This is a genomic window from Enterobacter cloacae complex sp. FDA-CDC-AR_0132, assembly GCF_003010695.1.
Classification (GTDB): Bacteria; Pseudomonadota; Gammaproteobacteria; order Enterobacterales; family Enterobacteriaceae; genus Enterobacter; species Enterobacter ludwigii.
In genome coordinates this window covers 3,164,746-3,219,114 of the sequence record NZ_CP027618.1, presented here as the reverse complement: position 1 = coordinate 3,219,114, position 54,369 = coordinate 3,164,746, and the positions used below count along the sequence as shown (strand labels likewise).

65 protein-coding genes (1 of these 65 only partly in view) are annotated in these 54,369 nt (G+C 53.2%); 18 read left to right on the top strand and 47 right to left on the bottom strand.

All coding sequences use genetic code 11. The annotated features are described in order from the left end of the window. The 3 genes from artQ to artJ all read left to right on the top strand — a co-directional run. Positions 1-384, top strand: the 3' portion of a protein-coding gene (artQ, locus tag AM379_RS15530; protein WP_014169322.1) for an arginine ABC transporter permease ArtQ. It extends 333 nt beyond the left edge of the window; only the last 384 of its 717 coding nucleotides appear in the window; its start codon lies off the left edge, out of view; the stop codon is at positions 382-384. After that, on the top strand, positions 384-1,052 hold the full coding sequence (artM, locus tag AM379_RS15525) for an arginine ABC transporter permease ArtM (RefSeq protein WP_014169321.1): 669 nt from the start codon (positions 384-386) through the stop codon (positions 1,050-1,052). The genes artQ and artM overlap by 1 nt, the downstream gene beginning before the upstream one ends. A 177-nt stretch (positions 1,053-1,229) precedes the next feature. Then, positions 1,230-1,961, top strand: a complete 732-nt coding sequence (artJ, locus tag AM379_RS15520) for an arginine ABC transporter substrate-binding protein ArtJ (RefSeq protein ID WP_040017023.1) — start codon at positions 1,230-1,232, stop codon at positions 1,959-1,961. A gap of 63 nt (positions 1,962-2,024) precedes the next feature. Here the strand turns inward: artJ and AM379_RS15515 are convergent, their stop codons facing one another. From AM379_RS15515 to nfsA, 11 genes are all read right to left on the bottom strand, one after another. After that, on the bottom strand, positions 2,025-3,491 hold the full coding sequence (locus AM379_RS15515; RefSeq protein ID WP_020884866.1) for a sensor histidine kinase: 1,467 nt from the start codon (positions 3,489-3,491) through the stop codon (positions 2,025-2,027). Next, complete coding sequence (locus AM379_RS15510; RefSeq protein ID WP_014169317.1) at positions 3,478-4,182, bottom strand: response regulator transcription factor; 705 nt, start codon at positions 4,180-4,182, stop codon at positions 3,478-3,480. Before AM379_RS15510 ends, AM379_RS15515 begins: the two co-directional genes overlap by 14 nt. A 71-nt stretch (positions 4,183-4,253) precedes the next feature. Then, on the bottom strand, positions 4,254-5,381 hold the full coding sequence (rlmC, locus tag AM379_RS15505; RefSeq protein ID WP_044858516.1) for a 23S rRNA (uracil(747)-C(5))-methyltransferase RlmC: 1,128 nt from the start codon (positions 5,379-5,381) through the stop codon (positions 4,254-4,256). Positions 5,382-5,421: 40 nt separating this feature from the next. Beyond that, positions 5,422-5,895 (bottom strand): YbjO family protein, encoded by a 474-nt coding sequence (locus AM379_RS15500; RefSeq protein ID WP_014169315.1) that lies wholly within the window; start codon positions 5,893-5,895, stop codon positions 5,422-5,424. A 65-nt stretch (positions 5,896-5,960) separates the two neighbouring features. Continuing rightward, a complete protein-coding gene (potI, locus tag AM379_RS15495) occupies positions 5,961-6,806 on the bottom strand; it encodes a putrescine ABC transporter permease PotI (protein ID WP_020884869.1) in 846 nt (281 codons plus the stop codon). Beyond that, positions 6,803-7,756 carry a putrescine ABC transporter permease PotH gene (gene potH / locus AM379_RS15490; RefSeq protein WP_044867654.1) on the bottom strand — a complete coding sequence of 318 codons (954 nt, stop codon included), beginning with the start codon at positions 7,754-7,756 and terminating at the stop codon, positions 6,803-6,805. The genes potI and potH overlap by 4 nt, the downstream gene beginning before the upstream one ends. A 10-nt stretch (positions 7,757-7,766) precedes the next feature. Beyond that, positions 7,767-8,900, bottom strand: coding sequence for a putrescine ABC transporter ATP-binding subunit PotG (potG, locus tag AM379_RS15485; protein WP_020884870.1), 1,134 nt, complete (start codon positions 8,898-8,900; stop codon positions 7,767-7,769). A gap of 143 nt (positions 8,901-9,043) precedes the next feature. Next, entirely contained in the window at positions 9,044-10,156 is a 1,113-nt protein-coding gene (gene potF / locus AM379_RS15480) for a spermidine/putrescine ABC transporter substrate-binding protein PotF (protein ID WP_047742420.1), read from the bottom strand. A 351-nt stretch (positions 10,157-10,507) separates the two neighbouring features. Then, positions 10,508-10,984: a YbjN domain-containing protein gene (locus AM379_RS15470; protein WP_020884871.1), complete on the bottom strand. Its 477-nt coding sequence runs from the start codon at positions 10,982-10,984 to the stop codon at positions 10,508-10,510. A 63-nt stretch (positions 10,985-11,047) separates the two neighbouring features. Continuing rightward, positions 11,048-11,950 carry a 30S ribosomal protein S6--L-glutamate ligase gene (gene rimK / locus AM379_RS15465; RefSeq protein WP_020884872.1) on the bottom strand — a complete coding sequence of 301 codons (903 nt, stop codon included), beginning with the start codon at positions 11,948-11,950 and terminating at the stop codon, positions 11,048-11,050. A gap of 69 nt (positions 11,951-12,019) precedes the next feature. Next, positions 12,020-12,742: a nitroreductase NfsA gene (gene nfsA / locus AM379_RS15460; protein ID WP_025204598.1), complete on the bottom strand. Its 723-nt coding sequence runs from the start codon at positions 12,740-12,742 to the stop codon at positions 12,020-12,022. A gap of 182 nt (positions 12,743-12,924) precedes the next feature. On the opposite strand from nfsA, the gene AM379_RS15455 reads away from it, so the two are divergent. Continuing rightward, complete coding sequence (locus tag AM379_RS15455; protein WP_014169305.1) at positions 12,925-13,194, top strand: GrxA family glutaredoxin; 270 nt, start codon at positions 12,925-12,927, stop codon at positions 13,192-13,194. 30 nt (positions 13,195-13,224) lie between these two features. Here AM379_RS15455 and AM379_RS15450 read toward each other — a convergent pair whose 3' ends face one another. Continuing rightward, the gene (locus tag AM379_RS15450; protein ID WP_020884874.1) at positions 13,225-13,599 is read right to left on the bottom strand and encodes an inner membrane protein YbjM; all 375 of its coding nucleotides are present in this window, start codon (positions 13,597-13,599) and stop codon (positions 13,225-13,227) included. Positions 13,600-13,872: 273 nt separating this feature from the next. On the opposite strand from AM379_RS15450, the gene AM379_RS15445 reads away from it, so the two are divergent. The 3 genes from AM379_RS15445 (at position 13,873) to AM379_RS15435 (ending at position 18,301) form a co-directional block, all read left to right on the top strand. Further along, the gene (locus AM379_RS15445) at positions 13,873-15,558 is read left to right on the top strand and encodes an aspartate:alanine antiporter (RefSeq protein ID WP_014169303.1); all 1,686 of its coding nucleotides are present in this window, start codon (positions 13,873-13,875) and stop codon (positions 15,556-15,558) included. 453 nt (positions 15,559-16,011) lie between these two features. After that, complete coding sequence (locus AM379_RS15440) at positions 16,012-17,199, top strand: hypothetical protein (protein WP_106503885.1); 1,188 nt, start codon at positions 16,012-16,014, stop codon at positions 17,197-17,199. Between the two features lies 1 nt (position 17,200). Beyond that, entirely contained in the window at positions 17,201-18,301 is a 1,101-nt protein-coding gene (locus tag AM379_RS15435) for a hypothetical protein (protein WP_106503884.1), read from the top strand. A 147-nt stretch (positions 18,302-18,448) separates the two neighbouring features. On the opposite strand, the gene AM379_RS15430 is transcribed toward AM379_RS15435, so the two are convergent. From AM379_RS15430 to AM379_RS15320, 24 genes are all read right to left on the bottom strand, one after another. Next, positions 18,449-18,787 (bottom strand): hypothetical protein, encoded by a 339-nt coding sequence (locus tag AM379_RS15430; protein WP_106503883.1) that lies wholly within the window; start codon positions 18,785-18,787, stop codon positions 18,449-18,451. A gap of 202 nt (positions 18,788-18,989) precedes the next feature. Beyond that, positions 18,990-19,367, bottom strand: a complete 378-nt coding sequence (locus AM379_RS24095) for a hypothetical protein (RefSeq protein WP_158701857.1) — start codon at positions 19,365-19,367, stop codon at positions 18,990-18,992. Between the two features lie 38 nt (positions 19,368-19,405). Beyond that, positions 19,406-21,082 carry a hypothetical protein gene (locus AM379_RS15425; RefSeq protein WP_106503882.1) on the bottom strand — a complete coding sequence of 559 codons (1,677 nt, stop codon included), beginning with the start codon at positions 21,080-21,082 and terminating at the stop codon, positions 19,406-19,408. Positions 21,083-21,084: 2 nt separating this feature from the next. Further along, a complete protein-coding gene (locus AM379_RS15420; protein ID WP_064672189.1) occupies positions 21,085-21,633 on the bottom strand; it encodes a baseplate complex protein in 549 nt (182 codons plus the stop codon). After that, positions 21,605-22,330 carry a hypothetical protein gene (locus AM379_RS15415; RefSeq protein ID WP_106503881.1) on the bottom strand — a complete coding sequence of 242 codons (726 nt, stop codon included), beginning with the start codon at positions 22,328-22,330 and terminating at the stop codon, positions 21,605-21,607. Before AM379_RS15415 ends, AM379_RS15420 begins: the two co-directional genes overlap by 29 nt. After that, entirely contained in the window at positions 22,320-22,928 is a 609-nt protein-coding gene (locus tag AM379_RS15410) for a tail fiber assembly protein (RefSeq protein WP_106504362.1), read from the bottom strand. Before AM379_RS15410 ends, AM379_RS15415 begins: the two co-directional genes overlap by 11 nt. Next, positions 22,928-25,114, bottom strand: a complete 2,187-nt coding sequence (locus tag AM379_RS24365) for a phage tail-collar fiber domain-containing protein (RefSeq protein WP_236900299.1) — start codon at positions 25,112-25,114, stop codon at positions 22,928-22,930. Before AM379_RS24365 ends, AM379_RS15410 begins: the two co-directional genes overlap by 1 nt. A gap of 9 nt (positions 25,115-25,123) precedes the next feature. Further along, complete coding sequence (locus AM379_RS15400; protein ID WP_106503880.1) at positions 25,124-25,711, bottom strand: hypothetical protein; 588 nt, start codon at positions 25,709-25,711, stop codon at positions 25,124-25,126. Next, on the bottom strand, positions 25,704-26,888 hold the full coding sequence (locus AM379_RS15395) for a baseplate J/gp47 family protein (RefSeq protein ID WP_106503879.1): 1,185 nt from the start codon (positions 26,886-26,888) through the stop codon (positions 25,704-25,706). Before AM379_RS15395 ends, AM379_RS15400 begins: the two co-directional genes overlap by 8 nt. After that, on the bottom strand, positions 26,885-27,214 hold the full coding sequence (locus AM379_RS15390) for a DUF2590 family protein (protein WP_042863239.1): 330 nt from the start codon (positions 27,212-27,214) through the stop codon (positions 26,885-26,887). The genes AM379_RS15395 and AM379_RS15390 overlap by 4 nt, the downstream gene beginning before the upstream one ends. Continuing rightward, positions 27,211-29,214, bottom strand: coding sequence for a phage tail tape measure protein (locus AM379_RS15385; RefSeq protein ID WP_106503878.1), 2,004 nt, complete (start codon positions 29,212-29,214; stop codon positions 27,211-27,213). The genes AM379_RS15390 and AM379_RS15385 overlap by 4 nt, the downstream gene beginning before the upstream one ends. Further along, the gene (locus AM379_RS24635; protein ID WP_410172121.1) at positions 29,211-29,354 is read right to left on the bottom strand and encodes a DUF6890 family protein; all 144 of its coding nucleotides are present in this window, start codon (positions 29,352-29,354) and stop codon (positions 29,211-29,213) included. The genes AM379_RS15385 and AM379_RS24635 overlap by 4 nt, the downstream gene beginning before the upstream one ends. A 47-nt stretch (positions 29,355-29,401) precedes the next feature. Next, a complete protein-coding gene (locus AM379_RS15380) occupies positions 29,402-29,662 on the bottom strand; it encodes a putative phage tail assembly chaperone (protein ID WP_047653178.1) in 261 nt (86 codons plus the stop codon). Between the two features lie 119 nt (positions 29,663-29,781). After that, positions 29,782-30,150: a hypothetical protein gene (locus tag AM379_RS15370; protein ID WP_106503876.1), complete on the bottom strand. Its 369-nt coding sequence runs from the start codon at positions 30,148-30,150 to the stop codon at positions 29,782-29,784. After that, positions 30,150-30,491 (bottom strand): M15 family metallopeptidase, encoded by a 342-nt coding sequence (locus AM379_RS15365; RefSeq protein WP_106503875.1) that lies wholly within the window; start codon positions 30,489-30,491, stop codon positions 30,150-30,152. Before AM379_RS15365 ends, AM379_RS15370 begins: the two co-directional genes overlap by 1 nt. Beyond that, positions 30,488-30,781, bottom strand: a complete 294-nt coding sequence (locus AM379_RS15360) for a phage holin family protein (RefSeq protein WP_039268767.1) — start codon at positions 30,779-30,781, stop codon at positions 30,488-30,490. The genes AM379_RS15365 and AM379_RS15360 overlap by 4 nt, the downstream gene beginning before the upstream one ends. Positions 30,782-30,790: 9 nt before the next feature. Beyond that, the gene (locus tag AM379_RS15355) at positions 30,791-31,246 is read right to left on the bottom strand and encodes a phage protein (RefSeq protein ID WP_064672180.1); all 456 of its coding nucleotides are present in this window, start codon (positions 31,244-31,246) and stop codon (positions 30,791-30,793) included. Beyond that, entirely contained in the window at positions 31,243-32,370 is a 1,128-nt protein-coding gene (locus AM379_RS15350; RefSeq protein ID WP_106503874.1) for a DUF2586 domain-containing protein, read from the bottom strand. The genes AM379_RS15355 and AM379_RS15350 overlap by 4 nt, the downstream gene beginning before the upstream one ends. After that, positions 32,367-33,074, bottom strand: a complete 708-nt coding sequence (locus AM379_RS15345) for a hypothetical protein (protein WP_106503873.1) — start codon at positions 33,072-33,074, stop codon at positions 32,367-32,369. Before AM379_RS15345 ends, AM379_RS15350 begins: the two co-directional genes overlap by 4 nt. Beyond that, positions 33,071-33,577: a phage tail protein gene (locus AM379_RS15340; RefSeq protein WP_106503872.1), complete on the bottom strand. Its 507-nt coding sequence runs from the start codon at positions 33,575-33,577 to the stop codon at positions 33,071-33,073. The genes AM379_RS15345 and AM379_RS15340 overlap by 4 nt, the downstream gene beginning before the upstream one ends. Beyond that, a complete protein-coding gene (locus AM379_RS15335) occupies positions 33,574-34,026 on the bottom strand; it encodes a head completion/stabilization protein (protein WP_074168442.1) in 453 nt (150 codons plus the stop codon). The genes AM379_RS15340 and AM379_RS15335 overlap by 4 nt, the downstream gene beginning before the upstream one ends. 98 nt (positions 34,027-34,124) lie before the next feature. After that, a complete protein-coding gene (gene gpM / locus AM379_RS15330) occupies positions 34,125-34,826 on the bottom strand; it encodes a phage terminase small subunit (RefSeq protein WP_106503871.1) in 702 nt (233 codons plus the stop codon). Positions 34,827-34,829: 3 nt separating this feature from the next. Next, entirely contained in the window at positions 34,830-35,852 is a 1,023-nt protein-coding gene (locus tag AM379_RS15325; protein ID WP_047362322.1) for a phage major capsid protein, P2 family, read from the bottom strand. Between the two features lie 59 nt (positions 35,853-35,911). Then, positions 35,912-36,706, bottom strand: a complete 795-nt coding sequence (locus AM379_RS15320) for a GPO family capsid scaffolding protein (RefSeq protein ID WP_106503870.1) — start codon at positions 36,704-36,706, stop codon at positions 35,912-35,914. 172 nt (positions 36,707-36,878) lie between these two features. Between AM379_RS15320 and AM379_RS15315 the strand changes: the two genes are divergently transcribed. Genes AM379_RS15315 through AM379_RS15305 form a run of 3 tightly spaced genes read left to right on the top strand, consistent with a single transcriptional unit; the run spans position 36,879 to position 40,023 of the window. Beyond that, on the top strand, positions 36,879-38,654 hold the full coding sequence (locus tag AM379_RS15315) for a terminase large subunit domain-containing protein (RefSeq protein WP_106503869.1): 1,776 nt from the start codon (positions 36,879-36,881) through the stop codon (positions 38,652-38,654). After that, complete coding sequence (locus AM379_RS15310; protein WP_063413664.1) at positions 38,651-39,703, top strand: phage portal protein; 1,053 nt, start codon at positions 38,651-38,653, stop codon at positions 39,701-39,703. Before AM379_RS15315 ends, AM379_RS15310 begins: the two co-directional genes overlap by 4 nt. Then, a complete protein-coding gene (locus tag AM379_RS15305) occupies positions 39,700-40,023 on the top strand; it encodes an ogr/Delta-like zinc finger family protein (RefSeq protein WP_047653193.1) in 324 nt (107 codons plus the stop codon). Before AM379_RS15310 ends, AM379_RS15305 begins: the two co-directional genes overlap by 4 nt. On the opposite strand, the gene AM379_RS15300 is transcribed toward AM379_RS15305, so the two are convergent. The 9 genes from AM379_RS15300 to AM379_RS15260 form a co-directional block, all read right to left on the bottom strand. Then, positions 39,997-40,209 carry a hypothetical protein gene (locus AM379_RS15300; RefSeq protein ID WP_047653194.1) on the bottom strand — a complete coding sequence of 71 codons (213 nt, stop codon included), beginning with the start codon at positions 40,207-40,209 and terminating at the stop codon, positions 39,997-39,999. The genes AM379_RS15305 and AM379_RS15300 overlap by 27 nt on opposite strands. 118 nt (positions 40,210-40,327) lie before the next feature. After that, the gene (locus AM379_RS15295; RefSeq protein WP_106503868.1) at positions 40,328-42,349 is read right to left on the bottom strand and encodes a replication endonuclease; all 2,022 of its coding nucleotides are present in this window, start codon (positions 42,347-42,349) and stop codon (positions 40,328-40,330) included. Then, the gene (locus AM379_RS15290; protein WP_047653195.1) at positions 42,346-43,203 is read right to left on the bottom strand and encodes a DNA adenine methylase; all 858 of its coding nucleotides are present in this window, start codon (positions 43,201-43,203) and stop codon (positions 42,346-42,348) included. Before AM379_RS15290 ends, AM379_RS15295 begins: the two co-directional genes overlap by 4 nt. Further along, a complete protein-coding gene (locus tag AM379_RS15285) occupies positions 43,194-43,427 on the bottom strand; it encodes a DUF2732 family protein (protein WP_052119568.1) in 234 nt (77 codons plus the stop codon). The genes AM379_RS15290 and AM379_RS15285 overlap by 10 nt, the downstream gene beginning before the upstream one ends. A 66-nt stretch (positions 43,428-43,493) precedes the next feature. Beyond that, positions 43,494-43,895, bottom strand: coding sequence for a hypothetical protein (locus tag AM379_RS15280; protein ID WP_047653198.1), 402 nt, complete (start codon positions 43,893-43,895; stop codon positions 43,494-43,496). After that, complete coding sequence (locus AM379_RS15275; RefSeq protein ID WP_106503867.1) at positions 43,895-44,332, bottom strand: hypothetical protein; 438 nt, start codon at positions 44,330-44,332, stop codon at positions 43,895-43,897. Before AM379_RS15275 ends, AM379_RS15280 begins: the two co-directional genes overlap by 1 nt. Next, positions 44,322-44,516 carry a phage filamentation protein Fil family protein gene (locus AM379_RS15270; protein ID WP_044857843.1) on the bottom strand — a complete coding sequence of 65 codons (195 nt, stop codon included), beginning with the start codon at positions 44,514-44,516 and terminating at the stop codon, positions 44,322-44,324. Before AM379_RS15270 ends, AM379_RS15275 begins: the two co-directional genes overlap by 11 nt. A 9-nt stretch (positions 44,517-44,525) precedes the next feature. Beyond that, the gene (locus AM379_RS15265) at positions 44,526-45,029 is read right to left on the bottom strand and encodes a phage regulatory CII family protein (RefSeq protein ID WP_013097411.1); all 504 of its coding nucleotides are present in this window, start codon (positions 45,027-45,029) and stop codon (positions 44,526-44,528) included. Between the two features lie 32 nt (positions 45,030-45,061). Next, positions 45,062-45,283 (bottom strand): hypothetical protein, encoded by a 222-nt coding sequence (locus tag AM379_RS15260; protein ID WP_047653201.1) that lies wholly within the window; start codon positions 45,281-45,283, stop codon positions 45,062-45,064. A gap of 136 nt (positions 45,284-45,419) precedes the next feature. Between AM379_RS15260 and AM379_RS15255 the strand changes: the two genes are divergently transcribed. The 6 genes from AM379_RS15255 (at position 45,420) to AM379_RS15230 (ending at position 50,336) form a co-directional block, all read left to right on the top strand. Beyond that, complete coding sequence (locus AM379_RS15255; RefSeq protein ID WP_047653203.1) at positions 45,420-46,040, top strand: phage repressor protein CI; 621 nt, start codon at positions 45,420-45,422, stop codon at positions 46,038-46,040. Between the two features lie 78 nt (positions 46,041-46,118). Further along, on the top strand, positions 46,119-47,168 hold the full coding sequence (locus AM379_RS15250; protein WP_106503866.1) for a phage integrase: 1,050 nt from the start codon (positions 46,119-46,121) through the stop codon (positions 47,166-47,168). 183 nt (positions 47,169-47,351) lie between these two features. After that, a complete protein-coding gene (locus AM379_RS15245; protein WP_032677759.1) occupies positions 47,352-47,672 on the top strand; it encodes a metalloregulator ArsR/SmtB family transcription factor in 321 nt (106 codons plus the stop codon). Positions 47,673-47,708: 36 nt separating this feature from the next. After that, on the top strand, positions 47,709-48,998 hold the full coding sequence (locus AM379_RS15240; protein ID WP_032677758.1) for an arsenic transporter: 1,290 nt from the start codon (positions 47,709-47,711) through the stop codon (positions 48,996-48,998). 12 nt (positions 48,999-49,010) lie between these two features. Continuing rightward, a complete protein-coding gene (gene arsC / locus AM379_RS15235; protein WP_032677757.1) occupies positions 49,011-49,442 on the top strand; it encodes a glutaredoxin-dependent arsenate reductase in 432 nt (143 codons plus the stop codon). Between the two features lie 117 nt (positions 49,443-49,559). After that, positions 49,560-50,336: an SDR family NAD(P)-dependent oxidoreductase gene (locus tag AM379_RS15230; RefSeq protein WP_106503865.1), complete on the top strand. Its 777-nt coding sequence runs from the start codon at positions 49,560-49,562 to the stop codon at positions 50,334-50,336. Here the strand turns inward: AM379_RS15230 and AM379_RS15225 are convergent. Further along, positions 50,333-50,884, bottom strand: coding sequence for a TetR/AcrR family transcriptional regulator (locus AM379_RS15225; RefSeq protein WP_020884879.1), 552 nt, complete (start codon positions 50,882-50,884; stop codon positions 50,333-50,335). The two genes, AM379_RS15230 and AM379_RS15225, sit on opposite strands and share 4 nt — an antisense overlap. Positions 50,885-50,966: 82 nt before the next feature. Between AM379_RS15225 and AM379_RS15220 the strand changes: the two genes are divergently transcribed. Together AM379_RS15220 and AM379_RS15215 are read left to right on the top strand one after the other, a co-directional pair. Next, positions 50,967-52,181 carry an MFS transporter gene (locus tag AM379_RS15220; protein ID WP_032677755.1) on the top strand — a complete coding sequence of 405 codons (1,215 nt, stop codon included), beginning with the start codon at positions 50,967-50,969 and terminating at the stop codon, positions 52,179-52,181. Continuing rightward, on the top strand, positions 52,171-52,983 hold the full coding sequence (locus AM379_RS15215) for a Cof-type HAD-IIB family hydrolase (protein WP_020884881.1): 813 nt from the start codon (positions 52,171-52,173) through the stop codon (positions 52,981-52,983). Before AM379_RS15220 ends, AM379_RS15215 begins: the two co-directional genes overlap by 11 nt. A gap of 40 nt (positions 52,984-53,023) precedes the next feature. Here AM379_RS15215 and AM379_RS15210 read toward each other — a convergent pair whose 3' ends face one another. Further along, complete coding sequence (locus AM379_RS15210; protein WP_014169295.1) at positions 53,024-54,256, bottom strand: MFS transporter; 1,233 nt, start codon at positions 54,254-54,256, stop codon at positions 53,024-53,026. Positions 54,257-54,369: the final 113 nt, after the last annotated feature.

Genomic DNA, 54,369 nt, shown 5'->3' with positions numbered 1-54,369 from the left:
TCTCTGCTCTATTCCGCGTATGCTTCGCAAACCCTGCGCGGTGCGCTGAAAGCGGTTCCGCAGGGACAGTGGGAGTCTGGCCAGGCGTTAGGCTTGTCGAAATCGGCGATCTTCTTTCGTCTGGTGATGCCGCAGATGTGGCGTCATGCGCTGCCCGGGCTGGGTAACCAGTGGCTGGTGCTGCTGAAAGATACCGCGCTGGTAAGCCTGATCAGCGTGAACGATTTAATGCTGCAAACCAAAAGTATCGCGACCCGTACCCAGGAGCCGTTTACCTGGTACATCGTGGCGGCGGCTATCTACCTGGTGATCACGCTGGTGAGTCAGTACATCCTCAAGCGCATTGATCTGCGTGCGACGCGCTTTGAACGGAGACCAGGCTGATGCTTGAATATTTTCCGGAGCTGATGAAAGGGCTGCACACCAGCCTGACGCTGACCGTCGCATCGATCATCGTGGCGCTGATCCTGGCGTTGATCTTTACCATCGTCCTGACGCTAAAAACGCCGGTGCTGGTATGGATTGTGCGAGCCTACATTACTTTGTTCACCGGTACACCGCTGCTGGTGCAGATCTTCCTGATTTACTACGGCCCGGGTCAGTTCCCGTCGCTGCAGGAGTATCCGGTTATCTGGCACCTGCTTTCTGAGCCATGGCTGTGCGCCCTGATTGCCCTTTCGCTGAACAGCGCGGCCTATACCACGCAGCTGTTCTACGGGGCTATCCGTGCCATCCCGGAAGGGCAATGGCAGTCCTGTGGTGCGCTGGGCATGAGCAAGAAAGACACGCTGGCTATCTTGCTGCCGTACGCGTTTAAACGTGCGCTCTCCTCCTACTCCAACGAAGTGGTCCTGGTTTTCAAGAGTACGTCTCTGGCCTACACCATCACGCTGATGGAAGTCATGGGCCACGGGCAGCTGCTCTATGGACGCACCTATGACGTAATGGTGTTCGGTGCCGCGGGCGTGGTCTATCTGGTGGTGAACGGTTTGCTGACGCTGATGATGCGCCTTATCGAGCGTAAAGCGCTGGCGTTTGAGCGCCGTAATTAATCACCGATTTGCATAAATTTTATTGACGAAGACGGGCAAGTCTAACGACTGCCCGTCTTTTTTTATGGGTTAAATAATATTTAATCATTTTTATTGAATATAAATTCATTAAATGGCATTGTATTTCCATGCCGCAGACACGGCGCATAAGACAGACTGACAGACGGGAGCATTACAATGAAAAAGTTAGTTCTGGCCGCTTTACTGGCCACTTTCGCCGCTGGCGCATCAGCTGCAGATAAAATCAACTTCGGCGTTTCGGCCACCTATCCGCCGTTTGAGTCGCTGGATGCCAGCAACCAGATTGTCGGTTTTGATATCGACCTCGCCAAAGCCCTGTGCAAACAGATGCAGGCCGACTGCACGTTCACTAACCATGCGTTTGACAGCCTGATCCCGTCGCTGAAATTCAAAAAATACGACGCGGTGATCTCCGGGATGGACATCACCCCAGAGCGTAGCAAGCAGGTTACCTTCACCGACCCGTACTACGCCAACTCGGCGGTGGTCATTGCGAAGAAAGGGGCTTACACATCCTTTGACCAGCTGAAAGGCAAACGCATTGGGATGGAAAACGGCACCACGCACCAGAAATACCTGCAGGACAAACATCCTGAAGTGAAAACCGTGGCCTATGACAGCTACCAGAACGCCATTATCGACCTGAAAAATGGCCGTATTGATGGTGTCTTCGGTGACACTGCGGTGGTGAACGAGTGGCTGAAAACCAACCCACAGCTGGGCACCGCGACCGAAAAAGTGACCGATCCACAGTACTTCGGTACGGGCCTGGGCATTGCGGTGCGTCCGGATAACAAAGCCCTGCTGGAAAAACTGAATGGCGCGCTGAAAGCAATTAAAGCTGACGGCACGTACAAGAAAATCAGCGATCGGTGGTTCCCGCAATAACAGCTTTTTGTCGGGTAGCCTGGCCTACGGGGGTGGTCTGTAGGCCGGGCAAACCCGGCAATTTCACAGTGGAACAAAGAAGCGAAAACGAGCCCCGTTCGTGGACTCCATCAGCCTGATCCCCCCGCCGTGCAGTTCCAGCATGCGTTTCACAATCAACAGCCCCAACCCGCCACGGTTTTCCCGTGATGCCTGCGGATTTAACGCCGAAGGACGCTCAAACAGATCGTTGCGAAGAGAAGCATCAACGCCGGTTCCATTATCAGCCACCTCAACCTGTAGCTGCGCGTTCTCCTGCCAGACCGCCAGACGGACCTCTCCACCGGTCGGCGTATGCCGCATCGCGTTATCCAGCAGGTTAGTCACCACCCGCTCAATCATCGAGACATCGGCATTCACCAGCGGCAACGGGCCCGGTACATCAATGCGCAGGTTCACCTCCCGCGTGCGGGCCGTGAGTTCAAATTTCTGCGCCACGTCTGAAATCAGCTCACCCATGGCAAAACGCTCGCGCTGCGGTTTGATGCCGCCGTGCTCAAGGCGCGCCAGTTCAAACAGCTGCTGCGAAAGATGACGCACTTTCTGACCCTGGCGCAGCGCCGTGGCGAGATACTGCTGGTGCTCCTGCGGGGTCAGCGTCGCTGATTTCAGCGACAGCGTTTCGAGATAGCCCAGCAAGGAGGTGAGCGGCGTGCGTAAATCGTGCGAGATATTGGCGATAAACTCCCGGCGCTGGCGATCGCTGTCGGCCAGCTGATCCCACTGCAGGGTGATTTTACGGGCCAGCTCGATAAACGTATTGCGCAGCGTGGCCACTTCATCCTTTACCGTGGTTTCAGTAGGCTGCGCCGCCAGCTGTTTAATGGCGCTAATGCTGTCCTGCTCCAGCCCGGCCACTTCCTGCGTGAGACGTTTGACCGGACGCGTTACCCAGTACCAGACCAGTAACCCCGCCAGCAAACCAAACAGCGCGACCCACATCAATGACCACAGGACGGTGCTCCAGAGCGCCTGATGCCAGGCCATCTCCGCCAGCGCGTTTGACTCTTCGCCCTGCAGAATAATGTACAGATAGCCTTTCAGTTCTCCGTCCTGACGCAACGGCGTTGCGCTGAAAACCTTTTTGTTCTGGCTTCGCGGGTCATCGCCCAGTACCGGCCGCGCGGCATCACTGAGGAAAGTCTGCACCGGCCCGAGGTCGATTTTTTGCCGCTGGATATGCCCCGGCGGCGCGGCGTCAGCCAGCAGTTCGCCATCAGGCGAGACAACGTACAGTTCGACGCTTGGATTGAAGGTCATCAGCCGGTCAAAGAGCGGCTTCAGCGCGTGGCGGTCAACCCTGCCCTGCGCATCCAGAATCGGTTCCCGCTGGACAATCTGCTGCGCCAGGCCACCAGACAGCCGCTGCACCATCGCATTACCGTACTGCGTGGTGCTGTAAAGTTGCACCGCGCAGGCGATGGTCGCACAGAGCGTCAGCAGCAGAATAAACAACAGCGTCAGGCGCTGGCTCAGGCTAAAGCGGCGCATCGTTTGGCTCCGCAAATTTGTAGCCTTTGCCCCAGACGGTGCGAATGATCTCCGGCTCGGCGGCGTCCTTCTCAATCTTGATGCGCAGGCGGTTAATGTGGGTATTGACGGTGTGTTCGTAACCTTCGTGCTGATAGCCCCAGACCTGTTCCAGCAGCGCCAGACGCGAGAAAACTTCACCGGGATGACGGGCAAAGAAGTACAGCAGTTCAAACTCGCGCGGGGTGAGATCCACCACCTGGCCGTGTAAAAGCACGCTGCGCGCCAGCGGGTCGAGCGTCAGACCGTGAGCCTGAATATTCCCGGCACTTTGCGCCTGCCCCATCGCCTGCTGGCGCCGGAACAGCGCCTTGATACGCGCGATCAGCTCCTGTACCGAAAACGGCTTGGCCAGATAATCGTCCGCCCCGGTTTCCAGCCCGGTAATGCGGTCGGTTTCGCTGCTGCGGGCGCTGATGATGATCACCGGCAGGTAGCGGGTCATCTGGCGGATGCGACGGCAAATCTCCAGACCGTCGACATTGGGGAGCATTAAATCGAGGATCACCGCGTCCCACGGCTGCTTTTCGAGGCGCTGTAAGGCATTGCCCCCGTCGGGCTCGTGGGTGATGGCGTAGCCTTCATCTTCTAAGTTGAGGCGCAGAAGCGCCGCGATATCGTGGTCATCTTCCACCAGCAGGATCTGCTTCATGGGTAAGCCTTCTTCAATTCTGATGAGATAAGCTTACCTGATTTCGCAGGCGGACAGAGTTCACATTTTGTTTAAGATTTAACGAGTAGCGTCAGGACTTCATAATGCGCGGTATGCGGGAACATATCGAACAGCTGGACGCGTTCAATGCGGTAGCCCGGCAGCGTCGCGATATCTTTTGCCATCGTCTGCGCGTTGCAGCTGGAGTAGACGATATAGTCCGGTGCCATCTGGCTCAGATAGTCGCACAGCGCTTTCCCGATGCCCCGGCGCGGCGGGTTCACCAGCACCAGTTCAGGCACATTGTCCTGCCCTGTCGCGAACTGCGTGGAGTCCAGCGCCTGGAAGTGCAGCCGGGTCAACCCAAGCTCTGCAGCAGACTGTCTGGCACAGGCAATCGCTTCGGCGGAAATCTCAATCCCGGTAAGCTGCATGTCTGGCGTGGCACAGTGCAAACCGAAGCCGCCCACCCCGCAGAACAGATCCCACATATGATGGATATTTAACGCCCGCACCCAGTCACGGGCGGTGGCATAAAGCGCACTCGCGACGGTCGGGTTGGTCTGGAAGAAGCTTTGCGGACGGATCCACAGCGGTACATCGTTGAACGTTTCTGCCAGCGCATGCTGTTCGGTGAAGAAGATCTCCCGCTCCCCTTCCATGATAGCCATATGCACCGGCTGAATATTCGCGGTGATAACGGTTAACTGCGGAAGCTGTTGCTGAAGCCATGGCAACGCCGCGCGAAGCTGCTCCACCTTGGCTTCTGAGCGCAGAACAAAGCGCAGCATCATGCTGCCGTCTACCTGGCTTTCGGTAAGAAGAAGGTATTTGAGCTCGCCGCGCTTGCGGGCAACGTTATAGGGCGTTAACCCGGCACGGGCAATAAACGGTTTGAGCGCAGCAAAGACCGGCGCAAACGAGGCGGGATAAAGCGGACAGTCGGTTAAATCTTCAGGCGTACCCTCGCGATGCAACATGCCCAGCAGCGGTTTTTCAACGCTGCCGCTCACCACCATTTTGGCTTTATTACGAAAGCCCTGCTCCGGCCCGCTGACAGGTGCGCACCATTCGCCCACGGCATGGTCTGCCAGCAGGTGTTGCAGGTCGGCCATTTTGGCGGTGAGTTGCTGAGAAACCGGCTGTTCTATCCACTGACAGGAGCGGCAGCGACCGGCGTCATAAAGTGCGCACTGCATATCAAAACCTTAAGAATCACGAGGGCTGCGATTATACACATTATTGCAGCTGGAAGAACCGCCGACTGGAAGCAGGCACGAACAGGAAGAACAGCACCAGCATATCCGGGAGTTTTTGCAAAAACAGCGCGTGCAAAATCTCGCGTTTTGATCCACCCGCAATGCTGAACAGTTCCGGATAGCCATACCCCAGCGAGGCGGCCCACAGATAGCTCGCCGCCGTAATTTGCGTCAGCAAATAGACCCAGCGCGCCCAGTTGCGTCCTCTGACCAGCGAAAATGCGCAGTAAATCTCGATAAACACCAGTACCAGGCTGCTCAAAAAGACCAGCGTCAGGTTCCACGTCTGTACGCTGCGGTGAATGAATTCAGCCATACCGCGCACACCCAGGGTGTTAAGGATCATCAGCACATCAAGACAGCGGATCATAATAATAGCGAGCGCCGCCACCTGCACCAGTGCAGGAACGTTTGGACGAGCGTGCGTAAGACGTGATTTTTTTAATAATCCCAATGTTTTACTTCCCTGAAAAACAGTGCCGCGTCATGCGCGGCACATCACTGGAAATTTTAAATCCTTCAGCCGCGTCTTGCACGCTGGATATCACGCACACGTTGTTTTTCCGCGCGCGCCATCAAATACCAGGCGATAAATCCGACAATTCCGACCACCCCGAGGATAATCGAGGCCAGGGCGTTAATCTCCGGATTGACCCCCATGCGTACGCTGGAGAAGACCAGCATAGGCAGCGTCGTCGCGCCCGGTCCTGAGACAAAGCTGGCGATAACCAGATCGTCGAGCGACAGCGTAAACGCCAGCAGCCAGCCGGAGATCACCGCCGGCATAATCATCGGCAGCGTAATGATGAAGAAGACCTTCAGCGGCGTCGCACCGAGATCCATCGCCGCCTCTTCAATGGAGCGGTCCAGCTCGCGCAAACGCGAAGAGATAACCACCGCCACGTACGCGGTACAGAAGGTGACGTGCGCCAGCCAGATGGTGAGCATGCCGCGATCTGCCGGCCAGCCAATGGCATGCGCCAGGGCCACGAACAGCAGCAGCAGCGCCAGACCGGTGATAACGTCTGGCATAACCAGCGGCGCGGTGATCATAAAGGCAAAGCCGTTCGACCCCCGAAAACGCCCGAAGCGCACCATGACCAGCGCGGCAATGGTCCCCAGCACGGAGGCCATCGTGGCCGCCAGCGCGGCGATGGTCAGGCTCAGCCCCACCGCGCTCATCATCGCGTCATCATGGAACAATTCGCCGTACCAGCGCGTCGACCAGCCGGCCCATACCGTTACCAGTTTGGAGCTGTTGAACGAGTAGATCACCAGCATCAACATGGGTGCATACAGGAAGGTAAAGCCAATCACCAGGATGGCAATTCGCCACGGGGAGCGCACTACCGGTAAGTTGTTCATCCGTGGTCTCCCATCTGTTTCTGCTGATGTTTGTGGAACCACATGATCGGTACGATCAGCAGGAGCAACATCACGATCGCCACCGCAGACGCCACAGGCCAGTCGCGGTTATTAAAGAACTCCTGCCACAGCACACGCCCAATCATGATGCTGTCCGGGCCACCGAGCAGTTCCGGGATCACAAACTCCCCTACCGCCGGGATAAAGACCAGCATCGACCCGGCAATAATGCCGCCCCGGGTCAACGGAACGATAACGCTGAAGAAGGTTTTAAGCGGACGGGCACCAAGGTCAAGCGATGCTTCCACCAGCGAATAATCGATACGCGTCAGCGCCGTATAAATTGGCAGCACCATAAACGGCAGATAGGCGTAAACAATCCCGATATAGACCGCGAGATTGGTATGCAGGATCGTCAGGGGCTGATCGATAACCCCAAGCCACATCAGGAAGTTATTCAGCACACCGTTGTTTTTCAGGATCCCCATCCACGCGTAGACGCGGATCAGGAACGAGGTCCATGACGGCAGGATCACCAGCAACAGCAGAATGTTGCGCGTCGAGGATTTACTGTGCGCCACGGCCCATGCCAGCGGGTAACCCAGAAGCAGACAGCAGATCGTCGAGATCGCCGCCACCTGCAACGACTGCAGATAAGCTTCGAAATAGAGCGGATCTTCCGCCAACTGCAGGAAATTGCCGAGGTTAAGGGTCAGCGTCAGCTGTCCGTCAGCCCAGTCCAGCAGGTTGGTATAGGGCGGGATCGCCCGCGCCATTTCCGCCAGGCTTATCTTAAAAACAATCAGGAACGGCAGCAGGAACAGCAGGATCAGCCACACGTAAGGCATGGCAATCACCAGCTTGCGTCCGTGGTTCATCTGCATGCGCGCCAGCCAGTGCGCAAAGCCACCCGGTTTTTCAACGCGGGCTGGAGGTTCTAAGGTACTCATTGTCCGCTCCTTATACCGTCAGCACTACACAACTGTCCGCATCCCAGCACAGGCGCACTTCATCGCCCCAGGTCGGCTGTCCCTTGCGATAACGATGTTCGTTCTGCAGCTGGGCGCTGAGCATCTGCCCGCTTTTCAGACGCACATGGTAGATGGAGAGGTCGCCCAGGTAAGCAATGTGCACCACTTCCCCGACGGCGAAGTTAAAGCCATCGGCCGGCGGATCTTCGCACAGCATGATCTTCTCCGGGCGGAGCGCGACATACACCGGCACGTTATCCACCACCGAGCTATCCGGATCGACCTTAAGCGGATGCTGCAGCCCCGGCGACTCGATCACCAGACCGTCATCCTCGCGCGATTTCAGCAGCCCTTCGAAGACGTTGACCGACCCGATGAACTCCGCGCTGTAGCGGGTGGTCGGGTGCTCATAAATCTCTTCCGGCTCGCCAATCTGTACGAACTTACCGCGGTTCATGATCGCAATACGCCCGGCCATGGTCATCGCCTCTTCCTGGTCGTGGGTAACCATCACGCAGGTCACCCCCACGCGCTCAAGGATATCCACCACTTCCAGCTGCATACGGTCACGCAGTTTTTTATCCAGGGCACCCATCGGTTCATCGAGCAGCAGCAGCTTTGGCCGTTTCGCCAGGCTTCTGGCCAGCGCCACGCGCTGACGCTGGCCACCAGAGAGCTGATGCGGTTTACGCTTCGCGAACTCCTGCATGTGCACCAGACTGAGCATCTCTGCCACGCGGGCGGTGATTTCGGCTTTCGGCAGTTTGTCCTGCTTAAGACCAAAGGCGATATTCTGCTCCACCGTCATATGCGGGAAGAGCGCGTAAGACTGGAACATCATGTTTATCGGGCGCTGATACGGCGGCACGCGGGAGAGATCGACACCATCCAGCATGATTTGCCCGGCGGTAGGCTGTTCAAAACCGGCCAGCATACGCAGCAGGGTCGATTTACCGCAGCCAGATGCGCCCAGAAGGGCAAAAATTTCACCTTTGTAGATAGTCAGGCTGACGTCGTCCACGGCATGTTGACCATCGAAAGATTTGGTGAGGTTACGAATTTCAAGAAGCGGGGTCAGCGCTTTACGGACTTTCGCCTGCGGGCGGGGGATCGCGTCATTCACGGGGTGCTCTCCGGCAGAAATCAAAACTGGTGCAAACGCACCATCAGGGTGCGCATCGTCGGGCGGCGCTCACGCCAGCCCGACCGACGGGTTTAGCAGGCCCGGTGAGCGTTTTCGCCACCGGGCAACCGTACCGGACGCCGTTATTTACCGCTTTTCACTTTGGTCCACGCACGGGTACGTACGCGGTCAATTTTTGGATCCTGAACTTTCAGGGTGAACAGCTTGGCAAACACATCCGCCGGCGGATAGATAGCCGGGTTATTGCGGATCTCTTCGCTGACCAGCGGCACAGAGGCCTTGTTGCCGTTAGCGTAGTAGACGTGATCGCTGATATGCGCGATGACTTCCGGACGCATCAGGTAGTTAAGGAACTGGTAAGCTTCGTCTTTGTTTTTCGCGTCAGCCGGCATGGCGAAGACGTCGAAGAACGCCAGCGCGCCCTCTTTCGGAATGAAGTAGGAAACATTCACGCCGTTTTTGGCTTCTTTGGCGCGGTTAGCCGCCTGCCATACGTCCCCTGCCCAGCCAATCGCCACGCAGATGTCGCCGTTTGCCAGGTCGTTGATGTACTGCGAGGAGTGGAAGTAACGAATGTTCGGACGCAGCTTCAGCAGCAGTTCGGTTGCCGGGCCGGTGTAATCATCGGCCTTGCTGCTGTTAGGATCTTTGCCCAGGTAGTTCAGCACGGTGGCGAAAATCTCTTCTGGCGCATCCAGGAAAGAGACGCCGCAGCTTTTCAGCTTCTCAAGGTTTTCCGGCTTCAGCACCACGTCCCAGCTGTCGAGTTTGACATCTTTACCCAGCACCGCTTTGACTTTATCGACGTTATAGCCAATACCGGTGGTCGCCCACAGATACGGCATCGCGTATTTGTTGTCCGGGTCATGCTTGGCGACCAGTTTAAGCACTTCCGGATCGAGGTTTTTCCAGTTCGGTAATTTGCTCTTATCGAGCGGCTGGAAGACACCTGCCGTCAGCTGACGCTCAAGGAAACTTGCGGAGGGTACCACCAGGTCAAAACCGGTACTGCCCGCCATCAGTTTCCCTTCCAGCACTTCGTTGGAATCGAAAACGTCATAGACCACTTTAATGCCGGTCTCTTTTTCGAAATTAGCGACGGTATCCGGCGCGATATAGTCAGACCAGTTATAAACGTGCAGCGTTTTTTGTTCCGCAGCGAGCGTGCCGGCAGAGACGGCCATCAGAGCACCCGCAACCAGACCCGATAACCATTTTTTATTCAAGGCGATCATATCGTTATTCCTTCTGAAAGCTCGTTAACAAACGAACTAAAACTGTGCAATCTGAAGATATGCAATAATCATGCATAGTTTGTCGCTCTGCACGAAATAAAAAGAAACCTCTTTACCCGGCAGGATCCGCTCGCTTTTTTAAGCATCGCAAGAATAACTGTAGCCCGTGTCTCCGGCTATAGCCCAGACGAAAAAACGCCTTTTATCAATTTTTTATGCAGGTTATGTCTACGTGATAAGCCGAAATGGCGTTTGGGGAGGTGAAAAATTCTTTAAAGAAAGGTTAAAAGCAGCAGAAAAAATGGCGTTATGCAGCCGCTATGGCAGCGACTGCGCAAAAGTCAGACAGGCTTAGTGAAGAAAATTGGGAGATGCATCATTATTCTCTGCATCATCTTCCGTGCTATACAGCAGATGGTGCGCATTGGCTTCCATCATTACCATCGAAATTTGCTCTTCACTCAAGCGCATAAACCAGGAGAACTGCTTGAAAGAGAGGCCGGCACCGGAGAATAAAGACTGGCAAACGACCAGTTTTGGCAGATTATCATCCTGTATATCGAGAAATGCTTTCACCGTCAAAGAACTGGCGTTGATGGCCGACAGGTCAGAGGCCAGTGCCAGCAGCGCAGACGGTTTCACTTCGGCCAGCGCAGAGAAGAGGATCACGTCGTTAATGAGATCGATTTTGGCATCGAAAATACCATCGAAATTTTGCATATGAGGCAAATGCAGCGCCTGGCAGGAATCACATTCAAAGAAAGTGATACCGGCATCATCGAGCCATTGACGTAACGTATCCAGTGTTGGAACGACCTGTAAATCCATCGCTGTGCAGCCTCTTTAATAAAAACTTCGCATAGAGTACGCAAAAAGTGCGCTGTAATCCATTTAACCGCCCGTTTTCAGACAGTAGCCCGGCGTTGCGTGGCGCTCGACCCATGAGATCATTTTACCCGCAATATCGACCCCGGTGGTTTTTTCCACCCCTTCCAGTCCCGGTGAGGCATTCACTTCCATCACCAGCGGTCCGCGCGTCGCCCGCAGTAAATCAACACCCGCCACATCCAGCCCCAGCGTTTGCGCCGCCTTCACGGCAATCTCACGCTCGCGATCGCTGATATCCGCGACTCTCGCCACGCCGCCACGGTGCAGATTAGAGCGGAAGTCGCCCTCTTTTGCCTGGCGTTCGATGGCCGCAACCACCTCGTTACCGACAACAAAACAGCGAATGTCGCGCCCTTTGGCTTCTTCAATGTACTCCTGCACCAGAATATGGGCATTCAGCCCACGAAAGGCGTCAATCACGCTTTCCGCCGCCTGCCGCGTTTCGGCCAGCACCACACCAATGCCCTGAGTGCCTTCCACCAGCTTGATCACTAACGGTGCGCCACCCACCATATCGATTAAATCGCTGGTGTCGTCCGGTGAATGCGCAATGCCGGTAACCGGAAGATCGATTCCCTGCCGGGCAAGCAGTTGCAGCGAACGGAGCTTATCGCGGGCGCGAGATATCGCAACGGATTCATTGAGCGGATAGCTGCCCAGCATCTCAAACTGGCGCAACGCGGCCGTGCCGTAATAGGTTATCTGGGAGCCGATGCGGGGAATAACCGCATCAAAATGCGGGAGCTTGCGGCCTTTGTAATGAATCGATGAGGCAGCAGGATCAATGTTCATATAGCAGGACATCGGATCGAGGATCTCAACCTGATGCCCCCGTTTTGCCGCCGCTTCTCGCAGGCGTTTACATGAATAGAGCGTTCCATCCCGGGACAAAATGGCAATTTTCACCCTGCACCTCTCTAAAGACATGGAAAAAGCCTGCGTATCATACACGCAGGCAGGCGCAGGATGAATGGGCTATCGTGTCGCCCAGCCCTGTTTGTGCAGATAGTCGAGAATAAACGGGCGATTCTCTTTAATGATGGTGCGACGAATGTGGTCACTCCAGGTATCGCGACGGTTATTGCTGTCGCGCGTCATGTAGTAGTGCGCCAGCTCTTCATCGTATTGCGCCAGCACATCCTGATCGACAGGCTGGTAGTGGTTTTCATGCACCAGCATCGCCGCAGGCAGGCGCGGCTTGAGGTCCGGGTTATCCGCAGGCCAGCCAAGGCACAGGCCAAACAGGGGCAGAACATGTTTTGGCAGCTTCAGCAGTTCGGTAACGCTTTCGATATTGTTACGCAGCCCGCCGATGTATACGCCGCCCAGCCCCAGCGATTCCGCCGCCGTGAAGGCGTTTTGCGCCATCAGCGCGGTGTCCACCACACCCAGCAGCAGCTGTTCGGCAAGGCCAAGCTCGGCTTGCGGGCAGATCTGCAGGTGGCGGTTAAAATCGGCGCAGAACACCCAGAACTCGGCTGCCTGTGCCACATGCTTTTGTCCACCAGTGAGGGTCACCAGTTGTTCACGCATTGCCGGGTCGGTAATACGAATAATGGAGCTGCACTGCAGGAAGCTGGAGCTGGATGTCGCCCTTGCACTGTCAATAATGGCTTCACGCTGCGCCGGCGTTATCGGCTCGTCGGTGAAGTGGCGAATTGAACGATGGGAACGTAGCAGGTCTATGGTTGGCGTCATCTTGTCTCTCTTTGTCTTGCGTGAATCATATCGCAGCCAGTATAGGCAATGATGCGCGCGATGTAATTGGCGAAACATAGCTGAGAGGTATTATAACGACAGGCGAAACCTTCTTTAATGACGGCAGGTTATCGGGCACTATAGACCCATTCGCCGTCAGGCTTGTTTTCGAGGAGAGAGAAATGTTTGCAGTAATTTTTGGTCGTCCAGGGTGCCCTTACTGTGTGCGCGCGAAAGAGCTGGCTGAGAAACTGACCGAAGAGCGTGATGATTTTAACTTCCGTTATGTTGATATCCATGCGGAAGGGATCAGCAAAGCCGATCTGGAAAAAACCGTGGGTAAACCGGTTGAAACCGTACCGCAGATTTTCCTCGATCAGAAACACATCGGCGGTTGCACAGACTTTGAAGCATACGCTAAAGAACATCTGGGCCTGTTTGCCGCTCAGTAATGCTAAGACGCCCTCACCCTGAGGGCGTTTTTATTTGTGCTGTCTGCGCCGGGCCAACATGCTATGAACAAACAAAAAGCATAGCGCTCCCAGTGCGCACCAGAAGACGCCACTCAGCAACCACGCCAGTTCCTGCCAGAAACTTCGCGTTGAAATATACAGTGACCGCATCAGCAGCAGACACAGCGGCGCTGCAAGTATTGCGCCCAGTAACGGTTTCACCACTTCCCCCCGGCGGGAGAGAAAACTGGCAGCAGCCCCTGGCAGTGTGAAAAAGAGCAGCCCCAGCTCCGGATGACCCGACGCCCTGAACGCTCCCTTCACATTAAAAGCGAGGGACATGCAAACGACAATGAACAGCAAAAAGCAGCTGATCACCCCCGCCCAGTTTCGTTTAATGTTCAAACTATCCTCCTGACTTATCTCTATCAAATACACTTTCGTCGGGTAGACGCCCAGTCAGATAAAGCAATGCGGCAATCCTTGCCAAAGTACACACAGGGTGAAGCGATAATAGGTGGCTGTCAGTAGCTAATACGATTAAACTAACCGCCAGCTAATGTTTTAGGGAATAAAGCTGGAAACAGGGAGCGTTAAAGCCTTTCCCTGACCCAGAAAACAGTAGCCCAAAAAGTCCTTTCATTCAACAACTTACTGGTAAACAAGAAGTTAGCCTCCGTGAATATAAACGTCGCAGACTTGTTAAATGGGAATTACATCCTGTTATTATTTGTGGTACTGGCGCTGGGCCTTTGCCTGGGTAAATTGCGCCTTGGTTCGGTTCAACTTGGTAATTCCATTGGCGTTTTAGTCGTCTCACTATTATTAGGCCAGCAGCATTTCAGCATTAACACGGACGCGCTCAACTTAGGCTTTATGCTGTTTATTTTTTGTGTTGGTGTGGAAGCCGGGCCCAACTTTTTTTCAATTTTCTTCCGCGACGGCAAAAATTATCTGATGCTGGCGCTGGTCATGGTCGGCAGCGCGCTGCTGATCGCCTTAGGGCTGGGTAAACTGTTTGGCTGGGATATCGGGCTGACGGCTGGTATGCTCGCCGGCTCGATGACCTCCACGCCGGTGCTGGTGGGTGCAGGCGATACCCTGCGCCACTCCGGCATGGCCGGTGCGCAACTCTCTACCGCGCTCGACCACCTGAGCCTGGGCTATGCCCTGACCTATCTGATTGGTCTGGTGAGCCTGATTGTGGGCGCCCGCTACCTGCCAAAACTGCAGCACCAGGATTTGCAGACCAGCGCCCAGCAAATTGCCCGCGAACGCGGTCTGGACACCGACAGCAAGCGTAAAGTCTATCTGCCCGTGATTCGCGCCTACCGCGTTGGGCCCGAGCTGGTTGCATGGGCGGACGGGAAAAACCTCCGCGAGCTGGGGATTTACCGCCAGACAGGCTGCTATATCGAACGTATTCGCCGTAACGGCATTCTGGCAAACCCGGACGGCGACGCTGTGCTGCAGATGGGCGATGACATTGCCCTGGTCGGTTACCCGGATGCCCACGCCCGCCTCGACCCGAGCTTCCGCAACGGTAAAGAGGTGTTTGACCGCGATCTGCTCGACATGCGTATCGTCACCGAAGAGATTGTGGTGAAAAACCATAACGCCGTCGGCCGTCGTCTGGCGCAGCTGAAGCTGACCGATCATGGTTGCTTCCTCAACCGCGTGATCCGCAGCCAGATTGAGATGCCAATCGACGACAACGTCGTGCTGAACAAAGGCGATGTTCTGCAGGTCAGCGGCGATGCGCGACGCGTGAAAACCGTTGCGGACCGCATCGGCTTTATCTCTATTCACAGCCAGGTCACCGACCTGCTGGCCTTCTGCGCCTTCTTTATCGTCGGCCTGATGATCGGGATGATCACCTTCCAGTTCAGCAACTTTAGCTTTGGCATCGGTAACGCTGCCGGGCTGCTGTTCGCCGGCATCATGCTGGGCTTCCTGCGAGCGAACCACCCGACCTTCGGCTACATTCCGCAGGGTGCGCTCAATATGGTGAAAGAGTTTGGTCTGATGGTCTTTATGGCGGGTGTCGGCTTAAGCGCCGGTAGCGGCATTGGCCACAGCCTGGGTGCTGTTGGCTGGCAGATGTTGGTTTCCGGACTTATCGTCAGCCTGGTACCGGTCGTGATTTGCTTCCTGTTCGGTGCTTATGTGCTTCGCATGAACCGCGCCCTGCTCTTCGGGGCAATGATGGGGGCCCGTACCTGCGCCCCGGCAATGGAAATTATCAGTGATACCGCACGCAGCAATATTCCTGCGCTGGGCTATGCGGGCACCTACGCTATCGCTAACGTACTGCTTACGCTGGCGGGTACGCTGATCATCATCATCTGGCCTGGACTCGGATAACTCTTAAGTTCTGCGCACGACGAAAAAATTTTCGTTACGCGCAGAACTTTTTTATCAGGGGGCAGTCATAACTATTGCCACTGCTTTTCTTTGATGTCCCCAATTTGTGGAGCCCATCAACCCCGCCGTTTTGGTTCAAGGTTGATGGGTTTTTTGTTGTCTGCTATTTTATCCCTTATGAAACCGCGAGTTAGTTGAATCCATTGCTTCCAATGGCGACAAAATGGCGGCAAAAGATTTCAGCGTTTTCCATTCACTATGTTTTTATCGAATCAGTTCATCGGTGAAAGAGTGGATCTCGCTTATCATTTAGATAATGCTTAACTTAGACGACGGATTTGGACACTCGTGACCAAAAGCACCAGTTACTGTTCTGTTTTTATCCAACCCTCGTAATCCCGTTAAGTTAACATAACTTTTTTTTAACAACTCAACTAATGGTAGAGAGTTTTTATGCAAGATAGCCCAGTTATCAAGCTACGTGACGCAAGAAGTTCTTGCTGGTCAATCATGGCTACAGTTTCAGCAAAAGATTATTTAGAGTTAGTCGAGGCATCCTATGCTAATGATGGTGGTTTAGATGGACAGCGACCAGCGATAAAATCAAAGACTGGTCTTAAAATAAGAAATAGATTAGTAAGAGATATTAAGGATGGCGCTGTTATCCCCCCCGTTGTTATTGGTGTTGTATGTACCAGAGATGATTATGATCTTTTGAGCGAGATCAATAATTCTAACGAACTGATAAGTGAGATAAAAAATAAAAACCTTGAAGTTAGTATTATTGACGGAATGCAAAGGACAACTGCACTCAAAGAAGCTAACGCGCAAGATAGTTTAGTTAGAGTTGAAATATGGATTTCAGAAAAAGTTGACACTCTGATTTATAGAATGCTTGTACTTAACACAGGACAGGTACCTTGGGATCTAAAAAGGCAATTAGATGTATTATATAAACAATTAATAACAAAAGTTAATGAAAGTGTGGGAAGCATTAGAATAATCACAGTTGGGGATAACTCCAGGAGAACTCAAGCTGGCACCTATAAGAGTTCAAGAGTAGTCGAACTATTTTTAGCTTTTACATCTCGTTCGATAGATGTTGATATTAAAGATAAAATGGCGGAAGAGTTTTCAAAAATTGATATTACCGATGCTGCTTCAGATGCTGATTACTTCCCTCTTTTCTTAGATGCCATTAGATTATTGGTTAATTTAGACGAGAAATTTGACAAAGTCACTAGGACAGATATTGACGCTGAGGAGGAACCTAGAATTAAATCAGGAAGAGACATATTCACTTCAGCGCCCGGTTCTATCGGTTTTATTGTAGCTGTAGCCGAATATACTCTTGGTTATTCAGGTTTTGATTATGATTTAAATGATGCAAAAAATAAGATGGAAGATTTGAAATCCAGAATGGATAAGCTTATTGCCTATATGGATAGTTTGAATAGCATTCAATTAAATGAATTTGTTGACATACAAACACTAAATGAAGTCCTTTCGACAAGAACTAGAACTAGCCGGATTGGGGAATTAGAACGAAGCTATTATCTTAAAGCTTTTACTACCTTGTTTAAGCACGTTGAAGCTGTTATCGAAAATAATAGTATGTACCCATGTTGGCGAGTGATTTAATATGGCTGAAATGACTGATCTTAGTCGCCTGACTAAGAACGCAATGAATTACATGACAAACCAGTTTACAAGATGGTTTAATTCTAACTCAGGTGTTAATGCAGTCAAAAGAGTTATAGTCGTCCCATGCGACCCTCAAGATGAAGCTACTTTTAGGCCGCTAGCCCATGAAGGTCGCGATTTTTTTAAAAATTGTCAGTGGGGAATTGCACTTCACAAAGACGATTATTATATTCTACAATTATTTTCAAATGATAAAGAATTCTTTATATATTGGAATAAAGGCTTTGAATATAAAGACTCAACCCATATGTATACTGGTGTTGTAGAGGATGATTGTCACTTTTTATCACATTTAGTTTTCTATACAGAGTTTAACATACAGCCGTCAGGTCAGTTAAATTTAATTTTGACTGGTGAATATGTTTTCGAAGAAGAGTTAACTCAATACCTTCCAAAACTATTAACTCTTAACCTTGAAAAAGAATATACGAACGAAAAACCCGAGTTAAAAATCATAAGAGTCCTACTACACGTAGAACTACTTGATAAAAAGCATGAAGCTATACACGATAAAATTTTAGAGCTAGCTTTATCTTTACCGGAAGAATATCATGACTGGCTTTACTTCGAATTAATAAGAGCCATTCGTGCAAAAAAACAAGATAGCATGTTTTTATGTCTTTATAAAATGCTAGAATTTTTCTTTCCATTGAAAAATGTTTTCAATTTTTCCGAACGCATCAAATTCGAAGGCTCCCCTATAGAACTTTTAGAGCATTGCAGGAATGAACTGAATTGGAATGTTAATCATAATTATGGTCTAAGAGCAGCCAAGGAATATGCAAGTCATAACTTTTGCTCGTATCTTGGAATTGATACATCAGGTCTAGACGTTCTTCCTGAAGATGAGAGAACGAAAAAAATTGACCAATTAAAATCAGATGGGCTCGAAAAGCTAGCAGTATTAAGACATTCTTTAACTCATCAGAATTTCAAAGACTCGGACATCAAGGAGGAAGAGATATCAAAATCGATTACTGCCATAATAATATTCTTGACAGAATCATTCAAGGAATACGCAAGTATTTTAGCTAAATAATAATAAGACAAGGATGTTTTACTTACCAAACATCCTTGTCTTTAAATAATATTCATCGACTACATTAATAATTTAATCTCTGTGAAATCAACCAATGGTTTGAACGAATATGTCATTATGGCATACGTATACACTATGGCTCTCATGTCAAAAGAAACTGTTGGCCTCAAGGTGACTGAATGGAAACTCTGACTGGTAATCGTCATGTTTTTTAAGCGGTGCGTTTTTTTTACTTCGTTTCATCCAGTGTTCATATGCTTCTTGCCATGCTTCCGCCTCATCGACAAACAGCATTTTCGCTATCGGTAGCCATTCCACCCCCTCAGCGCCAAACACCAAATAACGCACATCCCACCCGTCCCCGCGCGGCCATAAAACATATTTACTGTCCGGCAGTCCATTGGAAGGGAGCCAGTCAGAATCCTTAAGCTTTTCACCTCTGGCCATGAAGATAAAAACCGCGCCGTTGATAGAAACTTTCCGCATTGACCTGCCCTCTTCCAAACACCAAAACTGTACATATGACCAGTATTATAGTGCGTATCTTTTTCAGTTTGCCAGCGCCTTTGTGTTTGCTTCTGTGCCGCGCCAGCCCTGGTGTCAGCTTTTCCTGGCTGGGATTCACCACGAAAGCAAAACGATCCTCCCCCGTCACATAAAATTAAAATTATCCTTATTTATCTGCTTGTTACGATTTCTTTTCGATCCTTCGCAGATCCTTGAAAGTGAAAAATACTGAAATTCTTTTCAATCTTTTCAGTTCTGGTTTTCCGCAAAGCCGCCAATACTGGCGCGGTCTGGCGGTCTGGTTTGAAGAAAAATAAAACTGAAAAAACTTTATGATCCAAAAACCGCAGGCGGGTGCGGTGTAGTGCGATTTTTGTCTGCGAAAGATTTTTTTGGCCGCGCTGTGACGCGCCAGCGCCCCGCTGTGGGGACGATCTGTTTTAAGGGTGGCACTGAGTGTACGAAAAGGCTGAACGCGCCAGAGCGCCGCTGACAGCGCGTAGCGATAGCCGCTTAAGAGGTAAGAAAAGAGATATCCCCGCCAGGGAATGAAGGGCATAAAAAAACCCGCTTTCGCGGGTTATGTTCTGGACAGGTTTACTTGCCAATCACCGGGGAGTATTTGCCGTTCAGCGTGTCCGCTTTCGTTCCGGTGTTCCGGATGGCTCCCGCGTTGGTCGGTGCTCCCGTATTGCTGTGCGTGTGGCTTGCCGTTTGCTCTGCCAGCTCTTTAACCACGTCGAGCGTGTCGAGCATCAGCTGTGCCACGTTGATGGTGCCAGAGCCAATCCAGACCACCGGGGCAATAATCTGCTGTTGTACTGCCGCCACGCTTTTACGTATCTGGCCAATTTTCTCGATCAGGTCTTTACCCGTTGTGACTGTCTGGCTCCCGGCAATGTCCGTTTCATCATTGCCGCCGATACTCGCCACGCGGTTATTTACTGCCTGGCTGTAATCACCCGTGCATACCTGCTGAATGGCTCCGGCCATCAGTGTGGACGTGCCCAGCACCGTAACTTTATCCGTGGCCTTAATGGTAGTTTCCCGGCTCACCAGCTCCCGCTGTTCTGTATCGGCATTAACCATCCGCGCCATAGATGTTTCACTGATCGTCTGGTCTGTCTGCCTTACCCAGTCGCCCGCCTGGGTGACGCGCTGCGACACTTCCGCACGCTGCTGTTGCAGCTGCTCGCCTGGCTGGATATCCGGTAAGCTGGTTCCCTCCGGCACGGTCTGCCGCACAAAGGGCTTATCCGGCCTTCCGCCAGTAAAAGCAATTTCAACCAGCGTCCCTTCAGGGGGAAACTGGAACATCCCGGAATCGTTACCCGCCATAGGAACCGGCAGAGGCACAGCTGAGTAAACAGGCGTGTCTTTATCCGGGTTGCCGTCCGCGTCTAACAGCTGCACATCAACCGCATAACGAGGACGGAACGGATCGGAGAAATTGCCGCTTTTCACCGCTTCAACGGGATTCATGACGCGGGCGAATTTTGGTAAGTGCATCCCGGATGCCAGCTCCGGATAATGGCTTTCAATCTGGCGCTGCACGGGCGTTTTCTGGAGTGCCTGACCCGTGGCACGGTTGCGGGGCGTCCAGGTCACGGCCATCGTGTCATTTTGCAGGTGGACTTTTGTCACCCTCTCCCCGTTCAGATCCACGCCGGGGCGCAGACTCTGCACCAGGGGAAGCGTCATGGAGTTCCCGCCAGCCGCCCCCTGGTTAAATTCATGCGGGATCTCAATCGGGCGATCAGCAAACAGGGCTTTTTCCGCGCCACCTACATACACCCCGCCGTCCGGCAGCTGGTACCAGACGTAATCCGTAACGCCAAAAGCTTTACCCAAATTATCCAGCAACTGATAACCCGTACCGCTATGGGTGAAGTGTGGGATCGGACGGTCTGAATACTCCGCATCCGGTACACTGATTGTCAGCCCGCTATGCTCCGTCAACCAGCTGGCTACTTCGCGCAGCGTAGGATGCTGGAATGAGCATGGCCACAGACGTTCAAACACGCCGACCAGCTCACGAACAAACAACCGCTGGAAACCATTTTCAGCAGGTTGCGAGCGCTCCACATACCCGGTGAACCAGCGCAAAACCAGATCGGTATAACCCACATCGAGACGCACCAGTTTGCCCGTATAGTCCTGCGTTGTCCCGGCAGTAATAAACCCCCGGCCGCAGCTGTTCAGCTCCAGCACCAGGCTGGCATCAGCCAGGTGGATTTCATCCGTTGAAAGGTACAGGCGTTTAATCGGCTTCATTTTTATCCCAGTGCATCATTTACGGGCTTGAGCACCTTTCGTTCAAACCACGTCAGTTTTTCTTCATCCTCGCCAGCTGCCTGGCTTCCGTTCTGGCCGCTGCCACTTCCCGCCGTTTGTTTCACGGCTTTGGTTTTGCCGCTTGCCCTGGCCTCACGTTTTTCCTGCACGCTGATATGTTCGGTCAGCGTGAACGTAACCAGCCAGGACATGCGCCCATCCTGCGGCGGCGCGTCCAGGGTTCCGGTAAACGTCGCCTCACGAAAATTCACAGCCCGCGCGGCCTCATGCGCTACACGGTATTTCTGGCGCTGGCCGCTGGCATCCGTCGCGCTGCCCAGCTCAAAGATACGACGCAGGATCTCCGGATTTTTATACGGGATTTCCCCTGATACGCGCAGCTCTTTGCCTTTTATGCCCTGCTCTGATTTTGTCGTGGCACTTGTCTGGCCGGACTGGTCTTTATCCTGGAATTGCTGGGAAACCGTAACGCGCATGTTCTTCAGCAGAATGGCTTCGCCGTTAAGCGCCAGTGTCGGGTTCGATGTCATGGATCATTCCTTTTATGCCGTCGAGATTGTCGCCAACCAGCATCATGGCGGCGGTGTACACGGAGGACTGAAGCGGAATCCCTTTTACCAGCTCCAGAAGCGTTGACGGTAAATGGCCGCTGGCGGTAAATACCCATGCCCTGGCGCTTTTTCCCTGCAATTCTGTTAACCCGCTGGCAATGCCAGAAAGGAGGCTTTCACGCTGCTGTTTAAACTCCCCCATCAGCTTTTTTGCCCCTGTCAAATCCGCGATAGCTGCGGCTTCCTGCTGGGCTTTTTTCACCGCTGCGGCCGCCAGGGCTGTGCGGCTTGTAGGCACGGATAGCGGGATCGCCGCTGGCAAACTCTGAGTGTATTTTGCCGGGATTTGCATCTTCTCCGCTGCCAGCTGCGCAGCTGACTGCGCCAGCCTCCGCACCTGGGTAAATGCAGGGCTGGGGAATACATCTACAAGGTTGTTCAGGCTGGCCATAAAGCTGTCATGCGTCTGGCCAGAAACCATCATGATCACGATATCCGCCGCCCCACCCGTTCCGGCCAGTTTCTCAGCCAGGTAATTGATCGCATTTACCGGGCTGAGATAAGCACCGTTTTCCGTCTGTTGCCCCAGCCCGTAAATCCACGGGTGAGCAGGTATAACAGAACAATTCAGAGCCGCAACTGAATCGCTGAATGCAATCCGCGCCTCACGCCACATTTTCGGGAACCTCCGGCCAGACAGGGGCAGTAACATCAACCCGACTCAATAAAACACGATATTTTCTCCACTGGGTAAGACCGTCAGCCTCTTCTACAGTGGCCATATCAAGCTCAACCGCATCCTGAAGTGTGGCAATCACGTTATTAGCCTGGGTTAGTAACTCCTGTTTTTTGCTTTGCGCTTCAGCTGCATAATCGACTGGCGCGGCAATAATCTCCCCACCATCAAAAAGAAATGCGCCACCTAATGCTTTCTCGCCCGCAGCGGTAAATTCATCCGGTACATTCTCCGGCGCGACTTCAACGACAATCTGATTAATCGGGAAAATCGCGCTTGCATCATAAGAGAAATGGATAATTTCTTTCGTGTCAGGGTTAAATGATATCTTTAGCGTTTCCTGTGAAAGTGTCTTAAGCCAGAGATACCAGTCATTGCCGTTATCGTCTTTCAGGAAAACAATATTCACCTCTGGTGATTTAGCAACGTAATATAATTCGAGTTCCTCCGGCGATAGTTTAGCTACCTTCGCCGGGGTGTATTTCCCCCACTTATCTAATGGGTCATATTTTTTAAATACTCCAGATTGCTTCGTCATTAAGCCACCCATGCTGTGTACCAGTTTCCGCCGATGTTATATTGAAGAGAACGATATTGTACCGCCGTGTAATTCGTTTTTTGCTGCACAGCAGTAACTACCGTTCCGTTAGGGGCATATGCAAATTCATTATCATTATTTCCGTTTGTTGCGACACCTGCCGATGCGAGCCTAAGCCCACCTTGCAGGAAGTTAGCGATAGTCCATGATGCTGTTGCATAAGGGCTTAAATCCTGCTGTGGTGGTGGATTATTGGATGAATAAACCCGTACCGCACCGCCAGACTCAAATAAACCAGAGCCAGCAACAATATTTCCACCGCTACCAATCTGACGGGGGACGTTAAAGTCTCCATTAGAATTAAAGTTGAATACAACCCCCTGACCGCTATCGCCAATAATATTGATTACTGCGGAACCAAAATCCCCCTGTCCTGAACGCAATATTCCAAAGCTGACAGCAGAACCGTAACCCCAATAATCTGTTTGTGATAATCCTTTAATCATAGGCAGATAGACAGACGCATCCTTCGGTGTCGAATATCGCAAAGGAATAAGGAAAGGCGCTGCATTTGCATACTGACTAGCGAACATCCCGGCGCCATGCCACCCAGCAGAGCCGGAAGGGTTTGTCTGATAGTAGCTCGCATCAATTACCGGCCCCGGCAATTTTACAACCCCATCTGAACCAATATTTACTGTTGGACCTTCCCCCGCCCGCAGGTGCAACACTTTATCGTCAGAGGCGTAAACCAGCCCCATTTCTTTGCCGTTCTGGTCATGAAACCAGAGGTGTTTATTACCCGACCCGCGAATAGTAACAGCATTCTGGCTTAACTGAATCCCACCATTAACAGCATTTACAGCACCCGGAAGACTGACGGTCTGGTTATCATTATCAAATTGTACTGCACGGAAATAACGCCAGCCTGTGGTTGTACCGTCATCTTCACGAATGGCGAGGATCTGAGTATATTTTGTGTAACTGACAAATTGAATTAACGGCCTGTTTACCCTTCCACCCTGAGCCGGGCTGGTTGCACACACGACATCAATGTAGTAATAATCCTGAGTCAGAAAGGACGGGGTATTGGTACATCCTCGTACATCAATAAATAATGATTCTCCGACAACAAACGGATAAGTTGCAAAATCAATCGGATCGTGATTTGCGTGAGACATGAAATTCCCTTTATACCCTACAGGGATCAACGCTCCAGAAGCATTATCAGCAACTTCACGGGTTGCGGCCGCTTTAAGTTCAAGATTATCCCTCGCCTTTGCTTTATCGCTCAGGTCGCTAAGGTTTTTATCTTTACGAAGAAAATCTTTATTTGCCTGCTGGTCACCCAGGCTTCCCTTCGGACGCAGGTCTGTAATTACGCCGTTTTCGTCAATGTTAGCCACTGCATACACAAAATGCTGAACACCATTCTGCACATAATCCGCAAGAACATCGGTAACGGTGATTTTACTTTCCACCGCCCAGGCACTTGTCAGTGTCCCCGTCCAGGCGACATCCAGCCAGACCTTAACTGGCTTGTTTGTCACGACAATATTTTGGCTGGCTCCCAGTAGTGTACGCAGACCGCGAACATACCCCACCCCAGGTGTTACAAAATACTGTGAACCATTTTTACCGACCAGATAGCCGTCACCGAAGAATGCCGCCGCACCGTAAATGTCTATATTTTCCAGGCGCTGGCGTTCATCCATCACGGCCATACGGGCAGTAAAGTCAATCTGCCAGGTTTCCGCTGGCGTGCTGATTCCTGTTTCAGTCTGTGCGCCGTTAAACTCCATCAGAAACGAACGGGTAAGCACGTTCCCCTGCTGGCCATCTTTCGTTTTTAGCTTTTGCTGTAATGGCGCGTGCACAATCATGGCCAGCGTATTGCTTGCCTTATTAATAAGCCCAATCCAGTTAAATGAAAAGTCGCCCACGTCAGCACCCAGTACAACGGAGTGCACCACAGCATTTTCATTTACAACGCCCTTACGGCTTACCGCCTGGCGGTGAACAATTTGCGCATCTGGCGGCAGCGTTTCATTGCGATCAATCGGTTTACTGGCATCCAGCCCCGGCACGTTGGCAAAAACAAATTCATTCAGCAAAACGGATTCACCCGTTACCGCCTGGCTGGCTTTCCACTGCTCAAAAGCCAGTGTGATTGCAGTCTGTGACATAAACTCTCCCTATAAACTCGCGCTAAACGTAACGTCAATGGCCTCTGTGCTGTTTAGCCGTGCCGGATAAACCACGTATTCCCCCTGATCCCATCCCGCCCGGATAAACAGGCGTTCAGACGTAATCACTTCAAACTGATAGCGGCGGCAGGTTCGCCCGTACTGCCTGATTATCTGAATCATCAGTTGCGTGTTATCCGCTATCTGGCTGTCAGTCACACGCACCAGGATCACGTCCCAGTCAATGTCCGGCTGGCGTTCAACGAGCTCCACATAACCAATCCCCAGCCGCTCAAAAATGTTGATAAATCCCTCAATAGAACCCGCATCCCGCGCGTTAATAAAGGCGTAGGCCACACGCTTACGAAAGAGGCTTAACGGTTCTCCGCTAAAGCGGGTAATGTCCCTGTCATAAGCGATTAAATTCAGAACCGGCTCAATACAGGTCAGCGGATCAAACTGCCGCAGCGGCCATGTTATCCAGTCGTACACCTCCGCCCAGAACGTCCGCGCGGTCTTAAGCAATTTCAGCGGCTCGCCCTTGTTCATCCATGACGGCAGCGCCATGCTGGCCAGCTTCTTCAGAAAATCAGTCATCTTGCAAAACCACCGTTAAAGAATTGAGGCGCGGAACATCCAGATCGCTCGTAATATCCTTCAGTGAAAACTCAACCGAATCCGCATCAGTGAAAGTTTTATGAATCTCGCGCCCCAACTGGGAGAACGAAAAGCGGGAATACGGCCACGTCTTTTTCACGTCGTAATCCGTGTTTTCCCTGAAAGCGCAACGGATCAGGTTTTCAATCCCTTTTTTCAGCGTGTCCTGCTGTTCTGGTTCAAGATTGCTCAGGCTCCTGACGTAAATCGTTACGCTCAGATCGTGCCGGGTTTCCGGCATGGCAAAACACTGCATATCATCCCCGTGGCCGTGGTGGCCTTGCGTATTGATATAGTCATTCACTGCATCAATAAAGGGCTCGGACGTTACCCCGCTATCCAGCAATAAATACGCGTTCGCTGTACCAGGCCCACGCGGCGCATCGTGAAGAAAGAAGATGCGATCAATACTCAGCCCTGCAACACTGGCAATCATCGAACGGTAAACCGCGTCCGTGTGATAGTTCCCCACCAGGTTGAACTGATTGCGGCAACGCTCGCGCAGCTCGTCATCGCTTTCCTCATCCGCGCCCGGCACTGTCAGCCAGTCCTCTTCGCTGGCCACATGGCTGATGCCATCCACGGCCACGGGCAAAATGCGAAAATAACCCGGAGCAAGGTTGTAAGCGCCGCCTGTTCCCGCAGCTTTGACGGCAAGCAAAGCGCTGGCCGTACCGGACGGGATCACCACATCAGCTACGGTTGCCACGGCGTAAACTAAGCCGTTAATCCTTTCAGTCTGAATGACCGTCCCGGCCTTCACGGTGACGGACTGGTTTACATCCTCTTTGTAGAATCGGATCACCCCTTCCGCCGCGCTGGCGGGTTTAGCCGTAATGTTCACCGCCCAGGCCAACAGGCGCAGCATTTGCCCGCCCGCCGTCGCCACAAACATATTGACCATGACAACCGAAACCAGCGCATCCTTCAGCCACATCACTGGTGCGGTCACAATGGCAGTAATGAGCCGCCAGAACGGAGACATGCGCGACGTGTTAGTAATGAGCCCTTCCTGCGCGGCGATGGCATTGAAACGGGTGCGCACAGCCTCTTCAGTCACGGGCATCCCGCTGGACTTCACCACCTCTTCAAAATCTACCTGCGGTTTTTCCGTCATAGCTCCACCTGTGCCGATATTCCGCCAAAGTCGTACGTGCTCGCCGTTACCCATAAACGTTTCTGGCTTTCTTCACTCACTTCCACCGTACCCGGCACAATGCGTTCATCCTCTTCAATCAGCAGCTCCAGCTGCGTGAAGATATCCGCGCGTAAAGTCGGGCTACGCTCGCCAACCAGCTGCGTGGCCAGACCGCTTTCCAGAATGCTGTGAATAATGTCCTGCCCGATACTTTTTCGGTTATTACACAACTCAGGCTCTTTTCCGGTATTCAGCACGAAATTACCGTTTTCAATCAGCAGATCGATGTAAAGCAAATCACTCATGGGTTTAGCTCCTGCCACTCCTGCAATTGTCCCGGTGAAAGCGTCTCTTTCGGATAAATATTTACCGTTCCAATTTTCCGGCTGTTGTCCGTCACAGATTTAGTATTACTGCTTATGGTTTTACTGATTCCGCCTCGCTCAATCCCTTTAAGCTGGCCTCCCGTTAAAAGAGCATTAGGAGAAATTACAGAAGGCGGCTCAGGCAATAATGTATTTTGCGTTAACTGTTGCGCTTCAGTACCTAAAGAAATATTCACGCCGGGAATTTTATTTAATTTCCCAACAATCCATCCCCACGACTTCTGAAAGCTTCCTTTAATGGTTTTCCAGACATTATCAAACATCGTGATAATACCGCTGGCCATTCCGCTTAATGCCTCAGAAGGTGAAAAACCTTTGAGTAACGCAATGAAATTATTCCAGCCGTCACTGATATACTTCCAGGCGCTGGAAAATATACCTGCCAGCCACTCCACTACAGCAGCTACGACAGTAAAGGCTTCCGTATTCATTACCGCGGCTTTGATCGCATCCCAGTGCTTAATCAGGAGATAGCACCCAACAGCAAGCAAAGCTATAGCACCAATAATCAGGAGAATAGGCCAGCTCATAAAATTGATACCAACCCCGGCCAAAATCGCTGCCATTCGAACCGCCAGAAGTATTCCGCGCAGTGCACCCAGCGTAATATTCCAGATAAGTACGGCCTTTTGCGCCAGCCAGATTGTGGCGGTGTAAATCTTCGTTACCGATGTAAGTGCCTTCCAGAGCCCACGCAGTCCCCCCATTACAAACGAGGAAATGCCCATAACGATATTGGTCACAGCACCCACCGCAGCAAAGCCCAACAGTGCCATCGTGGCATAACCCACCACCCGCGCGATATTAGGAAACAGCTGCATCCAGCGTGCAAAGGTCTGCCCCATATTTGCCAGACGATTCAGCAGCGGATAAAGCACCGGGATCAGCGTCAGGCCAATAACGGTTTTAATGGCCGTCAGGATGGCAATAAAGCGATCCCACGGTTTCACCATTTTGGTGGCCATTTCCTGGGTACGTTTCAGCCCATCAGCGCCGCCCAACTCGGTGATATTTCGCTGAAGTAATGCCACGTTTCCATACAGCTGCTTAACCACCGCCGAACTGTCCCCAAAGGCTTCATCCAGCTCCGCCTGTGCCTTCAGGTTCCCTTCCAGGCTCTTGCCATATTTACCCTGTAGCTTCGCCAGCATTTCAGGCATGGAGAGCATTTTTCCGGTTGCATCAGTGAAAGACAGCCCCAGCTTTTTAGCGCCATCAATCGCGCCCGTCATAAAGCCTTCGTAAGCGCTGCTCGCTTCCGTCCCCAGCGTGCGGCTCAGTTGCCCCAGCACGGCCAGCTGTTCATCCAGCCCGACACCGTAGTTGGTTCCCACGCCGCGCGCGCCTTCCATCAGGTCTTTGATAGTGCCCATTTCCGCGCCGAACGTTTTGCGCATGTAAACCATCTTCCCGGCCAGCTGTTCAGCAAACTGCACTTTGCCCAGGCGTGTGGCATCAGAGGAAAAGTTACCGAACATCTGACCCATGAATTCCGACGTTTCCGCAGCGGTTGATTTCATGGCAAACGCCAGGACGTTGGCAACCTTTGTCACTTTCGGCAGCTCATTGCCCGTGAGCCCGGCGATGGCTGCGTTGATTTCCTCCGTGGATTTAACAAACTCCACCGCGCTGGCTCCGTATGTGGTACTGAACGTCAGCGCATCACGCTGAACTGCTTTAAGCGCGGTACTGTCAATTCCTTTTGCAGCCGCATCATTCAGCGCGTCATACATTTCAATGGCCGGGGACAACGCACCTTTAATGGCCATTCCCGTTCCGGCCAGCGCCAGCACGCCGCCGCCAATACGCGCAAACGCTGCTTTTGATTTATCCGCAAAGCCGGTCACATTGTTCTGCACCTGTTTTAAGGGGCGGGACAATTTATCGATCAGGCTTAATGTAAAATCTAACTGTTTCATTCAGCGCCTTTAAAAGCAGTGCTTATTCCGTTTGCCGTGGCAATACGCATATTTTCCCAGTAACGATTATCCAACCAGACAGCGGCAGCGATATCATCAATGGAATCATCCCCGTGGGGTAAATAGTGGCGGCGTAAAATTAAATACTGGTCGAGTCCGTTTTTCTCTATAGCCCGGACTCGCTTTGTCAGTTTTTTACTTCAATTTCCAGCTCAGGCGCATAAATATCATTTACCTTACCCGTTAGCTGCAACGCCGCACCGGGGCGTTTCAATACCTCAATGAGCGCATCCTTACTTTCTGGCTCCACAATGCGGGTCAGATAGTTATGCGCCGGGGCAACTTTGTTATCCATCGCCATTTCATTAATGAATTTGTTATAGGCGGTCTGATTAGGCGCGAAAACAATTTCTTTACCACATACAACCAGATTAATTTTCTGTTCCATTTAATAAGCTCTCTCGTTTATTTATTTCGTCAATCAGCGCGTTATGACGCGCCGCACACACAGAATATAAATCCTGATATTCAATAGCAGGGGCAGCAATATCCGCCCCGGTATTACCTTTAATGCGCGGAAGATTTTCCGTTGGGCATTTGCGCTTCAGGTTTTCCTGATAAGGTACGTTCGGTATTTTCGACGGTTGCGTTATACATCCGGATAAATTCATCAGACACGCAAACATTAGTGAATACCGGCTTAAGGATTTCCGTCCTGATTTCCTTCGGTCTGCCACTCTCCAGCGCCTCCAGTTTATCTTCCAGCCCCCTGGCGGATTCGCTGGCTATCTCCAGCATCGCCTTTTGGGACTTGTAACCCGCAACCTGCGCGGCGGAGTTGATCGCCAGCTCCAGACTGTCACGCCGCCAGTCAGAGGTCAGCCAGCCCCAGACAAACGCCAGCGCAACCACTACCAGCCACTGGCCGTTTGTCATCAGCGCACCCCGTTATGTTCCAGGCTGAAGTGATTGCCGTCCGGACGGGATTTGAATCGGCCGCCCCACGTACCACCCAGCGATTCCCAGTACTCGCCCAGAGGGAGATAATCGGCTGTGTCCGTTTTGTACTGGCCATTCACGAACAGATTAAAGTCCACGGCCAGTCGCTGGGTATGCAGACTCTTTGTGATACCGCTGCCTTTTTTAGCGTTCAGCGCGGCCTGTTCCGGCGTGCGGTACGCCTCGCCAAAGGTCAGACGATAACCGTGCTCTTCAGCCCAGTGGATCAGATTGGCCACCATCACGGTAAACAGCTGCTGTTTCTCGCTTAACGTCATTTCCCCACTCCTTTACCCAGAAAGTTAATCCCTTTTTTACGCAGCCAGGCTTCTACACCGTTAAGCCCCAGAATACCCAGCGCAGAACCAATTCCGGCAAGCGCCAGAGGGTGAATGTCCGGCACAAAGTACAGGGCAACCCCTGCGGCCAGCGATAAGGCGCTGCCGACAATGACGCGCCCCAGAACCAGGCGTAACGTGATCGGCTCGTCACTGTTAAGCATTTTGCCCAGGGCAATCAGCGCCCCCATCAGAGCCAGCGCGATAAACCCTTTTTCATACTCCTGCATCCCTGCCCCTTAACCGATCAGGTTTTCTGTGGCTGCCGCTTCCAGATATGGCACGCCGTTGATGTTTACGAACTTCGGACTGGTCACAAAATATTTGATTTTGTGCGTGGACACGCTGCCGCCCTTCGGATCGATATCCAGCAGGTTACTCAGCTGGAGCTTATTGCCGAACGTCTCCACCTTCACTTCCTCACTACCGGCTTTGGCATAGAAAAGGAAATCCACGGGCTCAATACCGCGCCACGAACCTGCTGATCGTGCTTTTGCCGTGAGCACACCCAGCACTTTCGAACTCACTTCAATTTCACCCTCAGCGGCCACGTCACCATCAACGTGGCCATCCGGCACACCACGGGTCTGCGCAGCGGCACTGTTATCCGTGATATCGAGAGAGATTTTTTCAATGTGGATCAGATCGCCGTCAACGTAAGCATCAAACGACATCCCCGAAATACGCTTGGTCATGCTGCGGCCTCCAGGCTGGCATCCAGTAACAGGCTAATGGTGATTTGCAGCGGCACTTCCCAGGTGCGTACCACAATGTAAATCTCCACCGCCTTTTTGTTTTTCCAGACAATGGTCACATCACCATCCTGCGGCGGTTTCACCTCGCCAGGGAACGACACGCCATTGATATTCGCTGCTGTGGACATTTCGCGCAGCGGTTTCGCAAACAGCGTCTGGTGCGCGGCAATGCTGCCCGGCGTGCTGTTAAGCGAACGGTCTGCAATTTTGCCGATGGCCAGCAGACGCACCCGGCGTGCGGCTTTATCGGCCACGCGCAGCGTTTCAATGGACTGATAATCCCCGCCCTCAACATCCAGCGTGCGGCCGTCAGACCAGTAAAAACCGTCATAGTCCGGATACCACATCGGCACGCTGAAGCGCTGCGCCTCCAGCGCCTGAAGCGTGGCCAGCTCAAGCACCTCCCCCGCCCCATCCAGCGGCAGTTCATCGCTGCCCAAGCTTACCAGCGCACCCGTTTTGACACGCGCCGGACTGTCCGCCACGGTGACGGCACAGCTACACAGGCGGCCAGCCAGTACGCCCGGTTCATTGCCCCAGAGACGGGGAACCAGCTGCACGGCCTTTTCCGCAATACCAGACTGAAGCGTTGACATTCTGGTGAGATAGTCCGCCTGTCCCTCTTTGTCCTGCATTCCCTGCGTGGCCAGAATGAACCATATCCAGCGGCCATACTTCGCAATCAGATCCGCACGCAACTTAATGGCCTGATTAATTTCCGCCTTCGTTGAAATGTCATTACTCAGCACCACGCCTTCAACCGAGCACGACACCTGCGCGGCCAGAACCGCATTAACCCATGCATCCGGCTCACTGTCAGCAGCCAGCACATGGACGAACCCCCACCAGTTCTGGCCAGCATTCGACACTGCCGCCAGCACGTCACTTTTTAACTGACTGTCAGCCTCACCCAGTAGCGCATCAAAATCGCTCTGGGTGTTCACAGCCAGGGTCTTGCCTGTATTCTCGGTTCCCGTACCGATAAACAGCACCGTGCGTTCCACCTCATTGGTTTCACCCAGTAGCTGGTTTACCTGGTTAACGGTCACATTTGGCCAGGTCATGTTCTCCCCCTGATATCCTGCGCATTTACATCCCAGCCAAAGCCAATGGCCTGAAGCTGGCGTGCCAGCGCCTTGTTAAAGTCTTCATCACCCATTCCCAGAAATACGCGGGAAGGGAGATCGATAGTCCAGCTCGTTTTTACAGCCTTGCCGCTTAACTTCCGGATAAGTAACCCCGCCTGTGCGTATGGCATTTCGCTGGTTATTTCCCGGATAGTGGGCTTTTTCCAGCGCTTCCCCCTGCGCACCCGGTAGCCCAGCGCACGGAGTTTTTTTCCCTGCGCAGCAGTGGCCATCTTGCCTGGCTGTGCCTTCCCTGGCTGGCTTGTACGACTCACCCGGACGCGCATGCCGTTTTGCTGCGAATAGCCCACAGTGCCAGCGGGTACAGGCGTTTCCCCGTTCCGGTAGCCGCCACCCTGCAGGTAGATCCGTACGGCCTGAATTTCAGGCATTTCCCGGATATGCAGCAGTTTCGGCATGTTGCGCAGCATCTTCCCTTTGCGCTTTGTTTTGCGTCCTGCCCAGGCTCCCCCGTCCGGCGTTTCCTGGTTCCGCACGTTGCGTTTAGCGGCGGCAATCACGCCGTATTTCGCCATTCGCCACAACAGCCGCTGCCGTTTTTTGGGCGGCAGCTCCATGCTGGCCAGCGCCTTTTTCAGCTCCGCCAGCTGGCGCTTGTTAAGCTCCCCTCCGGCAATCACGGCACATCGCCCACAGGCGCACCGGATTCATCCACGCCGTAAATCGTTGCTGTCAGCGCCGTCCAGATTTCCGGCTCAACCAGCGACCAGCGTTTACCCTGCCAGGGGATTTGCCCCTTTTCGTCCTCACGGATTACCAGCTCTTCCGCCATAGGAACCGTCAGAACGATATCGGCGGTTTCTTCATCGGCCACCGACACATCCCACTGCGGATCGGCCTCAGTTACCCCGATGTCGTCCAGTAAGTCCCGGTCTGCCTCATCGAGCCAGGCAGCCATCAGGGACATAAGCAACTGCGGCGGACACAGGCGATACGGGAAACGCTCCCAGCTCAGTACCGCGTCATACCGGATCACCGCCTGGCGGTACTGCCCCAGCCCTAAATCCTTTGCAGCCGGTATGAACTCCATTTCATCCACTACGCTGTTAAATGACTGCATCGCACGGGCTGGCACGTTGTCGGTAAAGAACGCCGTCAGGTTTTCAAGCTGTGTCTGATTCATACCTTTTTCACCGTTGCCCGTTTCAGTCCCTTTATGCGTCGAATCACCACAGAGGCTTCAGTCAGCAACCCGGCGCGGGTTTCCGTACTTTCCTGGCCAGGGTGAGAATCCCGCCGCCCAACCGTGGCGAACTCTCCCAACAAGTCCGCTTTTGCTCTGGCGAAAACCGCCTTTATGTACTGCGCACAAAGGGCATTTAACTCCCCCATCCGAGCCCCCGGCGCGTCCTCTGCGCTCAGAACCCCCCTTGCCTTCCAGCTGGCTTCCACTTTTTCCAGCTCCGCATTCACCTCCGCCACGGCCGCCAGCAGCGCCTGGGCAACAGTGTCCGCGTCAACATCAGCCGGGATCGCTCGCTGTGCCTGAAAGTCTTTCAGGTTCAGGTCTGGCCAGAATCCTTCGTTTTTTAGCGGCTCGTCCTGATAATCAAGCGGCTTTCCACTAAACATGGCTCCCCCGAAAAAATAGGCGGGCTGTCCGGTTTCCACGGCGCAGCTTCACATTGTGTTTCTGCCCTCCACCGCGCCCGCCTGGCTTGCGGTAGTCTTTAACCCTGCGTCAGTTTTCGGATGCGTGCGGCAATTGTCTGCCGCTGCGTTTTAACGCCGATTTTTGAGTAATACTGTTCAGCGGAGGCCAGCAGCTGATCGGCTTTCTGAAGTTTTTCCACATCATCCACACCCGCCGCTGTTTTCTGGCCATCCTCACTGCGCAGCAGCTGCAACCCGGCGAACTTGTACCATTTCGCTGTCACCTGCTCATGCAGCCGCCACCGGGTGGCCACGTTCTCAAACGTGCGTGAAAAATACGGCTCAATGCTTTCCCCGCGCCCCGCAGACTCCTCCGCCCAGGCCAGCATCGTATCGGCCACGAACGTCGGGAAGTTGCTGCGCAGCCGTTCCGGCGTGGCCTGTTGCTGGGCAATAGCGATATCAGCCCATTCCAGCGCCTTATCCAGATCGCCCACGTCAAACAGCCAGATCACGCACCACGCCAGAACCGGATTGGCATACACCTGGCCACTGGCCAGATACGCTTCCACAGTCGGAACCCATTTCGGCAGCAGCACACTGCGTTTATGCTCAATGCGATCAGCAATCAGCGGCAGGCTTCGCACCTGTTCCACGTCTGTTTCCAGTGCCTTAATCAGCAGGTGCATGCTTTCCGTGGTGCCAACGGCCAGGCTTTGTTTCAGCTTTTGTTCCATCGCAATGCGCTGGTTATGACGCTGCGCGGGTGAAAGAGACATTGATTAACCCTCCACTGGCTCAGACGGTTTGCCGATGGTCACGGCATCTTCATCAATCGCCGCGTACAGCTCCGGCACTTCTATCGCGTAGCCTTCATTACGCAGATAGCTGTTTTCGAACTGTTTGCGGTCATCTTCAAAGCGCGCTTTACGCTGGCGCGTGTTGCGCTGGGTGTAGATATGCAGGTTCGAAAGTGGCGTAACCACCATGCGTTTGCCCGGCATGAACGGCGGGATAATCGCCTGACGGCCAGCGATGGTGTTACCCAGCAGCTGTGCCGCGATTTTTTCCGTTGGGCGGTCAGCAGCCTGGAACAGGCGGTACTGTTCAGCGGCCACCAGGTCAGCACCTACCAGCACCACCAGGCGCGGGTCATTGCGGAACTGTGCCGGTATTTTGGCGTTAATCAGATCGGAGGCCATCGCATCAAGCGATTTATAATCACCCGCCTGATCGAGCACCACCGGATCGGTCATGATTTGCTTGCCGCCCAGCATGGTTTTCATGATTTCATGCCAGCCAATATTCACATCTTCGCCGTTCGGGTTGGCAATCGGGTCTGTGGTTTTGGCGCGGTGTGTACCGTTAAAGCCGATACGCAGCATATCCATTGCAAACGCCTGAGTGCTGAAGGTCTGCACCAGGTTGTAAAACTCGTTTTCTTCCTTCCCGGCGTTCGCCCAGACGGAAAGCAGATCCCAGCGCAGCGCCGCACAGCTGTCGGTTTCAACCAGTGAATAGGTATTACCATCAACACCCACCTGGCGGACGAAACGGCCTGTTTCACTGCGCCCGGTATGGAGAACAGACGCGCCCACATTGACGACCTGACCACTCAGCTGGTCAACGTCCAGCGTGGTGATCCAGTTCAGGAACTCCACGGACTCCAGCATGGCCAGACGCAGTGCTGTTTCCTGCGGGTCATTTAGCGAAAAATAACGGCCAGGGTTTTGCGTGCCAAAATGCTGCGCCAGCCCAGCCGTATAATTGTCCAGTAAATCCCGCGCACGGTTATTCAGTAACATAAGACTCCCTCGCAATTAAGCGATAATAAAAATGTTTTGCTTATTCGCGTTGCGGTTAATTACAGGTAGCTAAATTTACCGGTTTTGGCTGGCACCTGACGTTGTTTGCGCTGGCCGCCTTTATTGCCCAGATCGTTAAATCGGGTAACAATCTCTTTTGCATTGTCACGAATAGCGGCAAACTCTTCCGTGTCCACTACTTCGGTAATAGTGTCAACATCGTCCTGCACGGAATTAAGCTGGGTTTCAATTTTACCCACCCGCGCTTCCAGATCGTTCACAGCACTCGCCAGCGCCTGCAATTTATCATCAGCAGGTGGATCGTCCTGCGAATTTTCATCTTCAAATTTCGGCTTAATACCAAACAATTTTTGCCAGTTTTTCATCTTCCCTTCCTGCGTAATTTTACCGTTACGGGAAATCACACAACTGTAATATCCCTGTTTGTTTAATTTGCGCCGACTAAAGCGCAGCCGTGTAGTTCCCACACTTGCCGGGTTGTCAGTAACAGCCAGCCCCTTCAGATATGTACGATCCCCTCCGCGCCAGTTCAGCTCCGGCTCTACAGAGAAATAAAGCAGCTGGCCTTCGTCGTTTGCATAAATGAGGCGCTTATTCGGGCACAGACTGACATACAGCCGCGCCAGCCCGTCATCACCGTCCTGCCACATCGCTTCCAGCACCTCACCAAAGTTTCCGGCGTAGCGCTCATGTTCCGGCCAGAGTAATGCGGCGTAATGTTTAGGGTCATAGGTTTCCCCCATGTCGATAATCCATTGCCGTTCCAGCACCCGTCCATCAACCGTATCGCCTTCAGTAGCAACACACAGCCAGCCAGTTTTTAAATGCGACACATATTTCCCCCTCTGTCGATTAACTGTTTCCCTTGCTGTGGATTTGATTATTGCTAATTAAACACATCCCCGCATTACGCTTTATTCTGAACAGTTCGGTTATAAGCCATTACCGAACAGCCCCGAATTAACCGCGCCGTTTTTTCATCAGCACCACGGCATAATTAAATCTATGGCTAAATACTCAGACGAATTAAAAGGCGTTGTCCGCGCTCTTTACCTGCGCCGCTACACGCCGAAAGAAATTGCATCAGAATTAAATCTGCCGAATGCGCGGATCGTTTACTACTGGGCGGAAAAATATAAATGGGCTGACCTGCTCAGTTTCGAAAGCACAGAGGAGGCAATTGAACGCCGCTACCAGCTGTTAGCCGGGCGTGACAATAAAACGGATCTGGATTTAAAAGAAATGGATTTGCTTATTGCTCATGCTACAAAGCTGCGTGCCCAGAGCAATAAACATAAAGAAAAGCTGGCCAGCAGCCAGGGAGAACGGCAAGCAGCTGCGCGAGGGGATAACGAGGACGAACCCCGCAGCAAACGCAAGTACAAGAAAAACGATATCTCGTCACTGACTCAGGAAGATTTTGACATCTGGGCGGATGAGCATCTTTTCGAATATCAGAAACACCTGCGCCGCAACATCGGCCAGCTGGTCAGGAACATCCTGAAAAGTCGCCAGATCGGTGCAACCTGGTACTTTGCGTTTGAGGCGTTCGAAAACGCGGTAATGACGGGCGATCCACAAATCTTCCTGTCCGCGTCCAAAGCACAGGCGGAAGTGTTCCGGTCTTACATCGTCAACATTGCAGAGCAGTATTTTGGTATCACGCTGACCGGGAACCCAATCCGCTTAAGCAACGGCGCAGAGCTGCGCTTCCTGTCTACCAACAAAAACACAGCTCAGTCATACAGTGGCCATCTTTACTGTGACGAATATTTCTGGGTTCCCAACTTCGCAAAACTGAACGAGGTGGCCAGCGCGATGGCCACCCATGACAAATGGCGGACCACCTACTTTTCCACGCCATCGGCCAAAACACACCAGGCGTACCCGTTCTGGACGGGTGAAGAGTGGAAACAGGGCAGCAAGAAACGCGCGGCCATAAAATTTCCGCTGTTTGATGAAATGCGGAACGGCGGCCGGCTCTGCCCGGATGGCCAGTGGCGCTATGTCATCACTATGGAAGACGCCATTGCGGGCGGCTTCAACCTAGCCAACATTGAGAAGCTACGCAACCGCTACAACACTGCCACATTCGACATGCTTTATATGTGCGTGTTCGTAGACAGCAAGGATTCCGTTTTCAGCTTTTCCGATCTGGAAGCGTGCGGCGTGGAGGTTGACACCTGGCAGGATCATAACCCGGATGCAAAACGGCCATTTGGAGACAGGCCAGTCTGGGGCGGCTTTGACCCGGCACGCAGCGGCGATTTGTCGTGTTTCGTGATTGTCGCCCCGCCGATGTTCGCCGTTGAAAAATTCCGCGTGCTGAAGGTGATTTACTGGAAGGGCATGAACTTCCGCTACCAGGCAAAGCAGATCGAAAAGCTGTTCGAACAGTACAACTTCACTTATCTGGGCGTGGATGTAACCGGGATCGGCCAGGGTGTCTTTGACAACATCCAGCACTTTGCGATGAAGGTTGTTGTGCCGATTCGCTATGACATGAACACCAAAAACCAGCTGGTACTGAAAGCCGCGGACGTGGTGGAAAGCCAGCGTATCGAGTGGGATAAAAATCTGAAGGAAATCCCCGCCAGCTTTATGTCAGTAAGACGCACGACCACAAACAGCGGTAACGCCATGACCTTTGTTGCAGACCGCAGCCAGGACACTGGCCACGCAGAGGCATTCTGGGCAATCACCCACGCACTGCATAACGAACCACTCAACTATGAAAACAAACCAAAATCCCGCTGGGGTGTAAGGAAACAGGCAGCATGAGCAAAAAGAAACGCTTTGTGAAACGCGAGCAGCGCGGCGACAAATCAAAAAAAATGAGCATTATCAGCTTCGGCAAGCCGGAACCGGTACTGACAACCGGAACCGATTACCGGGAAATCTGGTACGACAACGCCGCCGATCACTACACCCAGCCGATTGACCGCCTGGCGCTGGCGCAGCTTATCAACCTGAACGGCCAACACGGCGGAATTATCCACGCCCGTAAAAACATGGTCACGGCTGACTATCAGGGCGGCGGCCTGACGTTCGACGAGCTCGAAGCCGCTGTGTTTGATTACCTCACCTTCGGGGATATCGCCGTGGCCAAAGTCCGTAATGGCTGGGGCGATGTGATCGGGCTTCAGCCGCTGCCGGGGCTTTACCTGCGCCGCCGTAAGGAGAAAGAAAACGCGGAGACTGTACCAGGGGATTACGTGGTTTTACAGGAAGGTGAGCCGCTGGCGTTTCCTCCTGACGATATCATTTTCATCAAGATGTATGACCCGCAGCAGCACATCTATGGTCTGCCGGACTACATCGGCGGCGTTCATTCTGCCCTGCTGAACAGTGAGGCGGTTATTTTCCGCCGTCGCTACTACCACAACGGCGCTCACACTGGCGGTATTCTGTATACCCGAGACCCCAGCATGACGGACGAAATGGAGGAAGAGATTGAACAGCAGCTGCGGGACAGCAAGGGGATCGGCAACTTCTCCACCATCCTGGTGAACATCCCTGGCGGCGACGGGGACGCGATCAAGTTTATTGAGATGGGGGATATTTCGGCCAAAGATGAGTTTGCGAGCGTGAAGAACATCAGCGCCCAGGACATTCTGAACGCGCACCGCTTCCCGGCCGGGCTGGCGGGTATCGTTCCGCAGAACACTGCCGGACTGGGCGACCCGGAAAAGGTTGAACGCACCTACAAAAAGAATGAAGTCTTGCCCATTCAGCGCCGCCTGGCGATGGCCATCAACAGCGATCCGGAAATCCCGCGCCACCTGCATCTGAATTTTGCAATGGAAACAACCGAGAAGGGTGCAGCATGAGACAAAAAAGGCTAAAATCCAGGCATTATTTAACAGCTGGAGAGCGGAATATGAGAGTCCTGAAGATTGAATGCCCTGAATGTGGCTCAAAGGCTGTGATTCGCAAGACCAACCGGAAACACCGCCAGATTGCAGATATTTACTGCGCCTGTGCTGATGTGGAGTGTGGGCACACCTTTGTTATGAATTTGACGTTTTCCCACACCCTCAGCCCCAGCGCTAAAACGGGTGACGCGCTTGTGCAAACATTGCTCAAAAACCTGTCACCCGACCAAAAACAAATGGCACTGGATTTATTGAAGGCAGCCCCCGCTGCGTGAATCGCCCCCATTATGGGGGTGTTTTTTTTCATACCGATCCAGCTTCCTTCCCAGTTCCTGCGTCATTTCTCCCAGCCAGGCCAGAGCTACATCCTTTTCATCTTCAGAACAGTCTGCGGTTGCCATAAGTTTTGCGACCAATGCGATCCGTTGAAAGGCAACGGTTTCTAAAAATAAATCCTGCACAGTATCCTCCCACGCAAACAACTGTATATAAATACAGTATACCTAAACACACAATTTGTGAAACGAAAAATGAATCAATATACAATTTACATTTTACATTTCACGCACTTACATACCTTCATTGCCAGCCTGGCCATTGTTCATCTTCCGGATTATTCCGCTTCTCCTGCAACCGTCCCTCTCTGTAAATCAGGGCAGAACGGCCAAATTTAAGACCACCGCCGCGCTTCAAAATGTCGATTTCGTCATCCGTTCCGGCAAAACCTCGCTGGTTCAGTTCCAGTTTTAACCTTCTCCGGGCTCCCCCCTCCGTACAGTTATTGACAGAACTCCAAGGGGCGGCGCTGCCGCCAGAAAAACCCGCCTCCGCTGGCGCTTCGGCCAACTTCGCAACCTTCTGCCACTTGACCAGACGGGTGCAAACTTCAGAATCCGGGATCAAAGGCGAATAGATACCCTGCACACGCTGAACATCTTCGGCGTACTCGTTACCCTGCTCTGTTATTTCATACGCCAGGCGAACAACCAGATCACAACGCGCAACCAGTGCGCCACCCTGCAACTGGGTATAGGCAGCCCAGTCCCCAACATCTGCCGCCGCCAGCACCGCATCCATGCGGCTATCAGTCAGGCGCTGAACGCCCAGGCGGCGCAGCTCCCGCCAGACAGTCACTGGCGCACCACCAATTTGCTGAAACTGACGAATACGCCAGCGGGATGCCCAGGCCGATACGGATTTGGCCATATCACGAAGGTTTTCCCCGGTTTCTTCATCCTGTTCGCCATCGAGCGCAAAGCCGTCGATATTTTTTGATATGTATTTAGCGATATAGCCCGTGGCTGACCCTTTAGCGGGATCGATAGGCTCAACGTGAAAACGCGCCTTAAGCGCGTTGGGTGTCTGAAGCTCTTCTGAATCGGCAATTCTGGCGTGATAGCATAGAATATCCCGCACCGCCTCAACGTCATGGAGACGCATAAACAGCAGCATATGCCAGTGCGGTGTCCCGTCGTGGTGAGGCTCCACCACGCGAAAGCCAAAAACATGAATACCGGCACGGGAGATCGCCGCGCGTGCTTTTGCCCAGACGTTGCATAAATAACGCTGCGTGTCCCGTGGGCTCAATCCATTCCACTGAGACACAAAGCCGCCTTTGCTGTGTACCGCGTGATAACGTGAAGGCGCAGTGATTGTGTAAAACTCACCAGCCAGCCCTTGTTCGTTGGCGATATCTTCAAACCCGCGCATACGCACCATCAGTTCACAGCGACGAATGGCCGGGTTAGCAACGCTGCGGTGTACCATGCTGTCCAGCGCAATGCGGTTACCCTCTTCGTCCATCAGATCAAACTTTTTGAAGAACTCCAGATTTCGTTTCTTCTGTTCCAACCATTCGCCCAGGGTTTTACGTGATACGTAGGCGCTGGCAGATTTCTGCACCTGGCCAACGGCGATGGCCAGATGTTCACGTTGCAGATCACGGGCACGCTTCAGGCGCTGATACCACCATTCCGGTGCCATGAGACGCAAAATACCGGACTCCGCCTTTCGGGTTTCCAGGTGGCCTTCGTTGGCTTCATGCTCTGCCCAGTAAGGCGGCTGATTGTTCAGCATGAGGGAAAGCGAACAAAGGTTGCGGTAAGCCGCCAACGTGCGCTGGCGCATTTCCGTTTCGTCTTTTGGTTTGCCCTTCAGCGTGTCGGTGAAGTCATAAAACATCTGAGCTATCCAGCCAGATATCTGGCCAGACAGCTTTTTGAGATCGGTACGGTCAAGCGACGGCAAGCGCTGCAATGACTTTCCGAATGGGAGATCGCTTACATCAGCGGCCAGCTGGTAACGCGCAGCCACTTTCCGCAGACGTGGCAATACATTCTCACCGATAGTTTTGCGCAGGAATGTATTGGCACGGCGGCGGCCGTCACGGCCAGCAAACAGCTTTTCGTAACGGTTGCCAAAATACCCGGCTAACCAGTCGGGTATCTCGTGAAGGTACTGTGAACGCCATTCGTAGTCCTGTGGGTTGACTGCCCACAAACGGCGCTCAGTGATCGTCGCGTTCGCTGGCGTCCCGGGTGCAAAGGTATCACGCCGCCAGGAATCGACGGCGTGATGTTGGCCATTAGCAACGAGCGTCATGCGCGAGCCTTTGCAACGGATTTAGGCGTGGATTTCAAAATCAGCTCTGAGGCAGATTTCTGGCTTGCAGCTGAGGCACCAACACTGCGGGGCGCGTTAACCTTCACTGCCTCAAATCCGGCGTAAAGGTAATGCACCATTTCCAGATCGCTGTTTGACGCAACAACACTCACGCCGTTCTCGGTAAGGCGGCGCAGCTTTCTGGCCAGCCGCCCCTGATCAAGATGTGAAAAGCCGCTTTCTGTGTATGAGGTGAAATTCCCTGATTCCGTCAGGTAAGGTGGATCGCAATAGACCACATCCCCGGCACGAACCAGCGCAAGCGTTTCGGAGTAATGCGCGGTGATGAAGGTTGAACGCTTTGCCTTCTCAGCAAATGCGCGGACTTCTTTCAGTGGGAAATAGTTTTTCTTGTACTTCCCGAATGGGACATTGAACTGGCCACGGCGGTTGTAACGGCAAAGCCCGTTAAAACCGTGGCGGTTCAGGTACATGAAACGTGCAGCGGCTTCAACGCTTTCAGCGCCCAGCCCCTTACCGGACGAATTGAACGCATCCCTAACGGCATAGTAAAAAATGGCGCGGTTCTCCTGTTCACCCAACGCCCCGGCAGAAAACAGGGCTTCAAGCTCCATTAGAAACGCGTCGGTATGGTAGGCCATCGCCTTATACAGATTGACTAAATCCGGGTTCAGGTCAGCGATCAGGTATTCGTCATAATCAGTATTCATCATGACGGCGCACGAACCCGCGAAAGGCTCCACCAGGCGTTTTCCTTCCGGCAGATGGCCACGCAGCTGCGGCATAAGGCGGACTTTGCTGCCCACCCATTTAAGAGGGGTTTTTACTGCCATGCTGCACCGCCTTTACTGCAAATGGCCGCAGCCTCTTCACGGATCAGCTCTACGATTTCGGCAGCGCTTAAACCTTCGTTAGCTGCATACGCGGCCAGTTTATCCAGACGGACAGAACACAGATCGGCGGAGGCCGCTTTACCTTCCTCAGTAGCTTTTGCAAGCATTGCCAGCAGGTCAGTACCGGATTGGTTGATGGGTAAAAACATGCGTGTTGTTTGCATTTTGGTTTCCTCAGGGCAAAAGAATCCCCGGCCACCGCAGGGATGGCCAAAAATTCAGGCAGTTAATTAGTGGAAAGAGACAGTAACGGGCGCGGCTGAGTAGCTCGGCGCGGGTATCTGGTGCAGCTCGTAGGTGTTGCGCCACCATTCCTGGATTAGCGCCTTAACTTCCCCAGCGCCTAATGACCCGGCGATGTAATACATGGAACGAATACTGGCCAGCGCTTCAACCTGCTGGAACTGGCATTCCGCTTCACGATAGACACAGCACCAGTACGCAACATTTACGGCCAGCCAGTGCCTTTTGTTTGTCATGTGCTCAGTGTCGTTAAAGAAAAACGGATGCAAGGCCACACGGCCATTTTTAACGGTGCTTTTCTCCAGAAAGAGAATGGCGTAATTGTGTGGAACGCCCCACGCTGCCAACTCCTGTCCCAGTTCTTTGGCATTTACAGAGATAATGGACATCAGTGATTCTCCTGCTGTTGCAACAATTGCATTTTGCTAACGAATTGAGGTGCCACAACCATCTGCACCCCGTTACTGCTGTAAATCGGATTAACCACCTTTGCCGGGCGATTGGCGGTGCGCCGGGAAAAATCGCTGTCACGCAAACTTCCGAACCCCTCAAACGTTAACCGGGCGCGGGAAATACCTTGTTTCAGTTGAATCATTTCCCGGTAGTTCAGGCGTGCATACAGATCATGCCAGCAGCATTTACACAGGTGGGCTTTGAAAACGTCCGACCCGGAATTTACTGCGGCTGCATGTAAAACAACCCCTCGCCATTCAGGTGTTAATTTGTCCCACCATTCGGCGGCTTCGCTTTTTTCACTCCAGTATTTACGGCGCATATACTCCAGCCACTTCAGGCCGATCTCCTGCTGTTCTGAGCTAATGGCCATAACGCCCCCGGAACAATCCCATCAGGCGATGCCACCAACGGCGGCACGGTTGATGCGCAGTAAATTTATGTACGTGGCCAGGATTCCAGCGTTGGCCATTGGGCAGCTCAATCCATCCAGTGGAGCCGCTTGCCAGTTGCATGGCCGGAGATTCTTTTTTCAGGTAGGTAACGAACGCTTTCATGGTTATCCCTCACATCATGCCGCTGGCGCTGGTAGTCACGATATCGACGGCAGCAGCAAGAACCGGCGCAGACTGGAGGCGGCTTTCAACGGTGTAAGCCAGAACGGAAAGGGAACGGATGGCATCACGGGCACGATCAAGAATTTGTGTGCGGCGAGCGGCGGTCATGTGCTCAGTTGATACAGCTTCCCCAGCGATCGCGCCCACATTTGCAGTGGCACTCAACGCGCAAAATTGCATGTTGGCTTCAGTGGCGTTATTGACCGGAACGGACGGAAGGCAGTTAATCTGCCCCAGCATCCCATCCAGCAGACGGGCATCTTCCGTGTAATCGGTGATAGCCAGCAGCTCGTCACAGGTAAGGCGGTGTGGTTGAATCGGGTTCAACTTATTGCGCAGGATCTGCGGACGCATACCAACGGCAGCGGCCACATCTTCCAGATTGTGTGACAGCGCAAACGCTCGGCAAGCTGCATCAAAATGTGCATGTTTGGAAGTTTGGTAATCAAACATAGTCAGCACCCTCTCAGCGTTTCAAAATCGAATCAGTTAAGTACGATGTTGTAACCCGCGAGGGCGTCTATGGTCAGAGCTGCGATATTAATCATGACTTTTTCACGCCCCATATCTTTGCGAAGGCGGTGACGTGGTAAGCGGCCATCTTTCAGCATTGCTTCAACGGTATCTTCCGGTAAACCAGTGAGTTCGATGTACTTCTCTTTTGAGATAGAAGGGACTGGCAGATTGATTGAAATGTTAGTGGTCATAGTGCAAGATTCCTCGTTTGAGTCTTAAACCGTAGCTAGCGGTGACAAGTATTAATAACTCCATTTCCGTACTTCAAGCGGAAGGCTAATGCTTCAAATGGAGTTAGTCAACAATTAAAACTCCAAAGGCGTAATTATGGACTTCAATAGAGGCGGGCAGGAAGTAATCAAGCGATTACTAATTGCTTATGGATTCAAGACAAGACAGGCGCTTTGTGAACAGCTTGGCGCATCAACTAGCACAATGAGTACAAGATGGATGAGGGATATTTTTCCCGCAGACTGGGTTATTCAGTGCGCGATGGAAACAGGCGCTTCGCTTGAATGGCTCTCCTTTGGGAAGGGCGAAGCCTTCCAGAACGGAGCTAAAAACTCTCCAAATGAGTATAAAAAGACGGCCAACGACAACGCCATGGGTGATGTGGTCGCGGTTCCTCGTAAGAAAATCATTGATGGGAATCTGTACGAATCCAATTTTTATATGCTCGATAAGGCAATGCTTCCCTCTCACCTCAGCAAGCCGGTAATCATCCTTGATGACGAAATCCCGTACGTCGCAGACATGAAAACTGACGAACTATCGGATGGAACATGGGTTGTTGAAATTGAGGGAAAAACAAGCATTAAAGAGTTGACTCGTATTCCTGTTGGCAGGGTGCTTGTAGCCCCAATATCTGGCGGCCAATCTTTTGAATGTGGGATCAATGACCTTAAGCCATTAGCTAAATGCCACTATTACCTAATGTCGAATGTTTGATGGTGCGAACATCAAACATTGACACTGTATAAATAAACAGTAAATCATACCCCCATAGCAAGTAATAAGGGGTATTGAATGGCTATTCGGAAACTTGAAACGGGCAAATGGCTCTGTGAATGCTACCCTGCCGGACGTTCCGGGCGCAGAGTTCGAAAGCAATTTGCAACAAAAGGTGAGGCGATGGCCTTTGAGCGCCACACGATGGATGAGGCCGCGGCCAAACCGTGGCTGGGTGATGTTGCTGATCGGCGCTCTTTAAAAGATATTGTTAACCTTTGGTATAAACTGCACGGCATTTCGCTTTCTGCTGGCGAACACGTATACGAAAAGCTACTGCTGATCGTGGACGCATTAGGAAATCCTCAAGCTACATCACTCACCCCAAAAATGTTTGCTCACTACCGCGATAAACGTCTAACAGGAGAGATATATTTCAGTGAGAAATGGAAGAATGGCGCTAGCCCTGTCACGGTAAATCTTGAACAAAGTTATTTAAGCGGTGCCTTTAGTGAACTGATTCGCTTGGGCGAATGGCTTCAGCCAAACCCTCTTGAAAACATGCGTAAGTTTACTATTGCTGAAAAAGAAATGGCTTGGCTGACACATGATCAGATTGCAGAACTTCTGTATGACTGCCAGCGCCAAAATAAGCTGTTGACGCTGGTTGTGAAGATTTGCCTCAGCACTGGGGCAAGATGGAGAGAGGCAGTCAATCTGACAAGGTCGCAGGTAACGAAGTACCGCATCACGTTCACCAGAACGAAGGGAAAGAAAAACAGAAGCATCCCTATCAGCAAGGAGCTATATGAAGAAATCACCGCGCTGAAGGGGTTCAAGTTTTTTGATGACTACTATTTTCAATTTGCATCAGTGATGGATAAAACTTCTATCATCTTGCCGCGTGGCCAGCTAACGCATGTTCTTCGCCACACCTTTGCAGCTCACTTTATGATGTCCGGGGGAAACATACTCGCTCTGCAAAAAATACTGGGACACCACGATATAAAGATGACTATGCGTTATGCCCACCTCGCGCCAGATCACCTTGAAACTGCGTTAAGGTTTAACCCCCTGGCTACAATGCACAATGGCGACAAAATGGCGGCAGCGGTTGCCACTCCCTGACCTTTACTACCCCTAACTACTATTTTAACTTATTGATTTTAAAGTAAGTGATTGTTTTTTCTAACCCATTTATATAAATGGGTTTTTTGTTGCCTGAAATTCCCCTCTTCAACATTCCGCCTTCCCTCTTTCCACCCAAACATATATGCTTAACCATATATATAACCAACCGCAGGAAAGCCGATGCTACATCCGGTCCAACTTTTCAAAGCCCTCTCCGACGAGACTCGCCTGTCCATCGTCATGCTTCTGCGCGAAGCCGGGGAACTGTGCGTCTGCGATCTCTGTTCCGCCACGGCTGAATCACAGCCCAAGGTATCGCGCCATATGGCGCTGCTGCGTGAATCCGGGCTGGTGAGCGATCGCCGGGAGGGGAAATGGGTTTATTACCGTTTGTCCCCCACTATGCCGGCATGGGCTGCCACCGTGATTGACAACAGCTGGAACTGCTTGCGGGAAGAGACCCGCACAAAGCTGAAAAACCGCCTTCCGGGCGCGTGTTAAAACACATTCATAAAAACAGATATAACGGAGTTCACGATGTTTCTGGCTGGGGCAATTTTTCTGTTTACACTGGTGCTGGTCATCTGGCAGCCCAGAGGGTTAAGTATCGGCTGGAGCGCCACGATGGGTGCTGTACTGGCGCTGGTCAGCGGCGTGATCCACATTAACGATATTCCGGTGGTGTGGAATATTGTCTGGAACGCGACGGCCACGTTTATCGCCGTCATCATCATCAGCCTGCTGCTTGATGAGTCCGGATTTTTCGAGTGGGCGGCGCTGCACGTGGCCCGCTGGGGTAATGGCAAGGGCCGGTTGCTGTTTACGTATATCGTTCTGCTGGGCGCGGCCGTTGCGGCGCTTTTTGCCAACGACGGCGCGGCGCTTATCCTCACGCCCATCGTTATCGCCATGCTGCTCGCCCTCGGGTTCAGCAAGCAGGCCACGCTGGCGTTTGTCATGGCGGCTGGATTTATCGCCGACACTGCCAGCCTGCCGCTGATCGTTTCGAACCTGGTGAATATCGTATCGGCAGACTTCTTCTCGCTGGGGTTCAGCGAATACGCCTCGGTGATGATCCCCGTGGATCTCGCCGCGATTGCGGCCACGCTGGTGATGCTGCACCTGTTCTTTCGAAAGGACATTCCGCCAGCATACGACCTGTCAAAACTCCGCGAGCCTTCCCGCGCGATCAACGATCTTCCAACCTTCAGAACGGGCTGGATTGTTCTGTTACTGCTCCTTGTCGGGTTCTTTGTACTTGAACCGCTCGGTATTCCGGTCAGTGCTATCGCGACAGCAGGCGCGTTGATTTTGTTTGCCGTTGCAAAGCGCGGGCATGCCATTAATACGGGAAAAGTGCTTCGTGGCGCACCGTGGCAGATCGTTATCTTCTCGCTGGGGATGTATCTGGTGGTGTATGGCCTGCGCAATGCCGGGCTGACGGAGTATCTGTCAGGGGTTCTTAATCTCCTCGCCGGGCATGGCCTGTGGGCCACCACGCTCGGTACCGGGTTCATCACGGCGTTCCTGTCATCCATAATGAACAATATGCCGACCGTCCTGATTGGGGCACTGTCTGTCGATGGCAGCACGGCATCGGGTGTGATTAAAGACGCGATGATTTATGCCAACGTGATTGGCTGCGACCTGGGTCCGAAGATCACGCCTATCGGCAGCCTGGCCACCCTGCTCTGGCTCCATGTCCTGGCGCAGAAAAACATGACGATCACCTGGGGCTATTATTTCCGGACAGGCATCATCATGACGTTGCCGGTTCTGTTTGTGACGCTCGCCGCGCTGGCGTTACGTCTCTCCTTCACACTGTAATGAGTAACGGATATGAGCCATATCACCATTTACCACAATCCAGCCTGCGGCACCTCGCGCAACACGCTGGAGATGATCCGCAACAGCGGCACTGAACCCGAAATTATTCTGTACCTTGAGAACCCACCGTCTCGTGATGAACTGACCAGACTGATTGCTGAGATGGGGATTTCCGTGCGGGATTTGCTGCGCAAAAATGTCGAACCTTATGAACAGCTGGGCCTCGCCGCGGACCGGTTTACCGACGACCAGCTTATCGATTCTATGCTGCAGCATCCGATCCTGATTAACCGTCCGATCGTAGTGACGCCGCTGGGCACTCGCCTGTGCCGCCCTTCCGAAGTCGTACTCGATATCCTGCCTGATGCACAGAAAGGAGCGTTTACGAAAGAAGATGGCGAAGCGGTGGTGGACGCCAGCGGAAAAAAAATCTCCGGCAGCTAATCCGCTGATAGTGATGCCCTAAGTCTTGTCAGTCACATACCCTGCCCCGTGGCGGAGTTGCATCCGCCGTCACCCGACCCATAATTTGATGGACCGGTCTGGTGAGGGGATGCAGGTATGAGTCTCAAAAATAAAACCGCCGTTATCTTTGGTGGCAGCGGCGCTATTGGCAGCGCCACTGCGTACGCGCTCGCCTGTGAAGGGGCAACGGTCTACCTCGCGGCACGCGATCAGGCCAGGCTGGAGCACGTCGCTAACCGCATTCACGCCGCTGGCGGGTCAGCCCGGCTGTTTGTTTTCGATGCTCTCAATGCCGACGCGACGCTCCCGGACGTTGCCGGGATTGATATCGTCGTGAATGCCACGGGCTTTATGCACGACCAGGGTAAACGCCTCGACGCATTAACGCTCAGTGAATTCAGACAGGGGTTCGACCCTTTTCTGGCCGCCTATTTCAACATCGCCAAAGCTGTCGCACCCCGTATGGGCGGTGAGCGTGCCGGAACGCTTATCACCGTCGTTGCTCCGGCTGCAAATATGGCGATGCCGGGACATCTCGGGCATATCGTCGGCTGTGCGGGGACGGAAGCGTTAACCCGTGCGCTCGCGGCGGAGCTGGGGGCAAAGAATATTCGTGTCCTGTGCGTACGTTCGCATGCGATAGCCGACGCGATTCAGGCCGGTTCCGGTGTGGGTGACCTGTTCGCCATCAAGGCACAGGCGATGGGCATCACCGTGGAGCAGTTTCTGGAGGGCGCGGCACAGAGCACGATGCTGAATCGCCTGCCGACGCTGGAGCAGGTGGCAGACACCATCGCGTTTCTGGCGTCAGATGCAGCCGGTGCCATCACGGGCACAACGGTAAACATGACGGCCGGCGCGACCACAATCTAACGTCCGCTCTCGCCCGCTATCCTGCCGACCATCGCCCGGATCTCCTCCCGGGTGAGCGGGGCTCTGTCGGTCACAAAGTGCAGCGTCATCCCTTCGATAAAGGCATCCAGCGCGCGGGTGGTCACCGGGTCGAACCACTGCTCAAGCGTGGTCTGGCTCATCTTCATCCAGTCCTGCATTACCGTTTTGAGCGCCGCACTGCGGTGCATAAAGGCATAGAGCTGGTACATCAGCGCCATATTCTGCGGCGTCGTGACCTGCGAACTGTGGATCAGCGTGGTGATGGATTCGCACGCCATTTCTGGCCCGGTCACGCCGGCGAAGAAATCCCGATACTGCTGCGACATCTGCCGGGTAAACCACGTAAAGGCCTCTTCCAGCAGCGACTCCATACCGTCAAAATAGTAGGTCATCGACCCCAGCGGCACGCCCGCGCAGGTGGCGATTTTCCGGTGCGTCACGGCATGAATACCGTGCTCTGCAATGGTGTCCAGGGTCGCCTGCAGGATCTTCTCCCGGCGTTGAGGATCGTTCGGTGCTCTGCTCATAAATTCCCCACGTGGTTTGTGTACAAATGTACACAAACTTGCTAGTGTTGTCGCTATTGTTGTACTTCCGGTGCTGACTTCAATGACTCTGACCTCCCCCCGTAGAACCCTGCAGCTGCGCATGTGGGCGCTGTTTATGTTCTTCTTTATTCCCGGTCTGCTGATGGCCTCATGGGCCACGCGTACCCCGGCCATTCGCGATATTTTATCCGTCTCAACGGCCGAGATGGGCATCGTGCTGTTTGGCCTGTCGATAGGCTCTATGAGCGGTATTCTGTGCTCCGCGTGGCTTGTCAAACGCTTCGGTACACGGGCGGTCATCCGCACCACCATGTGCTGTGCCGTGTTCGGGATGCTGGTGCTGAGCGTGGCGCTGTGGCTTGCCTCGCCGGTGCTGTTTGCCCTTGGGCTGACGGTGTTTGGCGGCAGCTTCGGTGCCGCTGAAGTGGCCATTAACGTTGAAGGGGCATCGGTTGAACGTGAGATGAATAAAACCGTACTGCCGATGATGCATGGCTTTTACAGCCTTGGCACGCTGGCCGGTGCGGGTGTGGGGATGGCGCTGACGGCCTCGGGCGTCGCCGCGAACCTGCATATTCTGCTGGCCGCACTGGTATGTATTATCCCCATTCTGACCGGTATCCGGGCGATCCCTGACGGCACCGGCAAGAACACCTCTGACGAACACGCCACCGCGGAAAAAGGGCTGCCGTTTTACCGCGACATTCAGCTGATGCTGATCGGCGTGGTGGTGCTGGCGATGGCCTTTGCGGAAGGGTCCGCTAACGACTGGCTGCCGCTGCTGATGGTTGACGGCCACGGTTTTAGCCCAACCTCCGGCTCCCTGATCTACGCCGGTTTCACCCTCGGGATGACCGTCGGGCGCTTTACCGGTGGCTGGTTTATTGACCGCTACAGCCGCGTGGCGGTGGTGCGTGCCAGCGCCCTGCTGGGCGGGCTGGGGATTGCGATGATCATCTTTGTGGACGTGGACTGGATTGCCGGCGTGTCGGTGATCCTCTGGGGTCTGGGGGCATCGCTTGGCTTCCCGCTCACCATTTCAGCCGCCAGCGACACTGGCCCGGATGCACCGACCCGCGTCAGCGTGGTGGCCACCACGGGCTACCTCGCCTTCCTGGTGGGGCCACCGTTGCTTGGCTTCCTCGGTGAGCACTACGGGCTGCGCAGCGCCATGCTGGTGGTGTTAGGGTTAGTGATCATCGCAGCGCTGGTAGCGCGCGCGGTCGCGAAGCCGGAAACGGAACAAACGACACTGGAGAAGGGATATGAGCGTTAAACTGATCGCCGTCGACATGGATGGCACGTTTCTGAGCGATGCCAAGACCTATAACCGCCCGCGTTTTCTGGCGCAATATGCACGAATGAAAGCGCAAGGCATTCGCTTTGCGGTTGCCAGCGGCAACCAGTACTACCAGCTGATTTCCTTTTTCCCGGAGATTGCCCATGAAATTGCGTTTGTCGCGGAAAATGGCGGCTGGGTGGTCAGCGCCGGGGAAGATGTCTTCAACGGTGAACTGTCGAAGACGCACTTCGACACCGTTGCCGCCGTGTTAAACGATGTGCCGGGCATTGAGATTATCGCCTGCGGAAAAAGCAGCGCCTATACGCTGAAGCATTATGACGACGGCTTTAAGGATATCGCGGCAAAGTACTACCACCGTCTCGAAATGGTGAGTGATTTCGGCAACCTGAACGATATTTTCTTCAAATTCGGGCTTAACGTCTCTGACGACGACATCCCGCGTATTCAGGCGATGTTGCACGAAAAGCTGAACGACATTATGGTGCCCGTCACGACCGGCCACGGCAGTATCGACCTCATCATCCCCGGGGTGCATAAAGCCAACGGTCTGCGAATATTGCAAAAGCGCTGGGGCATCGACGACAGCGAAGTGGTGGCTTTTGGCGATAGCGGGAACGACGTAGAAATGTTGCGCCAGTCAGGATTCAGCTTTGCGATGGCAAACGCCAGGCCGCATATTAAGGCGGTGGCGCGCTTTGAAGCCCCGCACAATAACGACGAAGGCGTGCTGGATGTAATTGATAAGGTGTTGAACGGCGAAGCGCCGTTTCATTGACGCCACCGTGGCCCTCTCCCACCGGGAGAGGGAAAACAGCTTACGGCTGTAAAGCATTCCCGACGCGTTTATCCTTCAGGAACACCACGATAAGCCCAACCCACAGCACGCCGTTAGCCAGATTAAACAGGCTGAACAGACCGTTGCCGCCAAATGCGTAGGCGTGTTTGCTCACCTCGATTCCAACGGTGAAAATCAGCATTTGCAACATGCCCATCGCCGCTGACACCGTGCCTTTGCTCATCTCGCTGGCAAACAGCGTCAGGCGCACCAGCCCGGCATTCGCCACACCGATACCGAACGCGTAAACGCTTAATCCTGCGGTCATCCACAGATACGCATGGGACGACACCACTGTCGCGACCGCCGCCAGAACCAGCCCGGCAGCGATGGGCCAGCCGCCCATAATGATCAAGGCACGCACCGTACGGCGGGATGTGAGACGCGCCAGCACCAGGTTACCGATAATCAGCGCGCCAAAAATCGGCACCTGCAGCAGGCCATACTCATAGCTGCTGAGCTGCTCGCCGCTGATGATAATGACCGGCGACTGGGCAATCCACGCCAGCAGAGGCAGGCTAACAAACCCCGTCGCCAGCGCGCCCGCCACAAAGCGGCCGTTCTTCAGCACTTCTTTGTAATCCCGGCCCAGCTCTTTTAGCGACAGTTTCTCACCCAGACGGGTAGCGGTTTCCGGCATCGCGCGGTGCAGGCCAAAGAAAGCGACGGCGGCCAGCACGGCAAACAGCACGAACATCCCTTCCCACGGTGCAACGTGTACCCAGGCAGCGCCCACCAGCGGCCCCAGCAGGGGCGCGATCAGCGCCACGTTCGCCATCAGCGCGGTAATCTTGATACACACCGCTTCCTCAAACGATTCCTGGATGGCGGCATACCCGACGGCACCGATAAAGCAGAGGCTCACCCCCTGCAGGAAGCGCAGCAGGGTAAATTGCTCAATATTTTGCGCCAGCAGCGTGGCGAGGCAGGTCACGATAAACCACACCACGCCCGTCAGCATCACCGGACGACGGCCTATACGATCCGACAGCGGCCCTAACAGCCACTGCAAAAACATGCCGCCAGCCAGATAGGCAGTCATGGAGGTCGGTACCCATTCGATCCCTGCGTTGTACTGTTCGACAACGGCCAGCATGCCGGGCTGGATCATATCGTTGCCGATGTAAGTAGAGAATTCGTAGAGCACCAGACATAAGGGGAAAAGCAACGCCTGACGACCCAGACGTGAACCAGAAGAAGAACGGTTTAACATGCAATCTCTTTATCGTGACAAAATCGCGACGAGTGTAATGAAATGCCCTGGCCCGAGATAGTGATTTATCCAGAAGAAACAGAAATAAAGCACATATCGTCTTTGTTTAAGGT

What these genes read in the sequence shown, in the direction of transcription:
- artM (WP_014169321.1), top strand. Translation starts at nt 384, where the DNA reads ATGCTTGAATATTTTCCGGAGCTGATGAAAGGGCTGCACACCAGCCTG.
- artJ (WP_040017023.1), top strand. Translation starts at nt 1,230, where the DNA reads ATGAAAAAGTTAGTTCTGGCCGCTTTACTGGCCACTTTCGCCGCTGGC.
- AM379_RS15515 (WP_020884866.1), bottom strand. Translation starts at nt 3,491, where the DNA reads ATGCGCCGCTTTAGCCTGAGCCAGCGCCTGACGCTGTTGTTTATTCTG.
- AM379_RS15510 (WP_014169317.1), bottom strand. Translation starts at nt 4,182, where the DNA reads ATGAAGCAGATCCTGCTGGTGGAAGATGACCACGATATCGCGGCGCTT.
- rlmC (WP_044858516.1), bottom strand. Translation starts at nt 5,381, where the DNA reads ATGCAGTGCGCACTTTATGACGCCGGTCGCTGCCGCTCCTGTCAGTGG.
- potI (WP_020884869.1), bottom strand. Translation starts at nt 6,806, where the DNA reads ATGAACAACTTACCGGTAGTGCGCTCCCCGTGGCGAATTGCCATCCTG.
- potH (WP_044867654.1), bottom strand. Translation starts at nt 7,756, where the DNA reads ATGAGTACCTTAGAACCTCCAGCCCGCGTTGAAAAACCGGGTGGCTTT.
- potF (WP_047742420.1), bottom strand. Translation starts at nt 10,156, where the DNA reads ATGATCGCCTTGAATAAAAAATGGTTATCGGGTCTGGTTGCGGGTGCT.
- AM379_RS15470 (WP_020884871.1), bottom strand. Translation starts at nt 10,984, where the DNA reads ATGGATTTACAGGTCGTTCCAACACTGGATACGTTACGTCAATGGCTC.
- nfsA (WP_025204598.1), bottom strand. Translation starts at nt 12,742, where the DNA reads ATGACGCCAACCATAGACCTGCTACGTTCCCATCGTTCAATTCGCCAC.
- AM379_RS15455 (WP_014169305.1), top strand. Translation starts at nt 12,925, where the DNA reads ATGTTTGCAGTAATTTTTGGTCGTCCAGGGTGCCCTTACTGTGTGCGC.
- AM379_RS15440 (WP_106503885.1), top strand. Translation starts at nt 16,012, where the DNA reads ATGCAAGATAGCCCAGTTATCAAGCTACGTGACGCAAGAAGTTCTTGC.
- AM379_RS15435 (WP_106503884.1), top strand. Translation starts at nt 17,201, where the DNA reads ATGGCTGAAATGACTGATCTTAGTCGCCTGACTAAGAACGCAATGAAT.
- AM379_RS15430 (WP_106503883.1), bottom strand. Translation starts at nt 18,787, where the DNA reads ATGCGGAAAGTTTCTATCAACGGCGCGGTTTTTATCTTCATGGCCAGA.
- AM379_RS24095 (WP_158701857.1), bottom strand. Translation starts at nt 19,367, where the DNA reads ATGCCCTTCATTCCCTGGCGGGGATATCTCTTTTCTTACCTCTTAAGC.
- AM379_RS15425 (WP_106503882.1), bottom strand. Translation starts at nt 21,082, where the DNA reads ATGAAGCCGATTAAACGCCTGTACCTTTCAACGGATGAAATCCACCTG.
- AM379_RS15420 (WP_064672189.1), bottom strand. Translation starts at nt 21,633, where the DNA reads ATGACATCGAACCCGACACTGGCGCTTAACGGCGAAGCCATTCTGCTG.
- AM379_RS15415 (WP_106503881.1), bottom strand. Translation starts at nt 22,330, where the DNA reads ATGTGGCGTGAGGCGCGGATTGCATTCAGCGATTCAGTTGCGGCTCTG.
- AM379_RS15410 (WP_106504362.1), bottom strand. Translation starts at nt 22,928, where the DNA reads ATGACGAAGCAATCTGGAGTATTTAAAAAATATGACCCATTAGATAAG.
- AM379_RS24365 (WP_236900299.1), bottom strand. Translation starts at nt 25,114, where the DNA reads ATGTCACAGACTGCAATCACACTGGCTTTTGAGCAGTGGAAAGCCAGC.
- AM379_RS15400 (WP_106503880.1), bottom strand. Translation starts at nt 25,711, where the DNA reads ATGACTGATTTTCTGAAGAAGCTGGCCAGCATGGCGCTGCCGTCATGG.
- AM379_RS15395 (WP_106503879.1), bottom strand. Translation starts at nt 26,888, where the DNA reads ATGACGGAAAAACCGCAGGTAGATTTTGAAGAGGTGGTGAAGTCCAGC.
- AM379_RS15390 (WP_042863239.1), bottom strand. Translation starts at nt 27,214, where the DNA reads ATGAGTGATTTGCTTTACATCGATCTGCTGATTGAAAACGGTAATTTC.
- AM379_RS15385 (WP_106503878.1), bottom strand. Translation starts at nt 29,214, where the DNA reads ATGAAACAGTTAGATTTTACATTAAGCCTGATCGATAAATTGTCCCGC.
- AM379_RS15380 (WP_047653178.1), bottom strand. Translation starts at nt 29,662, where the DNA reads ATGGAACAGAAAATTAATCTGGTTGTATGTGGTAAAGAAATTGTTTTC.
- AM379_RS15370 (WP_106503876.1), bottom strand. Translation starts at nt 30,150, where the DNA reads ATGACAAACGGCCAGTGGCTGGTAGTGGTTGCGCTGGCGTTTGTCTGG.
- AM379_RS15365 (WP_106503875.1), bottom strand. Translation starts at nt 30,491, where the DNA reads ATGACGTTAAGCGAGAAACAGCAGCTGTTTACCGTGATGGTGGCCAAT.
- AM379_RS15360 (WP_039268767.1), bottom strand. Translation starts at nt 30,781, where the DNA reads ATGCAGGAGTATGAAAAAGGGTTTATCGCGCTGGCTCTGATGGGGGCG.
- AM379_RS15355 (WP_064672180.1), bottom strand. Translation starts at nt 31,246, where the DNA reads ATGACCAAGCGTATTTCGGGGATGTCGTTTGATGCTTACGTTGACGGC.
- AM379_RS15350 (WP_106503874.1), bottom strand. Translation starts at nt 32,370, where the DNA reads ATGACCTGGCCAAATGTGACCGTTAACCAGGTAAACCAGCTACTGGGT.
- AM379_RS15340 (WP_106503872.1), bottom strand. Translation starts at nt 33,577, where the DNA reads ATGAATCAGACACAGCTTGAAAACCTGACGGCGTTCTTTACCGACAAC.
- AM379_RS15335 (WP_074168442.1), bottom strand. Translation starts at nt 34,026, where the DNA reads ATGTTTAGTGGAAAGCCGCTTGATTATCAGGACGAGCCGCTAAAAAAC.
- gpM (WP_106503871.1), bottom strand. Translation starts at nt 34,826, where the DNA reads ATGTCTCTTTCACCCGCGCAGCGTCATAACCAGCGCATTGCGATGGAA.
- AM379_RS15325 (WP_047362322.1), bottom strand. Translation starts at nt 35,852, where the DNA reads ATGTTACTGAATAACCGTGCGCGGGATTTACTGGACAATTATACGGCT.
- AM379_RS15315 (WP_106503869.1), top strand. Translation starts at nt 36,879, where the DNA reads ATGGCTAAATACTCAGACGAATTAAAAGGCGTTGTCCGCGCTCTTTAC.
- AM379_RS15310 (WP_063413664.1), top strand. Translation starts at nt 38,651, where the DNA reads ATGAGCAAAAAGAAACGCTTTGTGAAACGCGAGCAGCGCGGCGACAAA.
- AM379_RS15305 (WP_047653193.1), top strand. Translation starts at nt 39,700, where the DNA reads ATGAGACAAAAAAGGCTAAAATCCAGGCATTATTTAACAGCTGGAGAG.
- AM379_RS15295 (WP_106503868.1), bottom strand. Translation starts at nt 42,349, where the DNA reads ATGACGCTCGTTGCTAATGGCCAACATCACGCCGTCGATTCCTGGCGG.
- AM379_RS15290 (WP_047653195.1), bottom strand. Translation starts at nt 43,203, where the DNA reads ATGGCAGTAAAAACCCCTCTTAAATGGGTGGGCAGCAAAGTCCGCCTT.
- AM379_RS15285 (WP_052119568.1), bottom strand. Translation starts at nt 43,427, where the DNA reads ATGCAAACAACACGCATGTTTTTACCCATCAACCAATCCGGTACTGAC.
- AM379_RS15280 (WP_047653198.1), bottom strand. Translation starts at nt 43,895, where the DNA reads ATGTCCATTATCTCTGTAAATGCCAAAGAACTGGGACAGGAGTTGGCA.
- AM379_RS15275 (WP_106503867.1), bottom strand. Translation starts at nt 44,332, where the DNA reads ATGGCCATTAGCTCAGAACAGCAGGAGATCGGCCTGAAGTGGCTGGAG.
- AM379_RS15270 (WP_044857843.1), bottom strand. Translation starts at nt 44,516, where the DNA reads ATGAAAGCGTTCGTTACCTACCTGAAAAAAGAATCTCCGGCCATGCAA.
- AM379_RS15265 (WP_013097411.1), bottom strand. Translation starts at nt 45,029, where the DNA reads ATGTTTGATTACCAAACTTCCAAACATGCACATTTTGATGCAGCTTGC.
- AM379_RS15260 (WP_047653201.1), bottom strand. Translation starts at nt 45,283, where the DNA reads ATGACCACTAACATTTCAATCAATCTGCCAGTCCCTTCTATCTCAAAA.
- AM379_RS15255 (WP_047653203.1), top strand. Translation starts at nt 45,420, where the DNA reads ATGGACTTCAATAGAGGCGGGCAGGAAGTAATCAAGCGATTACTAATT.
- AM379_RS15250 (WP_106503866.1), top strand. Translation starts at nt 46,119, where the DNA reads ATGGCTATTCGGAAACTTGAAACGGGCAAATGGCTCTGTGAATGCTAC.
- AM379_RS15245 (WP_032677759.1), top strand. Translation starts at nt 47,352, where the DNA reads ATGCTACATCCGGTCCAACTTTTCAAAGCCCTCTCCGACGAGACTCGC.
- AM379_RS15240 (WP_032677758.1), top strand. Translation starts at nt 47,709, where the DNA reads ATGTTTCTGGCTGGGGCAATTTTTCTGTTTACACTGGTGCTGGTCATC.
- arsC (WP_032677757.1), top strand. Translation starts at nt 49,011, where the DNA reads ATGAGCCATATCACCATTTACCACAATCCAGCCTGCGGCACCTCGCGC.
- AM379_RS15230 (WP_106503865.1), top strand. Translation starts at nt 49,560, where the DNA reads ATGAGTCTCAAAAATAAAACCGCCGTTATCTTTGGTGGCAGCGGCGCT.
- AM379_RS15225 (WP_020884879.1), bottom strand. Translation starts at nt 50,884, where the DNA reads ATGAGCAGAGCACCGAACGATCCTCAACGCCGGGAGAAGATCCTGCAG.
- AM379_RS15220 (WP_032677755.1), top strand. Translation starts at nt 50,967, where the DNA reads ATGACTCTGACCTCCCCCCGTAGAACCCTGCAGCTGCGCATGTGGGCG.
- AM379_RS15215 (WP_020884881.1), top strand. Translation starts at nt 52,171, where the DNA reads ATGAGCGTTAAACTGATCGCCGTCGACATGGATGGCACGTTTCTGAGC.
- AM379_RS15210 (WP_014169295.1), bottom strand. Translation starts at nt 54,256, where the DNA reads ATGTTAAACCGTTCTTCTTCTGGTTCACGTCTGGGTCGTCAGGCGTTG.